Source organism: Variovorax paradoxus (genome assembly GCF_000834655.1).
In the GTDB taxonomy this organism is placed as follows: domain Bacteria; phylum Pseudomonadota; class Gammaproteobacteria; order Burkholderiales; family Burkholderiaceae_C; genus Variovorax; species Variovorax paradoxus_F.
Genome location: NZ_JXQQ01000008.1, coordinates 168,093 through 225,763, shown reverse-complemented (window position 1 = coordinate 225,763; position 57,671 = coordinate 168,093). Strand labels below are relative to the sequence as shown.

The window sequence follows — 57,671 nt, the reverse complement described above, 5'->3', positions numbered from 1 at the left end:
CCTTCACGTGACCGTAGCCGCGGATCTGCTCGGGCAGGCTCGCGATTTCCAGCGCCAGCGCGTGGTTGTCGGCACGCAGCGCGCCGATCACCTCGTCGATGCTCGCGCGGTATTCGGCGATCAGCGCGCGCTCGGTCTTGCGCTCCTCGGTACGGCCGAAGATGTCGAGCGCCGTGCCGCGCAGGCCCTTCAACTTCGCCAGGAAGCGGAAGCCCGTGAGCATCCAGGGGCCGAACTTCTGCTTCTGCAGCTGGCCCTTGGCGTTCTTTTTGGCAACGATCGGCGGGGCAAGGTGGTAGTTGAGTTTGAAGTCGCCTTCGAACATGCCCTCGACGCGGTCGAGGAACGAACGGTCGGTGTGCAGGCGCGCCACCTCGTACTCGTCCTTGTACGCCATGAGCTTGAACAGGTAGCGCGCCACCGTCTCGGTGAGCGCCGTCTTGCCCAGCAGCGACGATTCCGACTGCTGCACCTTCGCCACGAACTGCTTGTATTCCTCGGCGTAGGCGGCGTTCTGGTAGCCGGTCAGGAACTCGGCGCGGCGTGCCACGAGGGCTTCGACCGTCTCTCGCTTCTTGAACTCGATGACCTGGCCCGGGCGCACGCGCTTTTGCAGCTCCTCGGGTCGAACGGCCGCCTGGCGGCCCCATTCGAAGGCGGTCTTGTTGTTCTCGATGGCCACGGCGTTCAGCTCGATGGCGCGCATCAGCGACTCGTGCGCCAGCGGGATCCAGCCCTTTTGCCAGGCGTAGCCCAGGATCATCGGGTTGACGTAGATGCTGTCGCCCATCAGCGTGGTGGCGGCCGCATCGGCGTCGAAAGTGCCGATGCCGTCGATGCCCACGGCGCGCGCGATCTCGGCGGCGCAGGCGTCTTCGGGGTTCTGCCAGTTGGCGTTGCGCACGAAGGCGGCCGTGGGCGAGCTGTGGCTGTTGAGCGCCACGTGCGTGCGCCCTTCGCGCATGCGCGCCATGGTTTCGCCGTTGACCGTGACCAGCGGGTCGCAGGCCAGGATCAAATCGGCCGCGGCGGTGCCGACGCGCGTGGTGCGGATGTCGTCCTGCGTGTCGCCGATGAGCACGTGGCTCCAGGTGGCGCCGCCTTTTTGCGCCAGGCCTGCCGCGTCCTGCGTGACGATGCCCTTGGCCTCGATGTGCGCGGCCATGCCCAGGAGCTGGCCGATGGTGATGACGCCGGTGCCGCCGACGCCTGCCACCACCACGCCCCAGACCTTGCCGCCCGCGAGCGACGGAATCGCCGGCTCGGGCAGGAGGCCGAACTCGGCCGGCGTCGCGCCCTTGCTCTTGCTCTTCTTCTTGAGCTGGCCGCCCTCGACGGTCACGAAGCTCGGGCAGAAGCCCTTCAGGCAGCTCATGTCCTTGTTGCAGCTGCTCTGGTTGATGGTGCGCTTGCGGCCGAATTCGGTCTCCAGCGGCTCCACCGAGAGGCAGTTGCTCTGCACGCTGCAGTCGCCGCAGCCTTCGCACACCAGCTCGTTGATGACCACGCGCTTGGCCGGATCGACGGCCGTTCCCCGCTTGCGGCGGCGGCGCTTCTCGGTGGCGCAGGTCTGGTCGTAGATGATGGCCGTGGTGCCGGCGATGGCGCGGAACTCGCGCTGGATGTCGTCGAGCAGGTCGCGGTGCTTCACCTGCACGTGGTCGCCCGGGATCGAGACGCCCTCGTACTTCTCGGGCTCGTCGGTGACGATCACGACCTTCTTGGCGCCCTCGGCATGCAGGCTCTCGGCAATCTGCAGCACCGAGTGGCCTTCGGGGCGCTCGCCGACCTGCTGGCCGCCGGTCATGGCGACCGCGTCGTTGTAGAGGATCTTGTAGGTGATGTTCACGCCGGCCGCGATGCTCTGGCGAATCGCGAGCAGGCCGCTGTGGAAGTACGTGCCGTCGCCCAGGTTCGCGAAGATGTGCTGGTCGGTCGTGAAGGGCTGCTGGCCCACCCACGGCACGCCCTCGCCGCCCATCTGCGTGAAGCCGATGGTGGAGCGGTCCATCCAGGTCGCCATGAAGTGGCAGCCGATGCCGCCCATCGCGCGCGAACCCTCGGGCACCACGGTGCTGGTGTTGTGCGGGCAGCCCGAACAGAACCAAGGCTGGCGCGTGGCGTCGGCCACGCTGGTGGAGGCCTGCTGCACCACCATCGAACGCTCCTTGGCTTCGAGGATGGCCAGCTGCGCGTCGATGCGCGCGGTCATGTCGGCGCCGGCCGCGGCCAAGAGGCCGGTTTTCTTCAGCCGCCCGGCGATCGCCTTGGCGATGAGCGCGGGGTTCAGGTCCGCGTTGGCGCGCAGGAGCGTGTGCGCGGTCGGGTTGGGCATCGACCATTCACCGCCCGAGTAACCCTCGGCCGCGTGCACTTCGCCTTCGTCGAACTTGCCGACCACGTTGGGGCGCACGTCGGGGCGCCAGTTGTAGAGCTCTTCCTTGAGCTGGTATTCGATGACCTGGCGCTTCTCCTCGACCACCAGGATTTCCTGCAGGCCGGTGGCGAATTCGCGCGTGAGCTGCGCTTCGAGCGGCCACACCACGCCCACCTTGTGCAGGCGGATGCCCAGCTGGCGGCAGGCCGCGTCGTCCAGGCCCAGGTCCAGCAGCGCCTGGCGCGTGTCGTTGAAGGCCTTGCCGCTGGCCATGATGCCGAAGCGGTCGTTCGGGCCCTGAATCACGTTGTGGTTCAGGCGGTTGGCGCGGATGTAGGCGAGCGCGGCATACCATTTGTAGTGCATGAGCCGCGCTTCCTGCTCCAGCGCGTGGTCGGGCCAGCGGATGTGCAGGCCGCCCGGCGGCATTTCGAAGTCGGTGGGAATGACGATCTCGACGCGTTCGGGGTCGATCATCGCCGTGGCGCTCGACTCCACGATCTCCTGGATCGTCTTCATGCCCGACCACACGCCCGAGAAGCGGCTCATGGCGAAGGCGTGGATGCCCAGGTCCAGGATTTCCTGCACGCTGGTCGGAAAGAACACCGGCGTGCCGCAGGCCTTGAAGATGTGGTCGCTCTGGTGGGCGGCGGTGGAGCTCTTGGAGATGTGGTCGTCGCCCGCCACCGCGATCACGCCGCCGAATTCGGTGGTGCCCGCCATGTTGGCGTGCTTGAAGACGTCCGAGCAGCGGTCCACGCCCGGGCCCTTGCCGTACCAGATGCCGAAGACGCCGTCGAACTTGTTGGTGCCTTGCGGCGAAAAGCCCAGTTGCTGGGTGCCCCAGAGCGCGGTGGCCGCAAGCTCTTCGTTCACGCCCGGCTGGAAGACGATGTTCTGTTCCTTCAGGAACTTGCTGGCCTTCCACAGCGCCTGGTCGTAGCCGCCGAGCGGGGAGCCGCGGTAGCCGCTGATGAAACCGGCGGTGTTCTTGCCGGCCTGCTTGTCGCGCAACTGCTGCAGCATGGGCAGCTTCACGAGGGCTTGCACGCCGCTCATGAAAGCGCGGCCATAGTCCAGACTGTATTTGTCGTCGAGCGTGACGGTTTCTAGCGCGCGGCGGATGTGCTCGGGCAGCGGGGCGTTCATGTTGTCTGTCTCCGTATTGGCAGGGCCTTGTGGGCCTGGCTGGATTGGCTGTGGGTCTGTGCCCGGTAGGGCGCGAGCCCATGATCACGCAAAGTGTATGCCGGGGTTCGCGACAGGTGTTTGCGTTCTTTGCCCTGAAAAACGCGCTTCCAGAAAGAATCTTGCTTAATATCGGCACTCATGGAAAGCATTGACAAGTTCGACCTCGCAATCCTGCAAGAACTGCAGGCCGACGGCCGCCTCACGAACGCCGAGCTTGCCCAGCGCGTGGGCCTGTCGGCCGCGCCCTGCTGGCGCCGGGTGCGTGCGCTGGAGGAGGCGGGCTTCATCAAGGGCTACCGCGCCGAGATCGACCGCCACAAGATAGGGCTGGGCGTGCTCGCTTTCGTGCGCGTGGACACCGAGCGCGTCACCAACGAGGCCACCCGCAAGCTGGAAGACGCGATCCGCAAGATGCCCGAGGTGGTGGCCTGCCACTACATCAGCGGCACCGGCACCTTCGAGCTGCAGGTGGTGGCGCAAGACCTGAACGGCTTCTCGGCCTTCGCGCGGCAGCACCTGATGAACCTGCCGAACGTGAAGGACCTGCACACCAGCTTCTCGCTGGGCGAGGTGAAGGCGAGCAGCGCGTTGCCGCTGGGGCACCTGGCCAAATAGCGGCGCATGACATTTGCCCGCTTCGCGCGGGTTTTGTGCGCACCCCGCATGCAGGGGTGACCATTGTTAGCAGTGCGAAATCGCTGAGCCGCCAAGACTGTGGACCCCCGGCCGGGACGCGCCCGGCCTTCCACCTTCTTCATGGTTCGCATGATCCTCAGCCCACCCTTCCTGCCTGCCCGGCCGTCGCAATCCGAAACCGCCTGGCTCGACGCCGCCATGGCGCAGCCGACCTCCCGGCTATCGAGCACCAACGCCGCCGAAGGCTCGTTCCCCCTCAGCCTCCAGCTGGCTTGGCACAACGGCATCCACCTCCAGGCACCGCAGGCCGCGGGCGCGTACCTTCCGGTGCGCGCCATTGCCGACGGGACCGTCGTCTTCGTGCATCCGCCGACCGTGCCCGACAACGACGTCCACCACGCGCTCAACTACAACCCGTTCAACGCAGGCACACCCAGCCCCGCGTGGACCAGCGACGGCTTCGTCGTCATCGAACACAAGGGCGAGATTGGTGCGGCGGGCGCGGTGGCGACCGAGTTCGTCTACTACAGCGCGTGCATGCACCTGGGCAGCCTCGCCAGCCACCCGAGGACGCGCCGGCCGCTGAAGGCCGGGGATTTCGTCTACCGAAAGGAAGCGCTGGGCACGCCGGGACAGATCTACGGCCACGACGGGCAGATCCATTTCGAGATCTGCTGCGACGAGGCGAACCTCGAGAAGCTCACCACCCGCAAGCGGAACTGGGCCGACCCGCTGGCGCCCCAGCCACCGACCGCCAACGGCCGCACCGACGCCGTGTTCGGAAGCCTTTACATCTACCTGCCTGCGGGCACGCCGACCCGCTCGAGCCAGCCGACCAGCCACTTGCGTTCTGCCGTCCACACAGGCGGCGCAGCGAGCGCCGCCACCGACTTCTTCCTGCCCGACACCTTGCGCGCCGCGCAATGGGTGCAGATCACCTATGAGCACGGCAGCGCGATCCTCGCCAGCTACGACAAGCTGGGCGCGCCGATCGGCCAACCCCGCAACGACAGCCGTTACGACTACATCACCGTTGCCACCATGCGCCCCGGCGCCTCGCAGAGCTTCGAGTACGACCTGTCCGCCGTCGCCAACGACCGCCACGGCACGCTCGATGTCGCCACGCAAGCCACGAGCAGCCCCAGCGGCTGGTACGAGCTGCTGCGCTTCGGCCGCAACCTGGGGCCCGACGCGCTGCCGGCCAACGCCGCCCACTGGCGCAAGGTCGTCACGCCGGACGGAGGGCTCTGGGTCGATCTCAATGCGCCCGGAACCTTCAAGTTCAGCGATGCCGACTTCCCGGCGATCACGGGCTGGAATTGCTTCGACGACGACACGACCCAGACCGACCAGCGCTGCGATTCGCTGCGCATGAAGACGCTGATCCGCGATCCCGACCGGACCAACGACCGGCGCATGGAGCGCGCGCAACTGGCGCGGCGATTGGGAGAACCCGAGGTGCGCCACAAGCTGCGCCGGACGATCTGCAAGTTTCCGAGCGAGTGGGACCAGAAGGATGTCGAGAAACGGTACGGCTGGCTGGAGACGGAGGATTTCAAGTCAACGGATGACGACGCGACTGGGGTGCAGAAGTGGGAGCGGTTTGTGAAGCACGCGAAGGCGGTGACGTTTCCTGATTTACCGGAGGCCTTTCTGAAGGCTGATTGGCGGTTTCATCCGAGGGAATTCGTGGGGCATATGAGGCAATGCGGGTGGTTGAGCTGCGAAGAGATGAAGCAAATCTATAAGCGTGACTCTGCCAACAATGCACCGGTATTTTTAGCAATCGAAAAATACCAGTTGGCACTCAATCGGATGACGCAAAAATATCTTCTGAATACCAGAAAAAGATTGCCCCATATTTTTGGTCAAGGTGCGACGGAGTCGAATTTTCTAAAAACCATGCAGGAGACCGCCATGACGGGTATCGCCGTGAACGGCGAAGTACACGGAACCTCGGGGATTCACCCTCAGTCGAAAGCTGACGAGAGTAGCTTTGGGCATTGGTGGGGTTTGAATCCGAATGAACGGGTCGATTGGCACGGCTCGAGAAAATACAATAGCAACGGCGGCCTGATTTCAAGTTCCTACAATTGGCGAATGGGAAATCTCGGGAATCCGGATGCGCAAAAATTTCGTGGAAGAGGATTCAAGCAGTTGACTGGCAGAGACAACTATGTTCAGTATTGGGTTTATCGAGGATGGCTGGCCGCGTCCAGTTTCGACAAACACTGGTGGAGCGACCCGCAGTACATGGCAAGAAATGCCCAAGGGATGCGCAAAATTCCGGGAGTGGTCGACAACCCTGAAATCGTTGGAACCCAACCCTATAACTGCATGGACGCCGGGGGCTGGTATATGGTTTTTCAGCGCTCCGACGTCATTCGCGAAATTGACAGCGACCTGGATCACCTGGCTGCTGGCGCTCACGAGCAGTCGCAAGAAACCGCGACATCCAGAGCGGTCACGCGTGCCATCAACGGAGGCGAGCTCGGCTGGGACAAGCGCTTGGAAAACACCAGGGCAGCCAAGAAAATTCTTCTCGATAGCTGAATACTGAAATGATTGAAAAAAACATTCTCGGCATTCTGCTTTTCTTGGCATTCTCGAAATGCTTTTCACAAGAAATTTCCGCCTCAAAAACCAGTGGCCAAACATTGACTCTCAAGAAGGGTGAGAGATCTCTGAGTTGCACAAGCGAAGTGTTATTCGAAAGCTTCCGATATTCAGGCGATCGTCGGTTCTTGCTTTTTGAATATTTCAACAAGCAACTGAAGACGCCTCTTTTTTTAGGTTTCCTCAGACTATCGGATGCTTATGACCGATGCAACAAGAACTCAAAAATAAAGATCAATCGCGAGCCAGCGGGAGACAATATTCTGGACATCAGCGAAGCAGGAAAAATTTATGTGACTTACCAAGAAGATATGTACAGCATTGGCGGCAGCGCACTGCATTCTCGAACATATGTCGCAGTCAAACGCCTGGACACGTCAAAAGAAATACTCTTTCCTTTCAGCGTCAGAAGAGAGGATTCCGAGCGCTCGACAATGAAGAAATTAGATCTGATTGGCGGCCCAAACATTATCGATAAAACAAAAATTCCTGAGAAGACCCACATCATTTCCAAGGATGGAAAATACATCGTCCCCCTTGGAATTTCATGTGATGTAGAAGAGTTCTACAAAGGCATCTGGAATGTCGAAACAAGGAAGCAGATTTCTGCAAGGGAAATCGGCGACCTGCTCCAAAAGGGCGTCCGATGCGAGGACATGTTCGGCTGAACTCCTTCTGCGGTATGCGAGCATCCACCCCATCGCCGAGACAAAAAGAGGGAGCCGCATGAATCTCGACCCCAGCCGCCGCGCACTCGACCACCTGCAGCAAGTCCGCCTGCTCACCGATGCCGAACACGCGGCCGCCGCCAACGATGCGGCGTTGCCCGACGCCCTGTTTCGCACCCCGGCCGAGGCGCTCGCCTGGGCCGTGGCCCGCGAGATCGTTCCGCAAGCGCAGCTCGCCGACCTGCCGGCTCGCGCCAGCGCAGGCCAGGAGAACGAAGCCCAGGCCATCGTCTCGGAGGCCACCGACCTCATCAGCGGCGACTTGCCGCTGCCGCCTTTGGCGCTGCTGCACATGCGCCTGCTGGACCGCCGCGTACACGACGGCGTCAGCGCCCATGCACTCGACCAGTTGCTGGACCTGCAGTTGATCGACGCGGCGCAGCATGCGCACAGCCTCTCGATGCTGCCCACCCACCAGGAAGCCTGGGCCACGCCCGACTCGCTGCCCGCCACGCTCGCCTGGACGGTACTCCGGTCGGGCGCGTTGAGCGAGGCCGAATTGAAGGCGCTGGCTGGCCGCGGTGCGCATCAGGGCATCGTCGCGGACGCCATCGCCCGCATCGACGGCGCGAAAACAGAACAGCGCGTGACTTCGACCTCGACGACGTTCTCCCTCGATTCGATGGACTTCACCACCTCGTCGTCTTCGTCGACGACTGCCTTGCCGTCCATGCCTTTCGCGGTGCCGCCGTCTTCCGCCTCGCAGACGCGAACGTTCACCTGGACGTCGACGTCCACTTCAGGGCCTGCCCCGAGCCGCTGGAAGAACAAGTTGATCGGCGCCGTCGTGGTCGCGCTGATCGCGCTCTACTTCCTCTTCGGCCGCTGAATCTTCGGCCGCAGAAAAGCAAAAAGGCACGCGCCCCAATCAACGCCGCTCGCTGCGGCTGGCCTCGCGCGTCGCGCGAAATTCCGAACCCTGCCCCCACTCCGGCCAGCGCTTGCTGTTTGCCAGCATCTCGCCCACGCGATAGAGCAGCGGCAGGTCGTGCGCCATGCCGGTGAAGGACCAGTCGGCACGCCATTCGTCGGCCGGCTGGTGGTAGCGCTCGGCGGTGTAGGCCTTGGCGGACGCTTCGCCGGCCGCGAGGCCGCCTTCCACCCAGTCGTTGCCCGAGGCGAACGAGAGGGCCGGTACGCCGCGCTTGGCAAACGAGAAATGGTCGGAGCGGAAGAAGTAGCCGGCCTCGGGGTGCGGGTCCGGCGCGTAGGCGAGGCCGAAGCCCTTGGCCTCATCGACCAGCAGGTCCTGCAATTGCGAGACGGCGCTGCCCGAGGTGCTGAAGTTGCGCGCGGGGCCTTCGGGGCCGAGCGCGTCCATGTTGAGCACGGCCACGGTCTTGGCCAGCGGGTACAGCGGCTTGGCGCCGTAGAACTCGGAGCCCAGCAGGCCCCGCTCCTCGGCGGTCACGGCCAGGAAGACGACGGAGCGCTCGGGCTTCTTCGGCGCGCTCGCGAAGGCGCGGCCCATCTCGATGAGCGCCGCGAGGCCGGTGCCGTTGTCGACCGCGCCGTTGTAGATCCTGTCGCCCTTGGCATCGGGTGCGCCCACGCCCAGGTGGTCCCAATGGGCGCTGTAGATCACCGTTTCGCCAGGGCGGCTGCGGCCTTCGACGCGGCCGACCACGTTCTTAGAGACGATCACCTGCCGCTCGATCGCGTACTCGGCCGTGAGGCTCGCGTCCTTGAGCACCTGGGGCTGGAATTCGCGCGTCTGCGCGAGCTTCTTCTGCGCCTCGAAGTCCAGGCCCGCGCGGCGCAGCAACTCGACGGCCACGTCGCGCTGGATCCAGGCCTCCAGCTTCGGATGCACCGCAGCCGGCCGGTCGCGCTCGATGTCGAGCATGGCCGCGGTGTTGGAGTTCTTCACCGTGGCCCAGCCGTAGGCGGCCGGCGCGGTCTCGTGCACGATCAGCACGCCCAGTGCGCCGCGGCGCGCGGCCTCCTCGAACTTGTAGGTCCAGCGGCCGTAATAGGTCATGGCCTTGCCGCCGAAGTCGCCCGAACCGTTTGCACCGGTCTCGAAGTCGGGGTCGTTCACCAGCACGACCGCGATCTTGCCCTTGAGGTCGACGCCCTTGTAGTCGTCCCAGCGCCGCTCGGGCGCGCTCACGCCGTAGCCCACGAAGACCAGCGGCGCCTCGCGGATCGAGACCGCGGTCGAGCCGTCCATCGTGGCGCGCACCGCGATCTGCTCGCCCTGCACCAGCGCATCGCGCTGCGCCCCCACCTGCAGCGTGAGCTGCGGCGCGCCGCGGAAGTCGGTCTTCACGAGCGGCACCGACTGCGTCCAGCCGCGCTTGCCGCCTTCCAGGTCGCCGCCGGGCACCAGGCCCGCGGCCTTGAACTGGGCCACGAGATAGTCGACCGTCTTGCCCTCCGCCGGCGTGGCGGGCGCGCGGCCTTCGAAGTCGTCGCCGGAGACGGTCTTCACGATCTGCGACAGGCGCTGCGGATCGAAGCGCGGCGCCGGGTCGGCGGCCAGCGCGCCCGTGGCGCTCCAGGCGAGGCCGATGCCGCAAAGAAGAAAGGCAGGTCCGGGTCGCCGGGGCATGTGGATCATGCGGAGCTCCTGAAGGGGGAAGCTCCGGATACTAGACAGCCCGCCACGGCCGTCGCGCGAAGCCCCCGGCCGCGCCCGGAGAACCTTAGTAAGCCCGCGAGCGCGCAGGCGGCAAGGGCTCAGTCGAAGCACTCACATTCCGCATGAAGGGAGCGCAAGAAAGGGTGCCCGATAGCGCCAGCCTAAAATCCTCGCCCACCACCTGCCGCCTTCCGCGGATCGAAGAGGACCCTCGAATGAACCCCATCCGCCGCGCATTGGCTTCCGGCCTCGTTGGCCTTGCCGCCGCCTCGCTCGCCATCGGCGCCCAGGCCCAGACCCCGAACCGCGAACTCACCGTCGCCTCCAGCGCCACCTACGCCCCCTTCGCCTTCGAGAACAAGGACAAGCAGATCGTCGGCTTCGACATCGACATCATCAACGCCATCGCCAGGCAGCAGGGCCTGAAGATCAAGATCGTCAACACGCCCTTCACCGGCATCTTCGGCGCGCTGAACAACGGCGACGTCGACCTGGTGATCTCGGGCGTGACCATCAACGAGAAGCGCAAGCAGAGCTACGACTTCACGCCGCCCTACTTCGCGGCGCGCCAGCTGATCGCACTGCCGAAGAACAGCACGGTCGCCTCGCTGAAGGACCTGGCCGGCAAGAAGATCGCGGTGGTGAGCGCCTCCACCGCCGACGACATCGCCTCGCGCGAATTCGGCAAGACCAGCCCCAACATCCGCCGCTTCGAGAGCACGCCGCTCATCATTTCGGAGCTGGCCGGCGGCGGCGTCGATGCGGCCATGGGCGACAACGGCGTCATTGCCTACCGCGTCGCGCAGCACGCTGACCTCAAGACGCTGGACGACAAGTCGTTCCCCGAAGAGGGCTTCGGCATCGTCGTGAAGAAGGGCGACAAGGCGCTGCTGGACAAGCTCACGGCGGGCCTGGCCGCGGTGCGAGCCGACGGCAGCTACGTCACGATCTACAAGAAGTGGTTCAACAAGGACCCGAACGTGCGCTGAGCCGCACGGCACCTGTGACCCGATCACGGCCGCCCTCGAAGCGGCCGTTTGTTTTTTGGAGCGATGACGCGAAGGCGATGAATATGGAACAACCGATCCTTCTCTTTGGATGGTTCCGCTGGGACATCCTGGTCGAATACAAGGACCTGTTCTGGCAAGGCGCCTGGATGACGCTGCGCATGACGGTGGTGTGCGTGCTGCTGGGTTCGAGCTGGGGCCTGTGTCTCGCGCTCGCGCGCCTGGCGCAGCCGCGCCATGCGCCGTGGACCTGGGTCGCGCGCTTCTTTTTGCGCTGGCCTGCCACGGTGTACGTGAGCTTCTTCCGGGGCACGCCGCTGTTCGTGCAGATCCTGCTCATCCACTTCGCGGTGATGCCGGTGTTCATCCATCCGACGAGCGGCCTCCTCATCGACGGCGACCTCGCGCGCACCCTGAAGCAGGAGCACGGCGCGCTCATCTCGGGCGTGGTGGCGCTCACGCTCAACTCGGCGGCGTACATCTCGGAGGTGTTCCGCGCGGGCATCCAGTCGATCTCGCGCGGGCAGTTCGATGCGGGGCGCTCGATCGGTTTCTCGCCCGCGCAGGTGATGCGCTACGTGGTGCTGCCGCAGGCCTTCCGCCGCATGCTGCCGCCGCTGGGCAACAACGCCATCGCGCTGCTGAAGGACACCTCGCTGGTCTCGGCCATCGGCCTCGCGGAGCTGGCCTATGCGGCACGCACCGTGGCCGGGGCGTATGCCCGCTACTGGGAGCCGTACCTCGCGATCTCGGTCATCTACTGGGTCATGACGCTGGTGCTGACGACGATGCTGCGACGACTCGAACATCGCCTCGCCCGCAGCGACCGCGGGTAGGCTCATCCCCAGGCTTCGCGCACTTCGTGTCGCTTCTCCTTCCGCCTCACCAGCGGCAGCAACAGCGGCCCGGCAAAGCCGGTTCCGCGGTGTTCCTGGAAGGGAAAGAGTGGGTGCCCTGCGCATGTGCCCGAACCCACCGGCGCCACAATAGCGCCACATGCCACCGATAACGACCGAAGAGACACCCCTTCCGCCCACGCGGCCGCAGCCCTCGAAGTTCGCGGCCCTCGAGCCCCTGAAGCTCCCCGTGTTCCGCATGCTGTGGAGCACCTGGCTCATCGCCAACATCTGCATGTGGATGAACGATGTGGCCGCGGCGTGGATGATGACCTCGCTGACCACCTCGCCGATCTGGGTCGCGCTGGTGCAGTCGGCCTCCACCTTGCCCGTCTTTCTGCTGGGCCTTCCGAGCGGCGCGCTGGCCGACATCCTCGATCGCAGGCGCTGGCTGGTCGCCACGCAGTTCTGGCTGGCCGGCACGGCCATCGTGCTGTGCGCGGCGCTGGCGCTCGACCTCATGACCGCGCCGCTCCTGCTGGCGCTCACCTTCGCGAACGGCATCGGCCTGGCGCTGCGCTGGCCGGTGTTCTCGGCCATCGTGCCGGAGCTCGTGCCGCGCCCGCAGCTGCCGGCGGCGCTGGGCCTGAACGGCATCGCGATGAACGCCTCGCGCATCGTCGGCCCGCTCACGGCCGGCATGCTGATCGCGAGCGCCGGCACGATTTGGGTATTCGCGCTCAACGCGGTGCTGTCGGTGGCCTCGGGCTTCGTGGTGCTGCGCTGGCGGCGCGAGCACACGCCCAATCCGCTGGGCCGCGAGAAGCTCGTGAGCGCGATGCGCGTGGGCGTGCAGTTCGTGCGGCAGTCGCAGCGCATGCGGGCGGTGTTGACGCGCATCTCCATCTTCTTTTTCCACTCGACGGCGCTGCTCGCGCTGCTGCCGCTGCTGGCGCGTAACCTCAAGGGCGGCGACGCGGGCACCTTCACGCTGCTCTTGGCCGCGATGGGCATGGGCGCGATCATCGCGGTGCTGTTCCTGCCGCGGCTGCGCCAGGCGCTCGGGCGCGACCAGCTGGTGCTGCGCGGCACGCTGCTGCAGTCGGCCGCCACGGCGGTGATGGCCTTCGCGCCCAATGCATGGGTGGCGGTGCCGGCGATGTTCTTCGGCGGCATGGCGTGGATCACGGTGGCCAATTCGCTCTCGGTGTCGGCGCAGCTCGCACTGCCCGACTGGGTGCGGGCGCGCGGCATGTCGATGTACCAGATGGCCATCATGGGTGCGAGCGCGATCGGCGCGGCCATCTGGGGCCAGGTGGCGACCGTCACCGCGCTGAACCTCAGCCTGGCGGTGGCCGCCGTGAGCGGCACGCTGATGATGCTCGCGGCCCTGCGCTGGGTGACCGACGTGACCGGCGAGGACGACACCAGCCCCGCCGAAGCCGGCTGGGCCGCCGGCCCGCCGGCCGAGGCGCCGCAGGAAGAAGGGCGCGTGGTGATCACGGTCGAATACCTCATCGAGCCGGCGCGCGCCGCGGCCTTCCACATCGTCATGCAGCAGACGCGCCGCGCACGGCTGAGCCAGGGCGCCATCGGCTGGGAACTGCTGCACGACATCGCGCAGCCCAGCCGCTACGTGGAGCAGATCGTGGACGAATCGTGGACCGATCACCTGCGCCGGTTCAACCGCGCGACCGCGAGCGACATGGCGCTGCGCGAGCGCCGGCTGGCGTTTCACATTGGCGAAACGCAGCCGGTGGTCACGCGCTACATCGTGCGGCGCTGACGGGCGGCCGCCGCCGCAGACGGGGCCGCGCCCGGGGTGAGTACGGAAGTTTGCGGGTTTCCCGATTGTTAATTGCACTGAATAATGGGCCGCACCAGGCCCCTGCGGCCGTGCAAGAACAAGAAGGAGCAAGGACATGCGTCTGGAGCAGCGCGCCCGATCTTCCTGCCGGATTCCGGCATTCCATCTCTCGCGGCTTCCCTGGCTCGCGGCGGCCCTCGCGGGACTGGCGGGCGGCACCGCCGGCGCGGCCTGCGGACCCACCGCCACGCCCGGCACGGGCCAGAGCGTGGTCTGCAGCGGCGCGACGACCGGCTCGGCCAGCGTGATCGCCGCGCCGGGCAGCACCGGCGTGGCCATCACCGTGGACAGCGGCGCCACGCTGAGCACCAACGCCACGCAGGCCCTCCTGGTGCGCGATGCCAGCACCCTCACGAACAACGGCACCATCACCGTCTCGGGCGGCTCGGGCTCGGCACGCGCGGCGCTGGTCGCCACGGGCAACGACAACCAGATGACCAACAACGGCGCCATCCGCACCACGAGCGGCGGCACCTCGGGCATCCTGGTGACGTCGAACAGCAGCACGCGCACGCTCATCACCAACAACGGCACCATCGCCACCACGGGCGGCAGCTCGCACGGCGTCTCCACGCTCGGGCCGGGCAACACCGTCGTCAACAACGGCACCATCACGACCAGCGGCAACTCGGCCAAGGGCGTCTACCTGCAGGGCGGCAACCTCGTGGCCAACCTGCTCGTCAACACCGGCACCATCGCGACCACGGGCGCCAACTCGCCCTCGGGCGGCGCCGACGCGGTGCATGCCAACACGCTCGGGCTGAGCTTCTTCTCGCGCGTGGAGAACCGGGCCGGCGCGCTGCTGTCGAGCGCCAACGGCTACGGCTACCGCGGCCAGAACGGCAACGACGTGCTGGTCAATGCGGGCACCATCGAAGGCCACGGCGGGGCAGGCAACAACGACGCGATCTACATGGGCGCCCTCGGCAACGGCACGCTGATATTGCAGACCGGCTCGGTCATCCGCGGCGGCGCCGACGGCGGCAACGCGATCGCGAACACCTTCCTCGAAGGCAGCGGCACCGTGGACAACGCCTTCCGCAATTTTCAGAATCTGACGATGCGCGGCGCCGAATGGTCGTGGCTCACCGATGCGAGCTTCTCGGACGGCATACGCATCGAGTCGGGCCGCTTCAACCTGCCCGCGACGCTGACGAGCCCGGTGATCGCCGTGCTCCCCGGCACCACGGTGGCCGGCACCGGCACCTTCGCCGGCAACGTGACGAACCAGGGCACGCTCCTGCCCGGCCCGAACGACGGCGTGAACTTCGGCGCCTTCACGGTGCGCGGCAACTACCTGGGCAACGGCGCGCTGATGCAGATCAACACCGTGCTGGCCGGCGACAACGCGCCGTCCGACCGGTTGGTGATCGACGGCGGCGCGGCCTTGGGGGACACCGCGATCCGCGTGGTCAACCGCGGGGGCCTGGGTGCGCCGACGCTGGCCGACGGCATCCTGGTGGTGCAGACGGTCAACGGCGGCACCACGGCAGACCGCGCGTTCTCGCTCACGCAGCCGGTCGAGGCCGGCGCGTACACCTACCGCCTCTTCCGCGGCGGCGCGGCCGGCAACAACCCGGACAACTGGTACCTGCGCAACAACGGCTTCCTGGTCGGCGGCGTGGTGGTGGGCTCGCTCGCCGAAGCGTACGAGGTCATCGCCGAAACACCGACCGTGCCGGGCGCGCCGGCGCCTGCCGTCGAGCAGGTCAAGCTGTACCGGCCCGAGGTGGCGCTCTACAGCAGCGTGCCGCTCGTGGTGCGCCAGCTCGGGCTCGCGCAGCTGGGCAGCTTTCACGACCGGCAGGGCGACCAGCAACTGCTTGCAAGCGACGAAGGCCGACAGGCGTCGTGGGGCCGCGTGTTCGGCGAGAGCACGCGCCAGCGCCTGCGTGGCGATGCGAATCCGCAGTTCGACGGCAACATCCACGGGCTTCAGCTGGGCCACGATTTCCTCGCAGGCACCGATGCCTCGGGCGGGCGCCACCGCGTCGGCCTGCTCGGCGGCTACACGCGCGCAAGCGGCGACACCAGCGGCGTGGCGGGCGGCGCGACCAATGCAGCCACCGGCCGCCTGAGCGTGGAGGGCTACAGCCTCGGCGCGTACTGGACCCGCGTCGCCGCGAGCGGCTGGTACAGCGATGCCGTGCTCATGGCCACGCGCTTCAAGACCGAGGCGCAGTCCACGCTCGGGCGCGGCGGCCGGCCGCACGGCAAGACGATCACCGCCTCGCTCGAAGCCGGCTACCCCTTCGCGCTCGGCGACAACGTCTCGCTGCAGCCGCAGGTGCAGCTGATCTGGCAGCGCAGCTCGGTCGACGATTTCGACGATGGCCTCTCCACCGTGCGCTTCCAGCGCGACAACGCCGTCACCGGGCGCCTCGGCGCGCGGCTGGAAGGCCGCTTCAGCGCCGCCGGCGGCACCTGGAAGCCGTATCTCAAGGCCAACCTCTGGCACACCTTCAGCGGCACCAACGCGCTCTTCTTCGGCCCGACCGACCAGGTCGGCAACCGCCGCAACGCGAGCGCGCTCGAAGTCGGCGCGGGCGTGGTCGGGCAGGTGAACAAGACGGTGGCGGTGTACGGCGGGCTCGCCTATACGCGGGCCATCGGCAACGACGGCGAGCAGTCCGGCATGCAGGGACAGGTGGGAATGCGGCTGAGCTGGTAGCCGTGCGTCGTTGACCAGTTGATCTGGTTTGGATGGCAGCTTCGGAAGGCTGCACAGGCGTACGGGTAATTGCGGAGCTACTTTTTTTGACCGAATGGATGATTTAAGTCATCATCCGGCCGTCGCGTCACGAGGTACACCCCGATGAATCCGCCCAAACTGCGCAGCCGCTTCTGGTCCGACCTGACCAGCGAAGAGTTCTCCCGCCTGAACCGCGAACGGCTCATCGCCGTGCTGCCGGTAGGCGCCACCGAGCAGCACGGCCCGCACCTGCCGATGTCCACCGACACCGCCACGATCGACGGCATGGTGCGCGCGACGCTCCCGCACCTCCCCGACGACCTGCCGGTGCTGTTTCTCCCCACCGTGCCCTACGGCAAGAGCAACGAGCATTCGCGCTACCCGGGCACGCTCACCGTGTCGGCGAACACGCTGATCTCGCTGTGGAAGGACATCGGCGCCTGCGTCGCGAAGGCCGGCGTGCGCAAGCTCGTGCTCTACAACAGCCACGGCGGCCAGATGAGCGTGATGGACATCGTCGCGCGCGACCTGCGCGAGGAGCACGACATGATGGTCGTGGCCGCCAACTGGTACACGCTGGGCCTGCCCGAAGGCCTTTTCACCGCGCACGAGGGAAAGCACGGCATCCATGCGGGCGACCTGGAGAGCTCGGTGATGCTGCACCTCACGCCCGACTGCGTGCGCCGCGACCAGTTCCAGAACTTCAGTTCGATGACCGAGCAACTCGCCGCGGAGAACAAGTTCCTCTCGATCACCCCCAGCGGCAAGCTCGGCTGGCAGATGCACGACATCAACCCATCGGGCGCGGCCGGCGATGCCACGCGCGCCACCGCCGAGAAGGGCGCCGCGGTGCTCGACCATGTGGGCCGCCGCTTCGTCGAACTGCTGCACGAGGTGGACCGCTTCCCGCTCTCGCGCCTCGCCAACGAACCCGCCTGGAAATGAAGCTCACCCCCCGTCTTCGCGCACTTCGTGTCGCTTCGCCAACCCCCTTGCAGGGGGACGCACCTGCGGCCCGGCAAAGCCGTTTCCGTGGTGTGTCTGGCTTTGCATTGCAGGCCACACGCAGCACAGTGAGTCACTGACGTTCGGATTCGAACTCCCATGGAAATTCACACGCCATCCATCCCCACCCCGCCGCTGGTCAGCCTGCGCCACGTCAGCAAGCGTTTCGCCAACGGCACGCTCGCGCTGCAGGGCATGACGCTGGACATCGGCGAGCACGACTTCATCAGCTTCCTCGGCCCCTCGGGCTGCGGCAAGAGCACGGCGCTGCGGCTCATTGCCGGCCTCACCCGGCTCAGCTCGGGCGACATGCACTGGTCCGGCGCCAACACCGGCGCGGCCAAGGACAGCAAGAGCGACCGCGACCTGGGCTTCGTGTTCCAGGAGCCCACGCTCATGCCCTGGGCCAAGGTGTTCGACAACGTGTGGCTGCCGCTCAAGCTGGCCGGCCAGAGCCGCGATGCGGCGGCGCCCGTCGTGCAGCAGGTGCTGGAGATGGTCGGCCTCTCGCGCTTTGCCGACGTGTACCCGCGCGAGCTCTCGGGCGGCATGAAGATGCGCGTGTCGATCGCGCGCGCGCTGGTCACGCACCCGCGCCTGCTGCTGATGGACGAGCCCTTCGCCGCGCTCGACGAAATGACGCGCATCAAGCTCAACAACGACCTGCTCGCCATCTGGCGCGAGCACCGCTTCTCGGTGGTGTTCGTCACGCACAGCGTGTACGAGTCGGTGTATCTGTCGAACCGCATCGTGGTGATGGCCGCGCGTCCCGGCCGCGTGATCGACGAGATCCGCATCGACGAGCCCTATCCGCGCGGCGAGGAATTCCGCACCTCGAGCCGCTACAACGCGCACTGCACCGCGGTGTCGCAATCCCTGCACGGAGCGCTGCATGACATCGATCACTGAGTCCGTGGTGCTGGCGGATGCCGACGCGGCGCCCTCCGAGGCCTCGCTGCGCGCGCACGAGGACCGCCTGCGCCGGCGCGAATCGCTGCTGCGCATCGTCGTGCCCGCGGCCATCGTCGCGCTGCTGCTGCTCGTCTGGGAATGGACGGTGCGCGCCAACAACATCCCGCACTACATCCTGCCCGCGCCCTCGCTCATCCTGAAGACGCTGTTCGACAACTGGGACACGCTCTCCAGCGCGCTCTGGTTCACCGTGAAGCTCACGCTGCTCGCGCTGCTGGCGGCCATCGTCGGCGGCGTGCTGCTGGCGATCGCGTTCGCGCTTTTCAAGTGGGTGGAGATCGGGCTCTTCCCGATCGCGGTGATCCTGCAAGTGACGCCGATCATCGCGATCGCGCCGCTGATCCTGATCTACGTATCGAGCACCACCGCGGCGCTGCTGCTGTGCGCGTGGATCGTGGCGTTCTTCCCGATCCTGTCGAACACCGTCATCGGCTTGAAGAGCGCGGACAGCAACCTGCGCGACCTGTTCCAGCTCTACAAGGCCTCGCCGTGGCAGACCTTTCGCTACCTGCTCGCGCCGAGCGCGCTGCCGTATTTCATGGCGGGCTTGAAGATCGCGGGCGGGCTGAGCCTGATCGGCGCGGTGGTGGCGGAGTTCACTGCGGGCACGGCGGGCAAGGAGACGGGCCTGGCGTCGCGCATTCTCGAATCGAGTTTTCGCACCGAGATCCCGATGATGTTCGCGGCGCTGCTCTTGGTGTCTCTGCTCGGCATCGTGATCTTCATCGTGTTCGCCGCGTTGTCGCGCATGGTGCTCGGCCACTGGCACGAAAGCGAAATGCGCCGTGAACGCTAGGCCGATGCACACGGTCATCGACTGGGACGCCGTGCGCGAAGACCTGCGCGGGCTCAACCTCGTCACCGCGCCGAGCCAGCGCAAGCAGCTCTCGAAAGACTTCTACTGGTACAGCCCCATCCTCACCGCGCAGCTCGCGGGCTGCGTGGCCGACCTCGTGGTCAAGGTCAGCACCGAGGACGACGTGCGGCAAGCCGCAGCAGTCGCCGCGAAGTGGAAGCTGCCGCTCACCGTGCGCGCTGGCGGTACCGGCAACTACGGCCAGTGCGTGCCGCTCGAAGGCGGCATCGTGCTCGACGTGACGCAGATGTGCCGCGTGCTAGACATCCAGGACGGACGCATGCGCGTGGAAGCCGGCGCACGCATGCACGACATCGACCTCGCCGCGCGCGAGACCGGGCAGGCGCTGCGCATGTGGCCCTCGACCTGGCACGTGGCCAGCATCGGCGGCTTCATCGCGGGCGGCTTCGGCGGCATCGGGTCGTTCCGCCACGGCATCCTGCGCGACCCCGGCAACCTGCTGCGCGCACGCGTAATGACGGTCGAGCGCGAGCCTCGCGTCATCGAACTGCAGGGCGACGAGATCCAGCAGGTGCACCACGCGTACGGCACCAACGGCGTGATCCTCGACGTCGAAGTGACGCTGAGCCCGGCGGTCGAATGGGTGCATTGCACGGTGCTCTTCGAGACCTACCGCGGCGCGCTCGACTTCGGCATCGCGGCGCAGGCGCCGACGCTCGACATCTTTTTGCTCTCGACGGTGGAGGCGCGCTTCTCGCCCTACTACACGGCGATGCGCGACCGTTTTCCGATCGACCAACATGCGGTGTTCACCATGGTCTCGCCCGAATCGATGGCCGAGTTCCGCGCGCTCGCCGATGCGCACGGCGGCACGATCTCCGTCGCGGGCACCGAGGCCGAGCTGCTCGCCGACGGCCTGCCGCCCGCCTACGAGTGCGCCTTCAACCACACGACGCTGCAGGCGCTGAAGGCCGACCGCGGCTGGACCTACCTGCAGGTCGCCTACGCGCAGCCGTTCGATCCGTCGGTGGTCGAGCGCCACCTGCAGATCTTCGGCGACGACGTGCTGCAGCACCAGGATTTCGCGCGCGCGGGCGGCGAGTGCGGCACCTTCGGCATCCTGCTCGTGCGCTGGAAGGGCGAGGCCCACCAGTACGAGGTGATCCGCGAGATCGAGTCGCAAGGCGGCTGCCAGATCTTCAACCCGCATGTGGTCACCATCGAGGACGGCGGCATGAAGACCATCGACACGCAGCAGATCGAGTTCAAGAAGCGCAGCGACCCGATGGGCTTGATGAACCCCGGAAAAACGCGCGGCTGGCATCCGGACATGGCCAGAGAGCGCTGAAGACGCTGAAAAGATTTAGTCTCCGCATCCCGTACTTTTCAAAACCTCCACAGGAGCACGTCCCCATGCGCATCCCCGCCTTCCACCTTCGCCCGCTTGTCCTCGGCCTGGCCCTCGCGGGCGCCGCCCTCGCCGCGCAGGCGCAGGAAAAAGTGGTGTTCGCCACCAACTGGAAGGCGCAGGCCGGCCACGGCGGCTTCTATCAGGCGCTGGTCGACGGCACCTACAAGAAGTACGGCCTCGACGTCGACATCCAGCAGGGCGGCCCGATGGTCAACAACCGGCCGATGCTGCCGGCCGGCAAGGTCGACTTCCTCATGACCGGCAACCTGCTGCAGTCGTTCGACAACGTGAAGAACGGCGTGCCCACCGTGGTGGTCGCGGCCTTCTTCCAGAAGGACCCGCAGGCCATGTTCGCCCATCCGGGCCAGGGCTTCGACACCTTCAAGGACATGACCAAGGCGCCCGTCGCCTTCATCGGCAAGGACGGCCAGTTCAGCTTCTGGCAGTGGATGAAGTCCGAGCACGGCTTCAAGGATTCGCAGCTCAAGCCCTACACCTTCAACGTCGGCCCGTTCCTGGCGGACAAGAAATCGATCCAGCAGGGCTATGCGATTTCGGAGCCGCTGTCGATCAAGGCGCAGGCCGGCTTCGATCCCGTGGTGCAACTGCTGGCGGACAACGGCTTCTCGACCTACTCGACCACCATCGAGACGCGCGCGGACCTCATCAAGACCAAGCCCGAGACGGTGCGCAAGTTCGTCGAGGCCTCGATCGTCGGCTGGAACAACTACCTCTACGGCGACAACAAGGCGGCCAACGAGATGATCGCCAAGATCAACCCCGACTCGCCCGTGGCCGCATCGCAAGGCTCCATCGAACTCATGAAGAAGATGGGCATCGTGGACAGCGGCGAATCTCTCACCAAGGGCATCGGCGCGATGGACGAGGCCCGCGTGAAGGACTTCTACGACAAGATGGTCAAGGCCGGTCTCTACAAGACGGGCGAGGTCGAGCTCTCGAAGGTCGTGACCACGCAGTTCGTGAACAAGGGCGTCGGTCTCGACGTTCGCAAGAAGCTCACCGGCAAGTAAGAAGCAGGAATTCGCATCGAGATTTCTCCCGTGGGTCGTGCGGGGCTTGCGCCGGGGTCAGATGCCGGCGCCTGGGTTGCCATAAGGCACCGCGCGGCCTTTTGTTCCCTGGGCTCTGACCCCGTCTCGCCGATCAGGCGAACCGGCCCTCTCATGAAAACGCTCGTCGTCCATTGCCATCCGAACCCTGACAGCTTCAACCACGCGCTCTACCGCACCGCGCTCGAAGCGCTCGAGCCGCGGCATCCCGTCAAGGCCATCGACCTGTACGCCGAGGGGTTCGATCCGACGCTCACCTGCGAAGAGCGCATCGCCTACCTCGACAACCCCGACCTCATCCGCGAACGCGTGAAGCCGCATGTCGAAGCGCTGCTCTGGGCCGAGCACCTGGTGTTCGTCTACCCCACCTGGTTCCACGGACCGCCCTCGATGCTCAAGGGCTGGCTGGAGCGGGTGTGGCTCCCGGGCGTGGCCTTCCTGCCCGCGGAGCGCAAGGGCCAGCTCGCGAGGTCAGGCATGCGGCACATCCGGCGGCTGACGGTGGTAACCACGGGCGGATCGCCGCGCTGGTTCGTCAAGGTGATCGGCGACCCGGGCCGGCGGCTGTTCACGCGCGGGTTGCGCGCGCTGTTCGCCTGGCGCTGCAAGGTGACCTGGCTGCAGTTGCACGACATGAACGCCGTCACCGCGCGCGACCGCACGCATTTCATCGAGCGCGTTTCGCGCAAGCTGCAAAACATCTAGAAGCAGGGAGAACCCAGACCATGAGCCTCGAACGCACGCTGACCGTCCGCGTCGAACGCATCTCGCGCGAGACGCCGGAGATCCTGGCCTTCGAGCTGGCGCATCCGTGGGGACGCGCGCTGCCGGGGTACGAGGCGGGCGCGCACATCGACGTGCACATGCCCGGCGGGTTCTCGCGGCAGTACTCGCTGGCGCGGGCGCCGTCGAATGCGCCTTCATATGTGATCGGCGTGAAGCGCGAGCTTGCGAGCCGCGGCGGATCGGCCTCGATGCACGAGCGCGTGCGCGAGGGCGACCTGATCGCGATCAGTACGCCGCGCAACACCTTCCCGCTGCGCGAAGAGGCCGCGCACCACCTGCTGATGGCCGGCGGCATCGGCATGACGCCGCTGCTCGCGATGGCGCAGGCACTCGCGGCGCGCGGTGCGTCGTTCACGCTGTGCGTGTTCGCGCGCAGCGAAGAGCATCTGGCGTTTGCCGATGCGCTGCGCGATCCCGCGCTCGCGCCGCACCTGCGCCTTCACCTGGACCAGGGCGACGCGTCGCAACGCATCGACCTGCAGGCGTTGCTGGCCGAGCGCGCGCCGGGCACGCACCTTTATGTCTGCGGCCCGGGCGGCTTCATGCAGGCGGTGCGCGACGCGGCCGCAGGGACCGATTGGCCCGAAGACGCGCTGCACACCGAGTACTTCGCCGCGCCTACCGACGCCAACACCACCACCGGCCTGCCCTTCACGCTGAAGCTTGCGCAGCGCGGCATCTCGGTGCCGGTCGCGGCCGACCAGACCGCCGTCGATGCGCTGCACGAAGTGGGCATCGACATTCCCGTCTCGTGCCAGCAGGGGCTGTGCGGCACCTGCGTGGTCGAAGGCGACGGAGAAGGCGCGGAGCACCGCGACTTCTGCCTCACCGGCACCGAGCGGCGCAGCAAGGTGGCGCTGTGCTGCTCGCGCGCCAAAGGCCTCGAACTGGTGCTGCAGCTGTGAGTGTCGAAGAAGCCGAAAGCGACGCACCCGCCACGCGCGGGCGCTCGCGCAAGTACACGCAGGTGCTGGGCGTCATCTACCAGGCCGCCATCGAGGTGTTCGCGAGCGAAGGACTGGCCGGTGCAACGACGCAGGCCATCGCCGACAAGGCCGGGCTCTCGAAGGCGCAGCTGCACTACTACATCGACAGCAAGGAAGCGCTCTACCGGCTGGTGCTGCAGGACATCCTGAACGACTGGATCGTGGTGTTCGGCTTCAGCGACGAGGCCTTCGGCCCGCGCAAGGTGCTCAGCGACCTGATCCATCGCAAGATGGTGTTCTCGTTCCAGCACCCGCTGCGCTCGCGCATCTTCACCGCCGAGATGATGCGCGGCGCGCCGGTGCTCAACACGATGATGGACACGAGCAAGGCGCGCACCGACCAGGCGGCCGCGGTGATCCAGAACTGGATGAACCAGGGCCTGATGGACAAGGCCGACCCGATGCTGGTGCTGTTCCACATCTGGGCGGTGACGCAGTTCTACGCGGACCACGCGACGCAGGCCGCGTATTTCCGCAACACCGCGCAGGACGGCGACGACAAGGACCGGCGCTACCTGATCGAGCAGGTGACGGATTTCCTGCTGAAGGGGGCGGGGGTCAAGTAGCCTCCTTGGCCGGGCATCTTGTTCCACCGGCCGTTCAGGCTGAGCTTGTCGAAGCGCCGTGCAAGGCTTCGACAGGCTCAGCCCGAACGGTCAGTGGCTGTCGGCTGCGGCGGATTCCGCTCAGCCCGAACGGTGGGTCATTTCCGGGGCAAGTACATCGTCGCCTCGACTTCGACGAGCACCTCGTCGCCCGGCAGGAAACGCGACACCTCGACCACCGTGCTCACCGGCGGCTCGCCCGGATAGAAGAGGCCGCGCACGCGGTTGTAGAACGCGTAGTGCGGCAGGTGGCGAAAGTACTGCACGAGCTTGACCACGTCGTCCATCGTGCCGCCATGCTCGGCCGCGATCTGGCGGATGCGCTCGAGCACGAACCAGCTCTGCGCGACGATGGCCGCCTCGAACACATCGACCGACATCTGGCCGGTGGCGTAGCCCACGCCCTGCAGGGCGGTGCGGGCTTCCTCGGGAATGTCGTCGTAGCCTGCGACCGCTCGGCGCCTGGCCGGATCGACCGCGACCACGCCGCTCATGAAGACGAAATCGCCGACGCGTTTCGCGGCGGCGTAGTTGGCCATTGGCTTGCCCATGCTCATAGTGTTTTCTCCAGAATTCGACCGGCACGGATGACAGTGCGCTGGCGCCCGCGCGGCCCGATGAGCTCATGCTCGCCGGTGGCCGCGAGCAGCACCAGGTCCGCGGGGCACCCCGGCGCGATGCGGCCGTCCCACGCGAGGCCGAGCGCCTTGGCGGGGTTGACCGTGATCGCATCGAGCCACTCGCCCGCGGGCGCGAGGTGCGCCATCTGCACGCCCAGGCCGAAGGTCTCCAGCAGGTCGTAGCTGCCGTAGGGATAGAAGGCGTCCTGCACGTTGTCCGTTGCCAGGCTCGCACGCAAGCCCCGTGCCGCCGCCTCGTGGATGCGCGTGATGCCGCGCGGCACGGGGGTGCGGTCCCAGGCGCCTTGCAGGTAGAGGTTGGTGGTCGGCAGCGCGACGATGTGAAGGCCCGCGCCGGCGCAGAGCGCGAGCGTTTCGTTGGCGACCGCGTCGTCCTGCATCGAGAGCGAGCAGCAGTGGCCGCAGACCACGCCCCGCTTGAAGTCGCGCGCGCGCACGAGCTGGGCGATGCTGCGAAGACCGGTGGCTTCGGCATCGAGCCCCTCATCGACATGGAAATCGAGTCCCAGGCCGTGGTGCTGCGCGAGATCGAACACGCGGCCCAGCGTGTGGACGATGCCTTCGTTGCGGTAGACGAACGCGCCGAGCACGCCGCCCGCGCGCTTCACTTCGCTGGCGATGCGCTCGCCGGCCGAGAGGTCTGCGAACACATCGAGCGGGGTGAGCGAGACGAACTGCAGTTCGACGCGGCCGCGCCATTCCTCGCGCAGTGCTTCGAACACGGCCAGCGCGGCCGGCGGCTCGGGCTGCACCCAGTCGATGTGCGTGCGCAGCGCGCGCGTGCCCGATTGCCAGGCGTCGTGCAGCGCGCGCTCCATGCGCAGGCGCAGCGTTTCGCCGGTCCAGCCGGCGCGGTGTTTCTCCATGCGCTCGATGGCCGCGAACAGGTTGCCCTGTGCCGCGCCCACTTCCTGCACCGTGTAGGTCTTGTCGATGTGTGCGTGCGCCTCGACCAGCGCGCTCAGCAGCGTGCCGCGTGCCTGCATCTGCGAGGCGCTGGGCACGATGGCCGCGACCTTGTCGCCATCGAGCGTGACGTCGAAGACCTGCGCATCGCCCGCCGCAAAGCCGCGCAGCGGCGCCGGAATGCGCAGCGCCTCTAGCTTCATGCGCGCTGCTGCAGTGCGCGCAGCCAGCCCAGGCCCGCCGAAGTGCCGCCGGGTTCCGAGCCGCGCCTGGGCTTGTACTCGCAGCCGACCCAGCCCTGCCAGCCGCTCTGCTTCGACACTTCGTCGATCACGTCGAAGAGATAGCCGTAGTTCTGCTCGCCGATGTCGGGCTCGTGGCGCTCGGGCACGCCGGCGATCTGCAGGTGGCCGACGCGGCCGGTGGGCAGGTACTTGCGGATCTTCATCGCCACGTCGCCCTCGACGATCTGGCAGTGGTACAGGTCCATCTGCACCTTGAGGTTGGGCGCGCCGACGGTCTCGACGATCTCGTGGGCTTCGTCCTGTCGGTTGAGGAAGAAGCCGGGAATGTCGCGCGTGTTGATCGGCTCGATCAGCACGTCGCGGCCGGCCTTCGCCGCTTCTTCGGCGGCAAAGCGCAGGTTGTCCAGGTACACGGGCCGCACCGCATCGCGCTGCAGGTCTTGCGGCACGAGGCCGGCCATGACGTGGATGCGCGGGCAGTCGAGTGCCACGGCGTAGTCGATGGCCTTGGCGATGCCTTCGCGGAACTCGGCGTCGCGCCCGGGCAGGCACGCGAGGCCGCGCTCGCCACCGTCCCAATTTCCGGGCGGGCCATTGAAGAGCACCTGCTGCAGGCCGTTGTGCTTCAGGCGCGCGACGATCTCTTCTTTCGCGAAGGCATAGGGGAACAGGTACTCGACGGCCTTGAAGCCGTCCTTGGCGGCGGCATCGAAGCGGTCGAGGAAATCGAGCTCCGGATAGAGCATCGAGAGGTTGGCGGCGAATTGAGGCATGGGTTGCTTTTCTTACCAGCGCGCACCGAAGGCGGTGCGCAGTTCATCGATCTGATCGGCAGCCAGCGGCGCGGGCCTTGCGGCGCCGGTGAGCATCTGGAGCCTGGCGGTTTCCTCGAGTTCCTCGAGCACGGCCATGGCTGAGGCCGGCGTCTCGTGCCACACGTTGGGGCCGAGGCGTTCGAGCATCACGGCGCGAAGGGGCTTGCCCGCGGCGCCGAAGCGTTCGATGGCTTGCGCCACCTGCTCTGCCGCCTCGGGCGCGCCGGGTCGGTGGTACGGAATGAGCGGCACGTGGCCGACCTTCATCACGAAATACGGCGTGAGCGCGGGCAGCAGTTCGTCGCCCGGCGCATTCAGCGTGAGCGCGACGCAGTGCGTGCTGTGCGTGTGGATCACGCAGGCCGTCTGCGCATCGAACTTGCGCGCGGCGGCGTAGATGCGCGTGTGCAGCGCGATGGTCTTGCTGGCGCGGTCACCGCCGGTCTGCATGCCGTCCGCATCGAGCCGCGCAAGCCGCGCTGGATCGAGAAAACCGAGGCAGGCATCGGTGGGCGTGATGAGGAAGCCATCGTCCAGCCGCACGCTGATGTTGCCCGCCGTCGCATGCACGTAGCCGCGCTCGAACAGGCTGCAGCCGACCCGGCAGATTTCTTCGCGCGCTTGGTTCTCGGTCATGCCAGCACTGTAAAGGCCTTGGTGAAGAAATCGTCGCCGCCGAAGTTGCCGGACTTGAGCGCGATGTGCACGCCCGCACCCTGCGCGGCCTCGGCGCGCGCGTGGCACCACGGCACGCCGGGGTCGATCTGCGGGCCGATCTGCATCTGCGCGATGCCCAGCGCCTGCACGCACGCGCCCGAGGTTTCGCCACCCGCGACGACCAGTTGGCGCACGCCCTGGTCGACGAGGCCGCGTGCGATGGCGGCGATGGTGCGTTCGACCATCGCACCGGCCTCTTCGACACCGAGCTTGCCCTGCACCGATTTCACGGCGCCGGCCTCGGCTGTCGAATAGACCAGCACCGGTTGCTTGCCGACAAGGGGCTCGGCCCAGGCCAGCGCTTCGCCCGCGACATCGACGCCCGCCGCGATGCGCAGCGGATCGATCGCCAAGGCCGCACCGCCGCGCTGGATGAAGTCGAGCACCTGCCGGTTCGTGGCGAGCGAGCAGCTGCCCGACACGACCGCGCGCAGCCCGCCCGCTGCCGGCAATGCGCTGGCCTGCGACGAAGGGGCAAGGCCGAAGTTCGCCGGCAGGCCGATGGCCACGCCCGAGCCCGCGGTGACCAGCGGCATCTTCGCAAGCGCCGGGCCGAGGCGCAGCAGGTCGTCGTTCGACACGGCATCGACGATGGCGATCGAGATGCCTTCGCTCTTGAGTTGCGCGATGCGCTCGGTGATCGCCGCAACGCCGCGCGCCACCACGGCGTGATCGATCAGCCCCACCTTGCGCGTGCACTGCGCCTGCAGCACCCGCACAAGGTTCGCATCGGTCATCGGCGTGAGCGGATGGTTCTGCATGCCGCTCTCGTTGAGCAGCACATCGCCCGCGAAGAGGTAGCCCTTGAACACAGTGCGCTTGTTGTCGGGGAAGGCGGGCGTGGCGACGGTGAAGTCGCACTGCAGCGCGTCCATCAGCGCCTCGGTGACCGGGCCGATGTTGCCCTGGGGCGTGCTGTCGAAGGTGGAGCAGTACTTGAAGTAGACCTGCCGCGCGCCCTGCGCCTGCAGCCAGCGCAGTGCATCGAGCGATTGCGCAATGGCCTCGGCCGGCGCGACGGTGCGCGACTTGAGCGCGACCACCACCGCATCGACGTCCGCATCGAGCGGCGTGGCCGGCACGCCGATGGCCTGCACCACGCGCATGCCTGCGCGCACGAGGTTGTTGGCGAGGTCGGTCGCGCCGGTGAAATCGTCGGCGATGCAGCCGAGCACTAGCTTGCCCATGGGTCAGTCCTTGGTAGCGACAGGCAGTTTCACCGCCTGCGGGTTCTCGCGCACGTAGTCGCGCAGGATGGCATCGAAGCTCGCATCGGCCTTCAGGCCCAGCGCCTCGGCGCGCGCAGCGTGGATGCGGCTCGGCCAGCTGGTCACGATCTTGGCGACCTGCGCGTCGGGCGTCCAGTCGATCAAACCCGTGGCGTCCTTGCCCGCGATGCGTTCGAGCGCATCGGCCATCTCGCGCACGGTGGTGGTCAGCGCGGGCAAGTTGATGGCGGTGCGTGCGCCCCACTCGGTGGCGCTCGCGGTGGCCGCGCGCACGAGGCCTGCGACGGTGTTGCCGGGCGAGGCCAGCGCGACCGGCGTTTCGGGCGCCACGGGGCAGCGTGCACGCTCGCCGGCCAGTGGTTCCCGCAGCATGCCGCTCAGGAAACTGGAGGCCGCGCCGTTGGGCCGGCCCGGGCGCACCGACACCGTCATGAGCCGCACGTTGCGCCCCTGCACGAAGCCCTTGCGCGTGAAATCGGCCACCAGTTGTTCGCCGATGAACTTCTGGATGCCGTAGCTGTTCTGCGGCGTCGGGAGCGTCGTGTCTTCGATCACCGCGGGCAGGCGCTGCTCGGGCGAATCGCCGAACACGGCCACCGAGCTGGAGAACACGAACACCGGCGCATGGCCCGCGCGGCGGCAGGCGTCGAGCAGTGCGCGGGTGGTGTCGAGGTTGCTGCGCATGCCGAGGTCGAAGTCGGCCTCGCATTCGCCGCTCACGGCGGCAGCCAGGTGGAAGACCGCATCGGTGTCGGCCAGCGGCAATGCGCCGTTGCCGGCCTGCTCGTACAGGTCGCCCTGCACGAACTGGATGCGCGCATCGGATGCGAGGTCGGCGGGCGGCGGCACGCGGTCGGCCAGCGTGATGCGCGCGATGGCTCTGGCTGCGCCGCCGGCCAATGCGAGCGGGCCGCCTGCGAGCAGCGTGCGCGCGAGCCGTGCGCCGAGGAAGCCGCAGCCGCCGGTGATGAGGATGTTCATGGTCTGGTAATGCTTTCTTCAGGCTTTCTTGTTCGGGGCGGGCAGTTCGATGCCCGGGAAGATCTTGATGACCGCGCTGTCGTCCTCGCGCGCGAATCCCGCGGTCGATGCCTGCATGAACATCTGGTGCGCGGTGGACGAGAGCGGCAGCGGAAACTTGCTCGCCCGCGCCACGTCGAGCACGAGCCCCAGGTCCTTCACGAAGATGTCGACGGCCGACAGCGGCGTGTAGTCGCCCGCGAGCACGTGCGCCATGCGGTTCTCGAACATCCAGCTGTTGCCCGCGCTGTGCGTGATGACTTCGTAGAGCGCGTCCGGGTCCACGCCTTCGCGCAGGCCGAGAGCCATCGCCTCGGCGGCGGCGGCAATGTGCACGCCGGCCAGCAGCTGGTTGATGACCTTCACCTTGCTGCCCGCGCCCGCCGAGTCGCCCAGGCGGTAGACCTTGGCGGCCATTGCGTCGAGCAATGCGCCGGCCCTGGCGTAGGCGGCGGGCGTGCCGGCGGTCATCATCGTCATCTGGCCGCTCGCGGCCTTCGCGGCGCCACCGGAGATCGGTGCGTCGAGGTAAAGGATGCCCTGTGCCGCGAGGCGGGCTTCGAGCGCGACCGACCAGTTCGGATCGACGGTCGAACACATCACGAAGAGGCTGCCGGGCTTCATCGACGCCGCGCAGCCGGGCGTGGTGCCGTCGCCGAACAGCACAGACTCGGTCTGCGCCGCGTTGACGACGACGCTGACCACGATGTCGCACTGCGCGCCGAGCGCGGCGAGCGTGTCGCAGGCCGTGCCGCCCTCACGCGCGAAGGCTTCGGCCACGCCGGGACGCACATCGAACACGTGCGGCGCATGGCCCGCGCGGCGCAGCGATTGCGCCATGCCGCTGCCCATGGCGCCGAGGCCCACGAGACCGACGACGGGGGTGTTTTCGTTGTTCATTGACTTGGGCTCCATCTGGTTTCTGGAAGGTTGCACGGCATTCCCTGTTCGCGAAACACCGCGGAACCGGCTTTGCCGGGCCGCTGGTGTTGCCCCCGGCGAGGGGATTGGCGAAGCGACACGAAGTGCGCGAAGACTGGGGGTGAGCTCATATCAGCGATTGACGAGTTGCTTGGGCGTGAGCCACACGCCGATGGCCCCTAGGACGAGGGCCGCAGCCAGAACGTACATGCCGATCTGCGTGCTGCCCGTGAGGTCCTTCAGGTAGCCGATGAGGTACGGGCTCACGAAGCCCGCCAAGTTCCCCACTGAATTGATGGCCGCGATGCCCGCAGCCGCGGCCGTCCCCGAAAGGAAGGCGGTAGGCAGCGACCAGAAGAGCGGCGCGCAGGTCAGCACGCCGGCGGCCGCGAGCGAGAGGAAGGCGAGCGACACGGCCGTGTTCTGCGTGTACGAGGCGGCCACGGTGAAGCCGACGGCGCCCATCATCGCGGGCACGATCAGGTGCCAGCGGCGCTCCTGCCGGCGGTCGGCGCTGCGGCCGAAGAGGTTCATCGCGACGATCGCGCAGAGGAACGGAATCGCGCTCAGCAAGCCGATGTTGAAGTTGCCCTGCACGCCCGTGGCCTTGACCAGCGTGGGCAGCCAGAAGGTCAGCGCGTACTGGCCCATGACGAAGGCGAAATAGATGAGCGCCATCCACCACACGCGCGCATCGCGGAACACCGCGGCCACCGAGTGCGGGCCCTTGGCGCCGTGGGCCTGGTCGCGCTCGACCTCGTGGGTGAGCAGGGCCTTTTCCTCGGGCGAGAGCCAGCGGGCCTGCTGGATGCCGTTGTCCAAATAGAAGAGAACCATCACGCCCACGAGCACCGCGGGAATGGCTTCGATGATGAACATCCACTGCCAGCCGTGCATCGACGAGACGCCGTGGAACGCGTCCATGATCCAGCCCGACAGCGGATTGCCGAAGATGCCCGCCACCGGAATCGCCGACATGAAGACCGCGATGATCCGCGCGCGCCGGTGCGACGGATACCAGTGCGTGAGGTAGAGGATCACGCCGGGATAGAAGCCGGCCTCGGCCACCCCGAGCAGGAAGCGCAGGATGTAGAAGCTGGTGGGCGTCTCCACGAACACGAAGCATGCCGAGAGGATGCCCCAGGTGATCATGATCCGGGCGATCCACATGCGCGCGCCCACGCGGTTGAGCAGCAGGTTGCTCGGCACCTCGAACAGGAAGTAGCCGAGGAAGAAGATGCCCGCGCCCAGGCCGAACACCGTTTCGCTAAAGCCCAGGTTCTGCCCCATCTGCAGCTTGGCGAAGCCGACGTTCACGCGGTCGAGGTAGGCGACCACGTAGCAGAGCATCAGGAAGGGAACGAGACGCCAGAAAACCTTGGAATAGGCGCGCTTCTCGAGCGCGGCGTCGGCGGGCAGGTCGGCCATGGCCGAAGGCGCGCCGGCCTGGAGGGTTGGAGTCATGACAGGGAAGTCCGCTTGCAGCTTTGGATGAGAAAGCCTGGATGAGGGAGCGAGGTCGTTCCGTCGCCATGAAAACGCGGACGCCTCTTGATTTGTCAGGTCATCATACAAATTTGGGTCAATCTGACCGACCCGGGTAAACCCGCAGAGAACACTTCGTTGCTTCTTACTTGCCCGCGGGCCAGCCTTCGACCAGCGGCCGGGCGAGCTGAGCGCCTTCCTGCTGCCAGAAGGCGGGGTCGGCCTGCTCGATGCGGCGGATCGCGTTGTCCATGTGGGACTTGGCGGCCTCGCGGGCACGCAGCACGTCGCCGGCCTCGATGGCTTCGACGATCCGCGCGTGCTCCTGCGCGACCTCGCGCGCGAAGTCCGCGCGGCGCGCCTCGTTGGCGCGGGTGACGCGGGTGGCACCGTGCAAAAACTGCCGCAGGTACTGCAGGGTGCCGATCAGGAACGGGTTGCGCGCGGCCTCGGCGATGGCGCGGTGAAAGCGCACATCTTCGTCGGCGCCGTTGCCGCCCGCGGCCACCGCGGCATGAAGTGCATCGATGGCATCGCGGATGCGCTGCACGTCTTCCGGCGTGCGGCGCTCGGCGGCCAGCGCGGCCACTTCCGCTTCGAGCGCGCGGCGCAACTCGACCATCTGGATCACCGCTTCGCGCGAGGCCACATGCGGCATCTCGAAGCGCAGCGGCTCGACGCCCGCAGCGCGCACGTACACGCCGCTGCCCTGGCGCGAATCCACGAGCCCCAGCGACTTGAGCCGCGAGACCGCCTCGCGCACCACGGTTCGGCTCACGCCGAACTGCTCGGCGAGCACCGCCTCGGTCGGCAGCCGATCGCCTTCGGACAGGCGCCCGCTGCGCACCTCGGCCGCGAGCGCATCGGCCACTTGGTCGGCCAGGCGGACGGTGGGGGTGAGGGATTGGAAGCGGGCGGTCATATGGACCGCGCGACTCTAACGCAGGCCTGCCCGGGCTCAAGCCAATGCGTAGCGCGCAGCCCGCGCGATGCTCGCCGCGTCCACGCCGAAGAACGAACGCAATGCCGCGCGCGTGTCGCTGCGCCCGAACCCGTCGGTGCCGAGCGTGAGGTAGCGGCGGCCTTCGGGAAGGAAGGCGCGCACGCTCTCGGGCACGCTGCGCACATAGTCGGTGGCAGCGACGATCGGGGCCTTGCCCTTGCCCAGTTGCCTAGCGATGAACGCCTCGCCGGCCGATTCGCCAGCGATGGCGCGCTGCTCGCAGGCCAGGCCGTCGCGCGCGAGTTCGCTCCAGCTCGTGACGCTGAACACCTCGGCCTCGATGCCCTCATCGGCCAGCAGTTGCGCAGCCTTCACGACCTCGGTGAGGATCGCGCCCGAGCCCATCAGCGTCACCTTCTTCCTGGCCTTTCCGGAAGCCGGCGCATACGTGCCGAAGCGATAGCAGCCGCGCAGGATGTCGCCTTCCGCACCCGCGGGCACGTCAGGCTGCGCGTAGTTCTCGTTCATGAGCGTGACGTAATAGAAAACGTCCTTCTGCTCGACCATCATTTCGCGGATGCCCGCATCGACGATCACCGCCATCTCGCCCGCATAGGCCGGGTCGTAGGCCTTGCAGTTGGGGATGGTCGCGGCCACGAGGTGGCTGCTGCCGTCCTGGTGCTGCAGGCCTTCGCCGCCGAGCGTGGTGCGGCCCGAGGTAGCGCCCAGCAAAAAGCCGCGCGCGCGCTGGTCGGCCGCGGCCCAGATCGCATCGCCCACGCGCTGGAAGCCGAACATCGAGTAGTAGATGTAGAACGGCAGCATCGCCAGGCCGTGCACGCTGTAGCTGGTGGCCGCGGCCGTCCAGCTCGCGATGGCGCCGGCTTCGCTGATGCCTTCTTCGAGGATCTGCCCGTCGGTGGCTTCGCGGTAGCTCAGCACCGAGCCGATGTCTTCGGGCGCATAGCGCTGGCCCACGCTCGAATAGATGCCCACCTGCTTGAAGAGATTCGCCATGCCGAAGGTGCGCGCCTCGTCGGCCACGATGGGCACGATGCGCGGGCCGAGCGCCTTGTCCTTCATGAGGTTGCCCAGCATGCGCACGAACGCCATGGTGGTGCTCATTTCCTTGCCGGCGGCGGCCGTGGCGAACTGCGCATAGCTCGCGATGTCGGGCTTGGGCACCACCTCGCACGCGGTCTCGCGGCGCGGCATGGCGCCGCCGAGCGCTTCGCGGTGCTGGCGGAGGTACCGCATCTCGGCGCTGTCTTCGGCGGGGCGGTAGAAGTCCATCGCGGTGGCCTGCGCGTCGGTGAGCGGCAGGTTGAAACGGTCGCGGAACTCGATGAGGTCCACGTCGCCCATCTTCTTGTGCGAGTGCGTGGTCATCTTGCCCTGTGCGGCGCTGCCCATGCCGTAGCCCTTCTTGGTGTGGGCGAGGATCACCGTGGGCTGGCCCTTGTGCTTGGCCGCTGCGGCGTAGGCCGCGTGGATTTTCACGAGGTCGTGGCCGCCGCGCTTGAGGCGGTCGATCTGCTCGTCGGTCATGCCTTCGGCCAGGCGCGCGAGTTCGGGGTTCTGGCCGAAGAAGTTGTCGCGGTTGAAGCGGCCGTCCTTCGCGGCGAAGGTCTGCATCTGGCCGTCGACGGTGTTGGCGAACGCGCGCGCCAATGCGCCGCTCACGTCCTGCGCGAAGAGGCCGTCCCAGTCGCTGCCCCACACGAGCTTGACGACGTTCCAGCCCGCGCCCGCGAAGAGCTTCTCCAGCTCGTCGATGATGCGGCCGTTGCCGCGCACCGGGCCGTCGAGGCGCTGCAGGTTGCAGTTGACGACCCACACGAGGTTGTCGAGTTTCTCGCGCGCGGCGAGCGTCAGCGCGCTCATCGATTCGGGCTCGTCCATCTCGCCGTCGCCGAACACGCCCCACACCTTTCGGCCTTCGCAATTGAGCAGGTTGCGGTGCGTGAGGTAGCGCATGAAGCGCGCGTGGTAGATCGAGCTGATGGGGCCGATGCCCATCGAGCCGGTGGGGAACTGCCAGAAGTCCGGCATCAGGTACGGATGCGGATAGCTGCTGAGGCCCCGCGCCCCGCTGCCTTCCGTGAAGGCCGGCGCGGTCAGTTCCTGGCGGTAGTGCGCAAGGTCTTCTTCGCTCAGGCGGCCTTCGAGATACGCACGCGCATAGACGCCCGGCGCGCTGTGCGGTTGGAAGAACACGAGGTCGCCGCGATGCTGCTCGCTGCGCGCATGGAAGAAGTGGTTGAAGCCGGTCTCGAACAGGTCGGCCGCGCTTGCGTAGCTGGCGATGTGGCCGCCGAGTTCGCCATATGCCTGGTTGGCCTTGGCCACCATCGCGAGCGCGTTCCAGCGCATCAGCGAAGCCAGGCGCTCTTCGACCGCGAGGTCGCCCGGGAACGGCGGCTGGTCTTCCGCCGCGATGGTGTTGACGTACGGCGTTGCCAGCTCGGGCTGCCAGCCGATGCGCTGCTGCCGTGCGAGGCGCGCCAGCTCCACCAGCATCTGGCGCGCGCGCTGCGGGCCGTGCGTTTGCGCCAGCGCCAGGAAGGCGTCTCGCCATTCGGCGGTTTCTGCGGGATCGGGGTCGTGCGACATGGGGCTGTCGAGCAACAGGGCGCGCATCTGGTCGGCTGAAATCGGGGCGTTCATGGCGGCACTTTAAGCCGGCATGCGGAAAATTAGCTACCGGCGCAGGCAATTCCATGCCGCGGTCGCAGCATAAAATTCCGCCACCTCTTGATTTCGAAGCATTTCATGCAACTCGATGCCATCGACCTGCGCATTCTCGACGAGCTGCAACGCGACGGCGCGCTGTCGAACGTGGAGCTCGCGCGCCGCGTGCACCTGTCGCCTTCGCCGTGCCTGGCGCGCGTGAAGATGCTCGAAGCCAACGGCGTGATCGACCGCTACGTGGCCCTTGCGAGCGCGAAGGCGCTGGGGCTCGGGCTCAACGTGTTCATCTCAATCAGCCTCACCACGCAGAGCAAGCAGTCGCTCGCCGACTTCGAGCAGCGCATCGCCGAGCACGACGAGGTGATGGAGTGTTACCTGATGACCGGCGACAGCGACTACCTGATCCGCATCGCCGTGGCCGACATGGCGGCGCTGGAGCGGTTCATCATGGAGCAGCTCACGCCGATTCCGGGCATCGAGAAGATCCGCTCGAGCTTTGCGCTCAAGCAGGTCAGATACAAAACGGCGCTGCCGTTGCCGACAGCGCCGTTGAACTAGGCACGTCCCCGAGGCCTTCGCCCCGGGGCCAAGGAACTCAGAGGCCGATCAGGCCGCCGTCGTTCTTCGTGATGACCACGGTGGCCGAGCGCGGGCGCGCCGTGCCGCCTTCGGGCCAGTGGCTGCCGAACTTCGACGGGTCGCCGATGTTGGCGGCCGGCGTCGTCTCGCCCGGGTGCTGGATGTTGACGAACAGCGCGCGGCCGTCGCCCGATTCGGCGATGCCGGTGATCTCGCAGTCCTTCGGGCCGACCAGGAAGCGGCGCAGGCCGTCGGTGCCGGGGGCCTTGCCCACGAAGGTCGCCTGCGTACCGGTGGTGGCGCCGTCGACGTTGGTGATGGTCTTGGCCGCGCCGTCGCCGACCTTGCCCGGCAGTGCCGCGAGCAGCATGCAGTTGGTCACGTCGGTGTACTTGCCGTCGTCGGTCTCCAGCCACAGCAGGCCGGGGGCGGCCTGGCTGAACCACATGCCGTCGGGGCTGGAGAAGTCGTTGTCGGCGCCCAGGGCCGAGAGGTTCACGTCGGCCGCCGCGGTCGAGCGCGCGCCGAAGAGGTAGCAGTCCCACTTGAAGGTCACGGCCGTCGGGTCGCCGCCGGTATCGGCAAAGCGCACGATGTGGCCGTTCGGGTTGCCCTTCTGCGCGGTCTGGGCCGGGCCCTTCGGGTCGTTGTACGAACGCGGGTTGGCCGCGTCGGTGCCGCCGACCGGGCGAGCCGTGTTGTTGGTGAGGGTGAGGTAGACCTCGCCGTTCTTCGGGTTGACGGCCGTCCACTCGGGGCGGTCCATCTTCGTGGCGCCGGCCGCATCGGCGGCGTGGCGCGCGTTGATCACGACGTCGGCCGCATCGGCGAACGCATAGCCGGCGTAGCCCGCGGTGATGTTGTTGACGCCCAGCTTCAGCTCCAGCCAGTTGCCGGTGCCGTCGGCGTTGAAGCGCGCGACGTAGAGCTTGCCGTCGTCCATGTACTTGTCGCCGGCCGCGATGCCGCCGCCGATGTCGGCCGCGTCCCAGGCCTTGGTGGAGACGAACTTGTAGAGGTACTCGTTCTGCGAGTCGTCGCCCATGTACCAGACCAGCGGCTTGCCGACCACGACCGGGCCGAGGCAGGCGCCTTCATGGCCGAAGCGGCCGAGCGCGGTGCGCTTCCTGGGCGTGCTGGCGGGTGCGAACGGATCGATCTCGACCACCCAGCCGTAGGTGTTGGAGCCGTTGCGGTAGTCGTCCAGCGCGGTGGCGCCGATGACTTCGGTGTTCCAGCGGCCATAGAGGCCGTCGGCCGTGTCGGGCGTGACGGTGGCCCAGAGTTCGCGGCCGGTGCTGGCCACGCCGTAGCGGTTGAAGCTCGCGATTTCCTTGGCGGTGCGCTTGGGGTCGTCGGTGGCCTTGGTGCGGCGGAAGTAGCCGGCCCAGTTTTCTTCGCAGGTGAGGTACGTGCCCCAGGGCGTGGTGCCGTTGGCGCAGTTGTTCAGCGTGCCGCGGGTCTTGCTGCCGTCGGTGGAGTACTTGGTCTTCAGCGCGTCGGTCTTGGCGGCCGGGCCCGAGAAGGTCATCTCGGTGAGCGTGTGGACGCGGCGGTTCAGGCTCGCGTCCTGCTTGTAGGTCCAGGTGTTGCCGACCTTGTTGACCTCGATCACGCTCACGCCGTGCAGGTAGAACTCGCGCAGCACTTCGTCCGCGACGGTGCGCACGCCGCCCACCACCGTCTGGCCGGTGGGGTGCAGGAACAGCGGCGTGATGGCTTCGTGGTTCATCACCAGCAGGCCGCGCGATGCGTTGACGGGGTCCCACTTGTTCGACGCGTTGATGCCGAAGAAGGTCATGCCGTCGTGGTGGTCGCCGGCGCGGCGGTCGTACGTGGCCGGTGCGTCGGTGCCGTCGTTGGCATAGGCGGGCACGCCGGCGGCGATCGGGTCGCCCAGGCGATAGAGCACGCTGGCGGTGTAGCCGGCGGGCACGCTCACCACGTCGTCCAGGCTCTTGGCCACGGCATTGAAGTTCAGCTTGAGGGGCGCTGCACCCGGGGCAGGCGCGGGTGCGGGTCCGGGGGCGGGTGCCGGCGCGGGTGCGGGCGGCAGGATGGGGAAGTTGGTCCCGCCGCCGCCACCACCGCCGCAAGCCTGCAGCAGCGCCGTGCCGGCGGTGCCCACGCCCAGGCCGAACAGGCTGCGGCGGCTCAGGCGCGAGGCGATCAGGTCGGAGAACGAGGGATTGGCGGTGGGATTGGTGCCGATATCGTCGAGGTCGATTCCGGATTCGTCGGAACGGGTGTTTGCGGTCATGCGCAATTTCTTTCGTGGGTTGAAAAGGAAATCAACCCGCGAAGTTAGGCACTTCGCATGACACCCGCGTGAAACGCTCAGGTTCTGGTCAGGTGCATTTGTTCCAGCACCACGCACCGTTCAAGGTGCGGGCAGTTGCCTCGGCCACAGCGCCCAGAGGCGCAGCGGCTGGTTCACGCTCGCGGCCAGCCGGCCCGCATCGGGACCGGTGCCTGCGAAGTAATCGGCGCGCACTGCGCCCAGGATCGCGCTGCCGGTGTCCTGCGCCACCACCAGCTTCTGCAACTGCGCGGCCGGCCCGCTCGATGCGAGCCACACCGGCGTGCCGTAGGGAATGCTCTCGCGGTCGACCGCGATGGATCGACCCGCCGTGAGCGGCACGCCCTGTGCGCCGCGGGGACCGAAGGCCGCATCGACCTCGCTCATCGTTTCCTCGCGGAAGAACACGTAGCGCGGATTGCTCCACAGAAGCTGCGACACGCGCTGCGGGTTCTGCACGGCCCAGGCCTTGGTGTCGTCGGGCCACTTGCCCACCTTGCTCACGCCCTGGCTCATGAGCCACTGCTGCACGCTGCGGTAGGGCTGCTCGTTGGTGGCCGAGAAGGCCACGCGGACCGTGTGCTGGTAACCGTTGGCCTCGGTGATGCGCAGGCGCCCGGAGCCCTGGATGTGCAGCATCAGCGCATCGATGGGGTCGGCCATCCACGCGATCTCGCGGCCGCGCAGGGCGGCCTGGGCTTCGGGCAGGGTCTCGATTTCCTGGCGCGTGTACCAGGGGCGCTTGGGCACGAGGCCATCCGGCGCCTGATAGAGCGGCACGCTGAAGGTGGCGTTGGGGACGCGGGAGGCTTCGTACACCGGCTCGTAATAGCTGGTGAGCTTGCCTTCGCTCTGGCCCGCGAGCGACTCGACGCGGTAGGGCTGCAGCCGGTCGGTCATCCACTGGCGCTGCTCTTCGGGCGTGGCGATGGCCAGCTGGCGCACCTCGCGGCACAGCGGCGCGAAGGCGGCGTTGGGGCGCGAGCAGTTGGCCAAGAGCGCGATCCAGGCTTCGTGCAGCGGGTCTTCGCCGAAGCCCGGGAGCTCCGCCCAGCCGACCGGCACCCAGCGGCTCTTGGGGTGCGTGAGCGAGCCGGTCAGCGGCCCGAGGTCGCGCGGCGGGGTGGCGGAAGGTCGGGTGGGGGCGTCGGGCACGCGGGGGCCGACGGAACAGCCGGCGAGCGTTGCTACGATCGCAAGCCCGACCAGCCACTGGAGTCCATTTCTCATGGGTTTGATTCTGCTTGAAGCCCTCGCCGCGGGACTCGTGTTCATTTTGATCATCTGGTGGACCATGTTTTCCGGCCGCAGCAAGGGTGAATTGCACGACGACGCCGAGCCCGAAACGGACCGCGCTCCCGATGATCGCGACCCGCCGCCCAAACCGTGAATTGCTTGCGTAGCCGCGGGCCGCGCGCGCATGTCGGAGAAGCACCTGCTCGCTATTACTTTAGTAGCAATCATCGCAGCAAACACGGGCAACGGCGAAGGTTTTCTTATTTTCCGTAGGGCCTTGAGCCCGTACCATCGCGTACGCTCCCGGGGCTAAGCTCTGGCCCGCTTGATTCAACATCGAAAGGGATCCCCATGAAAAAGTTCGTACTCGCCACCTGCGCCACCGCCATCGTCCTGTCCGGCTGTGCCGGCGGCATGACCGACACGCAACGCAACACCGGCATCGGCGCGGGCATCGGAGCCCTGGGCGGCGCCGCGATCGGCTCGGCCACCGGCGGCAACCGCGGTGCCATCGGCACGGGCGCCGTCGTCGGCGCGGCAGCCGGCGCGCTCGGCGGCTACCTGTGGTCGCAGCGCATGGAAAACCAGAAGCGCCAGATGGAAGCCGCCACGCAGGGCACCGGCGTGGCCGTGACCCAGACGCAGAACAACGAGCTGAAGCTGGCCATTCCGAGCGACGTGTCGTTCGACGTGGGCCGCGCCAACATCAAGCCGAACTTCGCACCGGTGCTCGACCAGTTCGCCAGTGGCCTGCGCAACAACCCGAACGCCGAGGTGCGCATCATCGGCCACACCGACAGCACCGGTTCGGACGCCATCAACAACCCGCTGTCGGTCGACCGCGCCACCAGCACGCGCGACTACCTGGTCGCCCGCGGCGTGAACGCAGCGGCCTTCCGCATCGAAGGCCGCGGCTCGCACGAGCCGGTGGCCGACAACAACTCCGACGCCGGCCGTGCGCAGAATCGCCGCGTCGAAATCTACGTGGGTGAGCGCGGCCCGCGAGGCTAAGCCGCATCCACAGGGGAAACCGGCCGCATCGAACGGCCGGTTCCCGTCATCTTTTCAATGGTCCATATAGAGGGAAAACTCATGAGGAAGCTTCTTGTCTCGGGTGCAGCAGCAGCGGCTGCGTTGATGTTCATTGCAGGTTGCGCTTCGCAGTCCGCACCGCCGCCGGCAGCCGCGCCGGCCGCACAGCCGGCACCGCCCGCCAACAGCTGGACAGCGCGCCTGGCAGCCCTGAAGACCGACCTGGAAGCCTCCACCAAGGGCACGGGCGTGGTGATCGAGCAGACCGCCGACAACCAGCTGCACGTGGTCATTCCGAATGAGCTCTCGTTCGACACGGGCCGCTCCAACGTCAAGCGCAACCTCGCACAGGTGCTCGACAAGGTCGCCGAAGGCCTGAAGACCGCCACCGCCGCCAGCGTGCGCGTGGTCGGCCACACCGACAACACGGGCAGCGAAGAAGGCAACGAGCGCCTCTCGGTGAGCCGCGCCGACAGCGTGCGCAACCACCTGGTGGGCCGTGGCGTGTCGACGACCGCGATCACGACCGACGGCCGCGGCTCGCGCGAACCGCTGGCCGACAACGGCACGGCGGCCGGCCGTGCGCAAAATCGCCGCGTCGAGATCTTCGTGGCGGAAAAGGCCTGACCTTTTAAAGGTCCCGAAGTCGGTTCGCCAATTCGACGGCCGACTTCACTTCCATCTTCTCGAACACGCGCGCCCGGTGGACTTCCACCGTGCGCACGCTGATGGCCAGCTGATCGGCGATCAGCTTGTTCGGCAGTCCCTCGACCACGAGCCGCATCACGTCGCGCTCGCGGTCCGTCAGTTCGGCAACGCGCTCTGCAAGATTGCGGCGCGCTTGCTGCACCTCGAGCGCCCGCAGCGACGCTCCGAGCGCCTGCTCGATGCGGTCGACCAGCGCGTTGTCCGAGAACGGCTTCTCGCAGAAATCGAAGGCACCGCGCTTGACGGCGTCGACCGCCGTCGGCACGTCCGCATGGCCAGTGAGGAAGATCACCGGCATCGCGTCCAGCAGGCCGCGCTCGGCCAACCGGTCGAACAGCACCAGCCCGCTGGTGCCCGGCATGCGCACGTCGAGCAGCAGGCAGCGCGGCTGATCGGGCAGCGGGCCCTGCGCGAGCAACTGCTCGAACGCCTCGGCGCTGCCGAAATGCTCGCTGGCCAGGCGCCGCGAGCGCAGCAGCCAGGCCAGCGCCTCTCGCACGCTGGCGTCGTCGTCGACGATATAGATGAGTCCATCGATCAGCGGTTGCATATCCATTCCAAAAACAGGCGCGTCCCCTTCAAGGAGGGACAACGCGGAGCCGGCTTCGCCGGGCCGCAGGTGCCGCTCCCGGCGAGGGCGAAGGAGAAGCGGCACGAAGTGCGCGAAGCCCGGGGGTGAATCATGTACTGGGCAGGGTAAAGCGGAAGATCGTGCCGCGCGGCCGGTTGGGTTCGTGCATCAAGGCGCCGCCATGCTGCTCCACCACCGTGCGGCACAGGCTCAGGCCGAGCCCCATGCCGTCGGCGCGCGTGGTGAAGAAGGGCGTGAAGAGCCGCTCGGCCACGTCCTCGCCGATGCCGCAGCCGAGATCGGCCACCGAGAACTCTAGCCAGCGCCGCGCGTCCTCGGTGCCCGGGCCGCCCACCGCCACGGCGCGCGCCACGCGCAGCCGCAGCACGCGGCTGCCGACGTTGTCGGGGCTGTCCATCGCCTGCATCGCGTTGCGCGCGAGGTTGAGCAGCACCTGCTCGACCAGCGTGCGGTCGCACATGGCCGCGGGCAGCCGGTCTTCGAGCACCACCTCGATGATCACGCCCAGCTTGCGCGCCTGCAGCCGCACCAGCGGCAGCACCGCATCGATCAGCGCCTGCGGCGCGACGGCCTCTCGCGTGCGGTCGCGCCGGCGCACGAAGTCGTGCACGCTGCGGATCACCTGGCCCGCGCGGTCGGCCTGCTCGGCGATGCGCCTGACGGCCATGGCCACTTCGCCCTGGTCGCCCTTGGCATTCGGCCCGAGCAGGTTGAGCGAGCCGCTCGCATAGCTCGCGATCGCGGCCAGCGGCTGCGTGAGTTCGTGGCTCAGGAGCGAGGCCATCTCGCCGACCGTGGCCAGGCGCGCGCTGGCCTGCAGGCGCTCCTGGCTCGCGCGCGAGAGCTCCTCGATGCGGCGCTGCTCGCTCACGTCGATGAACGCGCTCATCCAGCCGGTCTGCACGCGGTGCGCGTTGATGAGCGGCGCCTCGAAGATCAGCACCGGAAAGCGCGTGCCGTCCTTGCGCATGAAGACCGATTCGAAGCCCTCGCGCGGCGGCATGCCGCCGGCCAGCCGCCGTGCCTGGCGCTGCTGGTATTCGTGCGCCAGCTCGGTGGGCCAATAGGGCGCCTCGGGGGCGTCGGCGCTGTCGGCCATCAGTTCTTCGGGGGTGAAGCCCACCATCTCGCAGAAGGCCGGGTTCACGTAGGTGATGCGCCCCTGCAGGTCGCGTGCGCGCAGGCCCGTGATGACCGAGTCTTCCATGGCCTTGCGAAAGGCGAGCGCATCGGCCAGGTCGCGCTCGGCGCGCAGGCGCCTGCGCGTGTCTCGCGCGAGCAGCACCAGCACCGACACCAGCGCGATCGAGATCGCGGTGACCAGCGCCGTGAGCATGTTCGGAAACAGGTCGGGCGCGGCGCGCCAGCCGTCGACGCGCAGCATCAGCGCGGTGCCCGGCAGGTCGATCAGCTGCTGCGAGGTAAAGACACGCGTGCCCACGCGGCGCGAGCTGCCCAGTGCCACCAGCCGCGTGCCGTCGGCCTCGGTGAAGGCCACCTCCTGTCCGCGCGTGAGCGTGGGGCCGACCAGCTCGATGAGCGCATCGCGCAGCGAATAGCTCGCAATGAGGAACCCGCCGGCGTCGATCGGCACGCAGAACTCCATCACCTCGACACCGCCGCCGCCCGGAATCGGCACATAGTGGCTCGGCGAGTACGCGCCCGCGCCGAGCTTGCGGGCGGCCGCGCACGCCAGCATCACGTCGGACTGCTCGGGGCCGCGGCTGGCCTCGTCGAGAAGGCGCTTGCGGTAGGGCGTGTCGATCGCCTCGATCGGGCGCAGCGCCGCGTCGCGCCATTCGATGCGCAGCCACTCGCGATGCTCGCGCAGCAGGGCGGCCGCAGCATCGTTCCATTGCGCGCGATCGGTGCCCGGGGTCTGCGTGGCACGCAGGCTCTGCGCGTTGCGCTGGAAGCCGCTGCGCAGGTCGGACACGGCATCGGCGGTGTCGCGGTCGAGCTGCGCCTGCACCTGCTCGACCTCGTGCCGCCCCGCGAGCCACACCACCGTGACCAGCAGCACCGACACCAGCACCGCGAGCAGCAGCCACAGGAACCAGCGCTGCCACAGTGAACGCAGGCGCGCGAACGCGGAGCGCGCCCACCGCTGCGGTGCGACGGTCAACAGCGCATCGGGCATCGCTAGAGAACGCAGTGCGACAGGACGGGCAGTTGCGTGCGCGTGCGCTCGATCTGCCTTGCATCGATGTCGAACAGCACCACGCCTTCTTCGCTCGCCTGCTGGGCCACCACCGTGCCCCACGGGTCCACGACAAGCGACTGGCCCCAGGTCTGGCGGCCGTTTTCATGCGTGCCGCCCTGCGCGGGCGCCACCACCCAGGCGAGATTTTCGATGGCGCGCGCGCGCAGCAGCACCTCCCAGTGGGCGGCGCCGGTCGTGCGGGTGAAGGCGCTGGGCACCAGCAGCAGGTCGGCGCCTTCCTTGGCGAGCGCGCGGTAGAGCTCCGGAAAGCGCAGGTCATAGCAGACGCTCATGCCGATGCGCCAGCTGTGGCCGTCGCGCGAAGGCAGGTCGAACACGACGGGCTTGGCGCCCGGGGCGATCACGCGGCGTTCGTCGTAGCGCTCGGTGCCGTTGTCGAAGAAGAAGAGATGGATCTTGTCGTAGCGCGCCACGCACTTTCCATCGGGCGAGAAGGCCAGGGAGCTGTTGAAGACGTGCTCGGCATCGGTGCTCTCGATGGGCAGCGTGCCGCCCACGATCCACAGCCCGAACTCGCGCGCCGCATCGGCCAGGAACCCCTGCACCATGCCCGCCCCGGCCGTCTCGCGCAGGCCCAGCTTGTCGGTGTCGCGCGCGCCCATCATGCAGAAATACTCGGGCAGCACCGCGAGCTCGGCGCCTGCCGCGGCGGCCTCTGCGAGCAGGTCGTGGGCGCGTGCGAGGTTGGCTTCGCGGGCGATGGCCGACACCATCTGGATGGCTGCGACTTTCATTGTGTGGTCTCCGTGTTCTTGCCTTCTTCCGCGGTCGAGGAGCCCGTCGGGCCTGCCTGGCCTGCCTGGCCCGCCTGGCCGGGCAGCTGCAGCGTGCGCGGAACCTTGGCTATTTTGGGGTCGGCCCAGGTACCCTCGATGTGGAACTCCTGCGTGGCGGCGGCGGCGAGCGGCTTGCTCAGCACCCACTGCGCGAGGAAGGTGCCCAGGCCGATGGCCGGGTTGATGGCGGTCGCCACCAGCGCGGCGGTGCCCGCGTTGATCTCGGGCACCACCACCACGCGCAGGTTCTGCGTCTCGCGCACGATGTCGGCCGAGCCGTCCATGAGCGCCGCGGCGTTCACGCCCTTCATCTGCAGGTTGTTGGTGCTCGCGATGCCCTTGTTGATCTTGGCGTCGCCGCGGATGAAGTCGAAGGCGAACCCTTGGCTGAACACGTCGCGGAAGTCCAGCGTGAGCCGGCGCGGCAGCGCCTGCAGGCTCAGCACGCCCAGGAGCTTGGCCAGGCCCGGGTCGGCCTTGAGGAACTGGCCCGACTCCACATCGACCTGAAGATTCCCGCCCAGGCTCGGGTAGTCGAGCGAGAACGGCGAGCCGCGCCAGTTGACTTCGCCCTCCATGCGCCCCTTGCCGCGCCGCAGCACGCCGGGCATGCCGAAGCGCGCGAGCAGGTCGCCGGCATCGGCGATGTCCAGCTTGAAGGTCATGGCCGTGCGGCGCTGGGCGGCCGCGGCGCCGGGGATGGCGGCCCAGGTGCCCTTGGCCGCGAAGCTCGCCTCGGGCATGGTGAAGGTCAGCTTGTTCAGGAGCCACTCGCGGCCCGCGCCGCCGCGGTTGACCGCATCGATCTCCGCACGGCCCAGGCGCTTGCCGAGCAGCTCGAAGTCGTCGATCACGATGTCGAGCGCGGGCAGCGTGCCTGGTTGCTCGTCGAGCAGGGCCTCGACCTGCGTTGCCTCGGAAGGCGCGATCTTCAGGCGCGCGAGCCGCGCGTAGAGCCGGCCGGCCTGCGTGTGGCGGTACTCGGCGTAGCCGCTCAATTCGGTGGCGTCGATGTTGGCGCGCCAGAGCGCGCCCTCGCGGGTGCCGCCCAGCACCACGTTGTGCAGGGTGCGCCCGGCGATGCCCAGTTGCTGCGCGCGCACCGCGATGCGCGTGGGCAGGTAGGCCTGCGCGGCGTCTTCGCCGGTGCCGGGGGTTTCGCTCGGGGCACTGCTTGCTGCGGCGCCCAGGAGCGACTCCCATGCGGCGATGTCGAGCTTGGCCACGTTGACGTTCGCGAACACGCCCTTGTCGGGCAGGCTCGCGGTCTCGCCGGCCGCGAGGCCGACGCCGAAGCTGCCGCGCAGCACGCGCGCCTCGGGGCCCGAGATGTCGCGAACGAACTGGACCGAGCCGACGCGGCCCAGCTCCAGCGAGAGCTGGTCCTGCGTGGCGACGGTGACGCCGCCCTGGCGGGAATCGCGGGTCTCGCGCGCCAGCACCTTCTTCTCGATACGAAGAGGCATCTGCTCTTCGGCCGTCTTCACGAGCGGTGCCGGCAGCTGCAGGGCGAGGCCCTGCAGGCTGCTCGTCATCAGGAGTTCGGAGGCGCCGTCGCGCACCGAGAACGTGGCCGCATACGGCGTGCTGCCGGTGGCCTTGGCGGCCAGACGCGCGAGCCAGTCGGCCTCGCGCGCGCTGCGCAGGCCTTCGGCGGTGGCCGTGCCCTGCGCCTTCAGCGCGACCTCGCGGTTGGGGCCGGTGAAGCGCCCCTTGCCTTCGATGCGGATGTCGCCACCCAGCAGCTTCGCCTGCACGCCGGCCAACGAAAAGCCGGTCTCGGTGAAGTTCAGCGTGCCCTTGCTGTGCGTGAGCGAGGGCGCCTCGGGCACGAGCTGCAGTTCGTTGTCGGCCAGCACGACGCTGGCCTGCACCTTGGCGTTGTCCATCGCCGCGAGCGGCAGCTCCAGGTGCAGCTTGTAGTCGGCCGAACCGGTGGCGCGCGCGGCGCGCATGATCTCGCCTGTCTCGCCGGCCAGCGGCGCACCCGCGCGCAGCACCTCGCCGAGCGGACCCTTGGCCTGCACGTCGACGCGCAGCACTTGCGCGTGGTGCGACAGTTCGGGGATCTGCGCCTCGCCCTTGGTCACCTCGACACCGGTGGCGCCGACCAGGCGGCCGCGCGCATTGCGAACCAGCATGCTGTCGCGCTCGAACACCAGTTCGCCCGAAAGGCCGGTGAGTGCCGGCCACACCGGCGCGGGCGCCGCGCCGCGCGGCGACGCGGCCGCGAGCGAGGGCGGCACATAGGCGTAGTTGACATCCGCCACCTTGGCGGCGATGCGGAAGTCGCCCAGCTTCGGGTCCTTGAAAGGCATGTCGTGCAGGTCGCCGCGCACGCGGAAGTCGACGGTGCTGGCGGTGCCCTTGGTGACAGCGTCGCGCACGTAGTCGCGCGTGTGCTGGGGGATGTCGAGCGGCAGGTAGCGGAACACGCGCGTGCCGTCGGCGCGGGTGAGCTTGCCCTGCAGCTCGAGCACGCCGGGAAAGCGGCCCTTGCCGCTGGAGACGGCCGGATCGCTGGTGCGCCAGGTCGCTTCGGCATCGCCTTCGGCGTCGGTGTTGGCGAAACGCAGCTTGGCGACCTGCACCTGCGCGTTGCCGTTGTCCAGCTTCCACTGGAGCTGGGTCGTGAGCCGGTCGATCGGGATGACGGGCTCCTCGAACACGCCCGGGAATTCGAGCGTGCCCTGCGCGATGGCCAGCGTGGCCGTGCCGCCGGTCTGGGTGGCGTCGAAGTCGACGGTGGCACCGCTCAGGCCGGGCGTGCCGGGGTGGGCGTGAGGGGGCGTTGCCGCTGCGGTGGCGGGGGTCGCGGGGGTCGCGGGAATGGCCGGCGAGGCCGGTGTTGCAGGCGCCGGCTGCGAGGCGACGCGCAGGCCGCTCACGCGGCCGCGTGCCTGGTACTTGTCGGGCGCGCCGAGCGAGCCCTGCCAGTTGAGGTCGATGTGTTCGACCAATCCGCGCGGCGCATAGCTGTCGAGCACGCGGTGCGTGGCTTCGCCCAGCGGCAGGCGATCGGCGATGAGCGCGAGCGCGGCCAGGTCGAGCCGGTCGGCGCGCAGGGCGCCCTTCTCCGGCGTGCGGCCCTTGGCCGGCGTGTGCTGCAGCCAGAGGTTGCCGCCGGGCCAGCGCAGGCCGTCCGACGTGTCGAACTGCAGCGCGGTGGTCGAGAACTCGAGCGTGTTGTCGTCCAGCTGGCCTGCCAGGCGCCCGGTGACCGAGCGCAGCACCAGCGGCTGCAGCCCCTTGCCGAGCGAGGCATCGACGCTGCCGAGCCCCAGGTCGGCCGCGCCGCCCACAAGCTGGCCGTCTTCCACGTCGGCCCAGAGGCGCACTGCGCCGCTGCCTTCGCGGATGCGCGCGTCGAGCGAGACATATCGGCCCAGGCGGGTGACGTCGATGTAGGGCAGGTCGGCGTAGATCTGGCCGTCCCAGGTCTGCCAGCGGCCGGTGCGCACCGACAGCAGCGGCTGGCGGAACTGCCCGCGCAGCGTGAAGCGCTGGCCCCAGCCGGCCGGCGGCGTGGCGTCGAGCCGAAGACCGTGGCGGCGCCCCCCGTTGCGCGCCACGAAGCGCACGTCGGTCAGCAGCAGCGGCTCGGCCTTGCGCTGCTCGTCGGTCCAGCGCACGGTACCGCCTTCGATGACCAGCTCGCGCTGCGCGAAAAACCAGTCGGCGGCGCGGGTCTCTCCGGTCGTATCGGTGTCCATGTGCAATCCAGCCACATGGAGTTTTCCCTGAGCATCGCGGCGCACGTCCAACTGCGGACCTTCGATGTAGAGCTGCTCGAAGTTCAGGCGCCAGAGCGATCGCGGCGACACGCTGGCCACCACGCGCACGAGGCGAAGGGCCTCGCGCTTGTCGGCATCCTGGAGCACCACGTCGCGCAGTTCGAAGGCGGGGAAAAGCCCCTCGGGGCGGGCGGTGATAGAGCCGATGCGCACCGGCACGCCGATGGCCTTGCTAGCCTGTGCCTCCAGTGCGCCGCGAAAATCACCGATTCGCGGCACAATCCACGCGTGTAGGACAACGACTGACAGCGCCAGCAGAAGCCATGCAGCGATCAGCAAACCCAACAGCCAGCGCGCCGTCACAGCGGTGATTTTGAGCAGACGTGAAGGGGTAGACGCCGTGTCGTTCATTGAGGATCGCGCTGTGTCGGGAATTATGACCGCCAGCATTCAGAGGGGTTCCACGGAAACCGATAGCAGTGTGAACCAGTTGCCAGCCACTTCGACGCCGGACGCGCAGGTCGCGTTCTCTTCCTACTCCCGTTTCGTCCAGCGCCTTCGTCGCAGGTATGCGGCCGAGCTTGCATTGCTTCCTCCCGGCGAGCCGCGGCGCGAGTCGATGACCGTGGCCTTCGAGGCATTGCGCCAGCGCGGCGATGCGGTGGGCGATGCCTTGCGCATTGTCCGGCAGCTGGTGATGGAGCGGCTGGTGACGCTCGACTGCGACCGGCAGGCCCCTCTTGCCGTGGTGACCACCGCGGTCACCGAACTGGCCGAGTTCGCCCTGGACATCGCCTGCGCCGACGCCTGCCACGAACTCGATGCCGTGCATGGCGCGCCGCTCGGCCCTGAAGGCCAGCGCGCGCAGCTCTGGGTGATCGGCATGGGCAAGCTCGGCGCGCGCGAGCTCAACGTGTCGAGCGACATCGACCTCATCTACCTGTACGACTTGGACGGCGAGACCAAGGGCGACGCCGACGGGCGCGGGCGGCTGGCGAACCAGGAGTACTTCTCGCGCGCCGTCAAGCGCATCTACGCGCTGGTGGGCGACACCACCGAGCACGGCTTCGTGTTCCGTGTCGACCTGGCGCTGCGGCCCAATGGCAACTCGGGGCCGAGCGTGGTCTCGCTCGACGCGCTCGAGGAGTATTTCCAGGTGCAGGGCCGCGAGTGGGAGCGCTTCGCCTGGATGAAGAGCCGCGTGGTGGCGCCGCGCGACGTCGTGCTGGGCGGCCATGCCCAGGGCCTGCGCGGCGCGGTGCTGCCCTTCGTGTTCCGCCGCTATCTCGACTACAGCGTGTTCGATTCGCTGCGCACGCTGCACCGGCAGATCCGCGAGCAGTCGGCGCGCCGCAGCGCCGGCCGGCCCGAGCGCGCGAACGACGTCAAGCTCTCGCGCGGCGGCATCCGCGAGATCGAATTCACCGTGCAGCTCCTGCAGGTGGTGCGCGGCGGGCAATTCCCCGAACTGCGCACGCGGCCCACGCTCGATGCGCTGCAACGCCTCGCACGCGCCAACCTGATGCCGCAGGAAACCGCCGACGCGCTGGCCCTGGCCTACGAGTTCCTGCGCCGCGTGGAGCACCGCATCCAGTACCTGGACGACCAGCAGACCCATGTGCTGCCGGTGGCCGACGACGACCTGCGCTGGATCGCGCAGTCGATGGGCTACGCCGACTGCTGCCCCTTCCTCGCGCAGCTGGACACGCATCGCGAGTTCGTCGCGCAGGAGTTCGACAAGCTGCTCGGCGGCGAGAAACCCTGCAACGGCAAGTGCAGCGGCAAGAAGGCCGCGGCGCCTGCCGACCTGGCGGACCTGCTGGACGACCTGCCGCCCGTCTTCGCCGAGCGCATCCGCGACTGGTGCGAGACGCCGCGCGTGCTCGCCCTGCGCGAGGAAACCCGGGGGCGCCTGCGCCAACTGGTGCAGCGCACCGGCCAGTGGCTGAAGGAACCCGACGGCGACGGCGCGGGGCAGACGCCGCGCCACGTCGATGCCGCGATGCGCTGGGCCGACTGGATCGAGCCGCTGATGCGCCGCGAGAGCTACCTGGCGTTGCTGGTCGAGCGGCCCGCGGTGCAGGAGCGCCTCTTGCGCCTGCTGGGCGCTGCGAAGTGGCCCGCGCGCTACCTGATGCAGCACCCGGGCGTGATCGACGAGCTTGCAAGCGACGAGATGCTGTCCGGCCGCTTCGTGGCCGACGAGTTCGAGCGCGAGCTCGAGGCGCGCCGCGCATCGCTCACCCGCACCGGCGAGGCCGACGAAGAGCGCCTCTTGAACCTGCTGCGCCATGCCCACCATGCGGAGGTGTTCCGCACCCTGGCGCGCGACGTGGACGGCCGCATCACCGTCGAGCAGGTGGCCGACGACCTGAGCGCGCTGGCCGACACCACGCTGCGCATAACTGCCCGCTGGTGCTGGCCGCATGTGCGCAACCGCCACCGCGAGGTGGCGCAGTTCGCGATCATCGGCTACGGCAAGCTGGGCGGCAAAGAGCTGGGCTACGGCAGCGACCTGGACATCGTGTTCGTCTACGACGATGACGACGAGCGCGCCGGCGAGGTCTATGCGGCCTATGTGCGCAAGCTGATCAACTGGCTCACGGTGAAGACGCGCGAGGGCGACCTGTTCGAGATCGACACGGCGCTCAGGCCCAACGGCAATTCGGGCCTCCTCACCACGAGCTTCGAGGCCTACGAGAAGTACCAGCTCAGGCGCGGCAGCAACACCGCATGGACCTGGGAGCACCAGGCCATGACGCGCGCGCGCTTCGTGCTGGGCAGCGCGGACCACGGCGCCGAACTGGGCGCGCGTTTCGACCAGGTGCGCGAGGCCGTGCTGGTGTCGCCGCGCGACCGCGAGGCGCTCAAGGCCGAGATCATCGCGATGCGCAACAAGCTGCGCAGCGCCCGGCCGGTGAAAGCCGACCGCTTCGACGTGAAGCACAGCCCCGGCGGCATGGTCGATGCCGAGTTCGCGGTGCAGTTCCTGGTGCTGTCGTCCTCTGGCGATCACCCGGAACTGATCCCCAACGTGGGCAACATCGCGCTGCTGTTGCGCGCCGAGCTGGCGGGGCTCCTGCCCGAAGGCATCGGCCGCAGCGCGGCACGGGCCTACCGCGAGTTGCGCCGCGTTCAGCATCGCGCGCGCCTGAACGAGGAGCCGACCCAGGTCACACCGCCCGCACTGGCCGCGGAACGCGAAGCCATGCTCGCGTTGTGGAAGGCGGTATTTGGCTGAGGGAGCCCGCACCCGCACGACGACCGCGCTGGCTGCGTGCGCGGTTGCCGTCGCCGTCCTCCTGGCCGGTTGTGCGAGCGGCACACGCAGCGGCGGCAGCGCCTCCAGCGGCCGCGACGGCGCTGGGACGAACATTCCCCCGGATCTCGATCGCGTGCCCGACGCCGAGCCCCGCATCGAGCCGATCCGCGGCAGCGGCGGCACCAGCAAGCCCTACACGGTGCTGGGCCGGGGCTACCAGCCGATCACCGACGACCGGCCGTTCCAGGAGTCCGGCATCGCCTCGTGGTACGGCCGCAAGTTCCATGCGGCATCGACCGCGAGCGGCGAGCCCTACGACATGTACGCGATGACGGCCGCGCACAAGACACTGCCGCTGCCCAGCTATGTGCGGGTGCGCAACCCCGCCAACGGGCGCGAGGTGATCGTGCGGGTGAACGACCGCGGGCCCTTCGTGGACGGCCGGATCATCGACCTGAGCTATACGGCCGCGCTCAAGCTGGACCTGCTGCGCGGCGTGGCGCCGGTGGAAATCGAGCGGATCACGAACGAGGACATCCGCACCGGCGCGTGGCGCAGGGATTCGGGGACGGCGTATGCCGCCGCGGCCCCGTCGGAGCCGCAAGGCGCCGTGGCGGTGTCGGTGCCCGTGCCCTCGGCATGGGTCGCGCCGGTGGCGATGAGTGCGCCGGTGGCTTCGGCGATGCCGGTCGTGCCCCAGTCGCCCGTGGCGCCGATCGCACCTGCGGAGTTGCCCGCTGCACAGGCAGCGCCGCCGGCCACCGAGTCGGGCGCTGCGCCATCCTCCGCCCCGGTGGCGGGCTTCTGGGTGCAACTGGGCGCTTTCCGCGAACGCGACGGCGCAGAGACCATGCTGAGCCAGGCCGCACGCGGACTGCCTTCGCTGGCGCCGCAGCTGCGCGTGTTCAGCGAGGCGGGCACGCACCGGCTGCAGGCCGGGCCTTTCGCCTCGCGCAATGCCGCCAGCGAAGCCGTCGCGCAATTGCGCGAGAGCCTGCGGATCGCGCCGATGGTGGTCGAGCGCCGCTGAAGGGCCGGTCTCAGTCCAGCGTCTTCACGGCGACCGGCACGCGCATGCCGACGTTGATCCGGTTCCAGGTGTTGATCTGCGCAATAGCCACGGTGAGCTCGGCGATCTCGACGTCGCTGAACTGTGCCTTCAGGGCTTCGAACTCGGCCTCGCGCTCGTCGTGGTGATCGGCCAGGCGCGTGAGCGATTCGGCCCAGGCCAGCGCCGCGCGCTCGCGCTCGTTGAAGAAGCTCACTTCGCGCCAAGTGGCCAGGCTGTTGATGCGCTGCCATCCTTCGCCCTGCTTGCGCAGGTCGCGCACGTGCATGTCGAGGCAATAGGCACAGCCGTTGATCTGCGAGACGCGGGCGAAGACGAAATCGAGCACCGTCTTGCCGACGGTGCTGGCGTCGATGCTCTCGTTGACGCCCAGGATGGCCTGGAAGGTCTTGGGGATGGTCTTGAACCAGTTCAGGCGAGGGGTCGTGTTCATGAGAAGGCTCCGGTTGGGTGGTTGAAAAATCTGCTTCCTACCCACTGAAGACGGGCCAGCCATCGGCCCTGTGACACGCCGCGCGAACTATTTCGAGGCAACGATCTGTGCAATGCGCGCGAGCTTGTCCGGGTTGCGCTGCACGCGGATGCGCGCGATGCGGTCGTCCTCGATCTCGAAGGTCTGCGCCGATTCGAGTTCGCCGTCGATGAAGCGCAGGAGACCGGGTTCGCCGTTGATTTCCACCATCTCCATGCGCACCGCCGGGCCCATGCGGCGCCAGAGCGAGAAGTAGAGCTGCGCCAGGCGCTGGTTGCCGGTGAGGACCTTGCTGAAGGTCTGCACCTTGCCGCCGCCGTCGCCAATGAGCTCGACCTCCTCGGTCATCAGCGCCTTCAGGTCCTGCATGCTGCCGCGCGCGGCGGCGTCTGCGAAGGCGCGCAAGAGGCGCTGGTGGGTTTCGCGCGAGACCTGGTAGCGCGGGCGGGCGTCCTGCACCTGCGCCTTGGCGCGGTGCACCAGTTGGCGGCAGGCGGCTTCGCTCTTGCCGAGCGTGAGCGCCACTTCGTCGTAGTCGGCATCGAACACCTCGCGCATCAGGAAGGCGGCGCGCGCCTCGGGAGCGAGGCGCTCGAGCACGGCGAGGAAGGCGACGGAGATGTTGTCGGCGCGCTCGAGCGATTCCTCGGGCGTATCGGGCGACTCGGTCAGCGTCGGCTCGGGCATCCAGGCGCCGATGTAGTGCTCGCGCTGGACCTTGGCAGCGCGCAGCCGGTCGATCGACAGGCGCGTGACGACGGTCACGAGCCAGGCTTCGGCGCTGTCGAAACTGGCCTTGTCGGCCTCGTGCCAGCGCAACCAGGCGTCCTGAACCACCTCTTCGGCCTCGGCAACGGAGCCGAGCATGCGGTAGGCGATGCCCTGGAGGCGGCGACGGTGGCTGTCGAAGGTGAGGGTCGGGTCGTCCATGCCCGATTAGACGTTCGGCGACTGCGGGTTGTGACACCGCACGCCCAAAAAAATCGCCCCGGATTGCGGGGCGATGTTTCTGCTTATGCGCCTTGGTACTCGGGCCTGGGGCCCAGGGTCGCGGCGACTTCCTTGCGGTAGCGGTTGAGCTCCTGCACGGTCTTGAAGCTGCGGTTCATCAAGAGGCTCAGGTTGTGCAGGATGCGCTCGCCGACCTTGGTTTCCCAGACGGCATCGAACTTGATCTGCTTGTCGAGCCAGTGCTCCAGCCAGTCCGGATCGGGCATGCGGCTCTGGATGGTGTCGTTGGGGAACAGCGCCTTGTTCACGTGCAGGTTGGTCGGGTGCAGGGCCTGGGCGGTGCGGCGGGCACTGGCCATCAGGACGCCGACCTTGGTGAACGCGGCACGGGCTTCGTCGCCGAACTTCTCGAGCGCACGCTTCATGTAGCGCAGGTAGGCGCCGCCGTGGCGGGCTTCGTCCTGGCTCAGCGTGGTGTAGATGTGCTTGATGACCGGCTCGGTGTGCCACTGGGCCGCGCGGCGGTACCAGTGGTTCAGGCGGATCTCGCCGCAGAAATGCAGCATGAGGGTCTCGAGCGGGGGGGCGGGGTCGAAATCGAAGCGCACTTCGTGCAGTTCGGCTTCGGTGGGCGCGTGCTTGGGGCTGAAGCGCTTGAGGTATTCCATCAGCACCAGCGAGTGCTTCTGCTCCTCGAAGAACCAGATCGACATGAAAGCGGAAAAATCGCTATCGTGCCGGTTGTCGCGCAGGAACATCTCGGTCGCCGGCAGCGCCGCCCACTCGGTGATGGCATTCATCTTGATGGTCTGGGCCTGCTCTTCCGTCAGCAAGGAAGCATCGAACGACTGCCAGGGAATGTCCTTGTCCATGTCCCAGCGGACGGATTCGAGTTGTCTGAAGAGTTCCGGATAGAGCATCAAAGTCTTTCTATGGCCGCCGATTTTAGTCGGCCCGTTTGGCGCGCCCATGACAGACGCGCGATGATGCGGATACGTGCGCCGTGGCGGCACGGATGCACACCCCCCTTTTTTGAACCAGGAGCCCGCCATGCGAACCCTTTTCTTATTGTCGACGCTCTGGCGCTGCGCACCAGCTGTTTCCCTCGTGGCGGGACTGTTTACCGCACTGCCGGCGAGCGCCCAGACCGCCCCTGCCGCGCCCGCTGCGGCGGAAGCTGCCGGATGCCCTGCGATCCTTCAACACACCTTCCCGCGCCTGCAGGATGAAAAGCCCCAGACTTTGTGCCAGTACTCGGGCAAGGTGGTCCTGGTGGTGAATACGGCGAGCTTCTGCGGGTTCACGCCCCAGTACAAGGGCCTCGAAGCGCTGGACCTGAAATACCGCAACCGCGGGCTCGTGGTGCTGGGCTTCCCATCGAACGATTTCTCCCAGGAATCGGGCTCGAACAAGGAAATCGCCGACTTCTGCGAAAGCACGTTCGGGGTGAAGTTTCCGATGTTCGCCAAGTCGTCGGTGCGCGGAACGGACGCCAATCCGCTGTTCAAACAGCTTGCCCAAGCCTCCGGCACCACGCCGAAATGGAATTTCTACAAGTACCTGATCGGGCGCGACGGCAAGGTCGTGCAGGCCTGGTCGAGCATGACGGCACCGGACGAGAACGGCTTCGTCAACGTCATCGAGAAGCAGCTCGGGACAAATTAAGACTGACCAGTTCACAAAAATACGAATCGGTAATATTATTTACCGATGAGTCCGCCACTTCGTGAACTGAACGTCACAAACGCTTACCACCGCACAGGGAACCGTGCCGCCGAGGGCGTGCTCATAATTTGCGTGGGCGACAAGAGCCCACCGGTTTTCATGTTGCGAGGTCTTCCAGGCGCTTGTCGTCTGGTCGAAATCCCGAGGCGATTCTTCTCCTCCTCCCTCCCTCCCTCCTTCGCGTCGGGGCGCCTCGCAGCATTTTTGTATTCCCGCCGGAACGGGGGCTCGCGATGACGCAGCCCCCTCGCGTCGCCATCATCGGCGCCGGCATTTCCGGACTTGCCGCGGCGCACGCCCTGCGCGACGCGGCCCGCATCACCCTCGTCGAAGCCAGCGACTACTTCGGTGGTCACGCGCACACCACAACGATCTCGTTGCCGCGCTCGGCCAGAGATGCCACCCCGGTTGCTCACGGCGTCGACACCGGCTTCCTGGTCTACAACGACCGCACCTACCCGAACCTGATCCGCCTGTTCGCCGAACTGGGCGTCGAGACGGCGCTGTCGGAGATGTCGTTCTCGGTCCAGGCCCCCCGCGACAACGGCAGCCGTCTCGAATGGAGCGGCAACAACCTCGCCACCGTGTTTGCCCAGCGGCGCAACCTGGCCGATCCGCGCTTCCTCGGCATGCTGGCCGACCTCCTGCGCTTCAACCGCCTGACCACGCGCATCGCCCAGGCCGGCACCGAGGGCGAACTGGCCCAGCCGCTCGGCCAGTTCCTGGACGCCCACCGCTTCGGCACCGCCTTCCGAGACTGGTACTTCCTGCCGATGATGGGCTGCATCTGGAGCTGCTCGACCGCGCAGATGCTGGCGTTCCCGGTCGCGACAATGATCCGCTTCTGCCACAACCACGGGCTGATCCAGATCGCCAACCGGCCGCAATGGCGCACCGTGCGCGGCGGCTCCCGCCACTACGTCGAGAAGATCGTCGCGGGCCTGCAGGACAAGCGCCTGCGCACCCCCGTACGCCGCATCACCCGCACGGGCGACAGCGTGCTCGTCGCCACCGATGCCGGCACCGAGCGCTTCGACCACGCGATCCTGGCCACCCACTCCGACCAGTCGCTCGCCATGCTCGGCGACGCGAGCCCTGCCGAAGCGGCCGTGCTCGGCGCGATCCGCTACCAGGCGAACCACGCCGTGCTCCACACCGACGCCTCGGCGCTGCCGCAACGCCAGTCGGCCTGGGCCGCCTGGAACTACGAGCG

45 protein-coding genes (2 of these 45 cut by a window edge) are annotated in these 57,671 nt (G+C 67.7%); 24 read left to right on the top strand and 21 right to left on the bottom strand.

The window, feature by feature from the left end:
- Positions 1–3,526: the 5' portion of an indolepyruvate ferredoxin oxidoreductase family protein gene (locus RT97_RS03580; protein WP_042577413.1), read on the bottom strand. Its footprint begins 86 nt before the window's first position; 3,526 of the gene's 3,612 nt are visible here — the first part of the coding sequence; the start codon lies at positions 3,524–3,526; the stop codon falls past the left edge of the window.
- A 180-nt stretch (positions 3,527–3,706) separates the two neighbouring features.
- Here RT97_RS03580 and RT97_RS03575 point away from each other — a divergent pair, with 180 nt between their 5' ends.
- The 4 genes from RT97_RS03575 to RT97_RS03565 all read left to right on the top strand — a co-directional run bounded on the left by RT97_RS03575 (position 3,707) and on the right by RT97_RS03565 (position 8,377).
- Positions 3,707–4,183, top strand: a complete 477-nt coding sequence (locus RT97_RS03575) for an Lrp/AsnC family transcriptional regulator (protein WP_042577412.1) — start codon at positions 3,707–3,709, stop codon at positions 4,181–4,183.
- Between the two features lie 141 nt (positions 4,184–4,324).
- Positions 4,325–6,757, top strand: coding sequence for a M23 family metallopeptidase (locus RT97_RS03570; protein ID WP_042577411.1), 2,433 nt, complete (start codon positions 4,325–4,327; stop codon positions 6,755–6,757).
- An 8-nt stretch (positions 6,758–6,765) separates the two neighbouring features.
- A complete protein-coding gene (locus RT97_RS33000) occupies positions 6,766–7,488 on the top strand; it encodes a hypothetical protein (RefSeq protein WP_155403717.1) in 723 nt (240 codons plus the stop codon).
- Positions 7,489–7,546: 58 nt separating this feature from the next.
- A complete protein-coding gene (locus RT97_RS03565; RefSeq protein WP_042577410.1) occupies positions 7,547–8,377 on the top strand; it encodes a hypothetical protein in 831 nt (276 codons plus the stop codon).
- A gap of 39 nt (positions 8,378–8,416) precedes the next feature.
- Here RT97_RS03565 and RT97_RS03560 read toward each other — a convergent pair whose 3' ends face one another.
- Complete coding sequence (locus RT97_RS03560; RefSeq protein ID WP_367379252.1) at positions 8,417–10,111, bottom strand: M28 family metallopeptidase; 1,695 nt, start codon at positions 10,109–10,111, stop codon at positions 8,417–8,419.
- A gap of 236 nt (positions 10,112–10,347) precedes the next feature.
- On the opposite strand from RT97_RS03560, the gene RT97_RS03555 reads away from it, so the two are divergent.
- The 12 genes from RT97_RS03555 (at position 10,348) to RT97_RS03500 (ending at position 24,147) form a co-directional block, all read left to right on the top strand.
- Positions 10,348–11,121: a basic amino acid ABC transporter substrate-binding protein gene (locus RT97_RS03555; protein ID WP_042577409.1), complete on the top strand. Its 774-nt coding sequence runs from the start codon at positions 10,348–10,350 to the stop codon at positions 11,119–11,121.
- Between the two features lie 83 nt (positions 11,122–11,204).
- Positions 11,205–11,975, top strand: coding sequence for an amino acid ABC transporter permease (locus tag RT97_RS03550; RefSeq protein WP_042577408.1), 771 nt, complete (start codon positions 11,205–11,207; stop codon positions 11,973–11,975).
- 160 nt (positions 11,976–12,135) lie between these two features.
- Positions 12,136–13,761 carry an MFS transporter gene (locus RT97_RS03545; RefSeq protein ID WP_042577407.1) on the top strand — a complete coding sequence of 542 codons (1,626 nt, stop codon included), beginning with the start codon at positions 12,136–12,138 and terminating at the stop codon, positions 13,759–13,761.
- Between the two features lie 136 nt (positions 13,762–13,897).
- Positions 13,898–16,513 carry an autotransporter family protein gene (locus RT97_RS03540; RefSeq protein ID WP_042577406.1) on the top strand — a complete coding sequence of 872 codons (2,616 nt, stop codon included), beginning with the start codon at positions 13,898–13,900 and terminating at the stop codon, positions 16,511–16,513.
- A 144-nt stretch (positions 16,514–16,657) separates the two neighbouring features.
- Entirely contained in the window at positions 16,658–17,479 is an 822-nt protein-coding gene (locus tag RT97_RS03535; protein ID WP_042577405.1) for a creatininase family protein, read from the top strand.
- 159 nt (positions 17,480–17,638) lie between these two features.
- Positions 17,639–18,448 (top strand): ABC transporter ATP-binding protein, encoded by an 810-nt coding sequence (locus tag RT97_RS03530; RefSeq protein WP_042577404.1) that lies wholly within the window; start codon positions 17,639–17,641, stop codon positions 18,446–18,448.
- Positions 18,432–19,307, top strand: coding sequence for an ABC transporter permease (locus RT97_RS03525; protein ID WP_042577403.1), 876 nt, complete (start codon positions 18,432–18,434; stop codon positions 19,305–19,307). Before RT97_RS03530 ends, RT97_RS03525 begins: the two co-directional genes overlap by 17 nt.
- A gap of 4 nt (positions 19,308–19,311) precedes the next feature.
- The gene (locus RT97_RS03520; protein WP_042577402.1) at positions 19,312–20,676 is read left to right on the top strand and encodes an FAD-binding oxidoreductase; all 1,365 of its coding nucleotides are present in this window, start codon (positions 19,312–19,314) and stop codon (positions 20,674–20,676) included.
- A 65-nt stretch (positions 20,677–20,741) separates the two neighbouring features.
- Positions 20,742–21,770: an ABC transporter substrate-binding protein gene (locus RT97_RS03515; RefSeq protein WP_042577401.1), complete on the top strand. Its 1,029-nt coding sequence runs from the start codon at positions 20,742–20,744 to the stop codon at positions 21,768–21,770.
- 153 nt (positions 21,771–21,923) lie between these two features.
- Complete coding sequence (locus RT97_RS03510; protein WP_042577400.1) at positions 21,924–22,514, top strand: NAD(P)H-dependent oxidoreductase; 591 nt, start codon at positions 21,924–21,926, stop codon at positions 22,512–22,514.
- A 20-nt stretch (positions 22,515–22,534) separates the two neighbouring features.
- Entirely contained in the window at positions 22,535–23,500 is a 966-nt protein-coding gene (locus tag RT97_RS03505; RefSeq protein WP_042577399.1) for a PDR/VanB family oxidoreductase, read from the top strand.
- The gene (locus RT97_RS03500; RefSeq protein ID WP_042577398.1) at positions 23,497–24,147 is read left to right on the top strand and encodes a TetR family transcriptional regulator C-terminal domain-containing protein; all 651 of its coding nucleotides are present in this window, start codon (positions 23,497–23,499) and stop codon (positions 24,145–24,147) included. The genes RT97_RS03505 and RT97_RS03500 overlap by 4 nt, the downstream gene beginning before the upstream one ends.
- A gap of 137 nt (positions 24,148–24,284) precedes the next feature.
- Here the strand turns inward: RT97_RS03500 and RT97_RS03495 are convergent, their stop codons facing one another.
- From RT97_RS03495 to mdeB, 10 genes are all read right to left on the bottom strand, one after another.
- The gene (locus RT97_RS03495; RefSeq protein ID WP_042577397.1) at positions 24,285–24,743 is read right to left on the bottom strand and encodes a RidA family protein; all 459 of its coding nucleotides are present in this window, start codon (positions 24,741–24,743) and stop codon (positions 24,285–24,287) included.
- Complete coding sequence (locus RT97_RS03490; protein WP_042577396.1) at positions 24,740–25,936, bottom strand: amidohydrolase family protein; 1,197 nt, start codon at positions 25,934–25,936, stop codon at positions 24,740–24,742. The genes RT97_RS03495 and RT97_RS03490 overlap by 4 nt, the downstream gene beginning before the upstream one ends.
- Positions 25,933–26,751, bottom strand: coding sequence for a 2-oxo-tetronate isomerase (gene otnI / locus RT97_RS03485; RefSeq protein ID WP_042577395.1), 819 nt, complete (start codon positions 26,749–26,751; stop codon positions 25,933–25,935). Before otnI ends, RT97_RS03490 begins: the two co-directional genes overlap by 4 nt.
- A gap of 12 nt (positions 26,752–26,763) precedes the next feature.
- A complete protein-coding gene (locus tag RT97_RS03480; RefSeq protein ID WP_042577394.1) occupies positions 26,764–27,429 on the bottom strand; it encodes a class II aldolase/adducin family protein in 666 nt (221 codons plus the stop codon).
- Complete coding sequence (otnK, locus tag RT97_RS03475; RefSeq protein ID WP_042577393.1) at positions 27,426–28,697, bottom strand: 3-oxo-tetronate kinase; 1,272 nt, start codon at positions 28,695–28,697, stop codon at positions 27,426–27,428. Before otnK ends, RT97_RS03480 begins: the two co-directional genes overlap by 4 nt.
- A 3-nt stretch (positions 28,698–28,700) precedes the next feature.
- Positions 28,701–29,720, bottom strand: coding sequence for a D-erythronate dehydrogenase (denD, locus tag RT97_RS03470; protein ID WP_042577392.1), 1,020 nt, complete (start codon positions 29,718–29,720; stop codon positions 28,701–28,703).
- Positions 29,721–29,738: 18 nt separating this feature from the next.
- A complete protein-coding gene (gene ltnD, locus RT97_RS03465) occupies positions 29,739–30,659 on the bottom strand; it encodes an L-threonate dehydrogenase (RefSeq protein ID WP_042577391.1) in 921 nt (306 codons plus the stop codon).
- 153 nt (positions 30,660–30,812) lie between these two features.
- Positions 30,813–32,144, bottom strand: coding sequence for an MFS transporter (locus RT97_RS03460; protein ID WP_042577390.1), 1,332 nt, complete (start codon positions 32,142–32,144; stop codon positions 30,813–30,815).
- A gap of 166 nt (positions 32,145–32,310) precedes the next feature.
- A complete protein-coding gene (locus RT97_RS03455) occupies positions 32,311–33,087 on the bottom strand; it encodes a FadR/GntR family transcriptional regulator (protein WP_042577389.1) in 777 nt (258 codons plus the stop codon).
- A gap of 36 nt (positions 33,088–33,123) precedes the next feature.
- Positions 33,124–35,775 (bottom strand): alpha-ketoglutarate dehydrogenase, encoded by a 2,652-nt coding sequence (gene mdeB / locus RT97_RS03450; protein ID WP_042577388.1) that lies wholly within the window; start codon positions 35,773–35,775, stop codon positions 33,124–33,126.
- Positions 35,776–35,880: 105 nt separating this feature from the next.
- Here mdeB and RT97_RS03445 point away from each other — a divergent pair, with 105 nt between their 5' ends.
- A complete protein-coding gene (locus RT97_RS03445) occupies positions 35,881–36,357 on the top strand; it encodes an Lrp/AsnC family transcriptional regulator (RefSeq protein ID WP_042577527.1) in 477 nt (158 codons plus the stop codon).
- 37 nt (positions 36,358–36,394) lie between these two features.
- Here the strand turns inward: RT97_RS03445 and RT97_RS03440 are convergent, their stop codons facing one another.
- The gene (locus RT97_RS03440) at positions 36,395–38,638 is read right to left on the bottom strand and encodes a PhoX family protein (protein WP_042577387.1); all 2,244 of its coding nucleotides are present in this window, start codon (positions 38,636–38,638) and stop codon (positions 36,395–36,397) included.
- Positions 38,639–38,758: 120 nt separating this feature from the next.
- Positions 38,759–39,907, bottom strand: coding sequence for a murein transglycosylase A (gene mltA, locus RT97_RS03435; RefSeq protein ID WP_042577386.1), 1,149 nt, complete (start codon positions 39,905–39,907; stop codon positions 38,759–38,761).
- Between mltA and RT97_RS33370 the strand changes: the two genes are divergently transcribed.
- The 3 genes from RT97_RS33370 to RT97_RS03425 all read left to right on the top strand — a co-directional run bounded on the left by RT97_RS33370 (position 39,906) and on the right by RT97_RS03425 (position 41,572).
- A complete protein-coding gene (locus tag RT97_RS33370; protein ID WP_172672149.1) occupies positions 39,906–40,067 on the top strand; it encodes a hypothetical protein in 162 nt (53 codons plus the stop codon). The genes mltA and RT97_RS33370 overlap by 2 nt on opposite strands.
- Positions 40,068–40,264: 197 nt before the next feature.
- On the top strand, positions 40,265–40,924 hold the full coding sequence (locus tag RT97_RS03430; protein ID WP_042577385.1) for an OmpA family protein: 660 nt from the start codon (positions 40,265–40,267) through the stop codon (positions 40,922–40,924).
- An 81-nt stretch (positions 40,925–41,005) separates the two neighbouring features.
- The gene (locus RT97_RS03425; RefSeq protein WP_042577384.1) at positions 41,006–41,572 is read left to right on the top strand and encodes an OmpA family protein; all 567 of its coding nucleotides are present in this window, start codon (positions 41,006–41,008) and stop codon (positions 41,570–41,572) included.
- A 4-nt stretch (positions 41,573–41,576) separates the two neighbouring features.
- On the opposite strand, the gene RT97_RS03420 is transcribed toward RT97_RS03425, so the two are convergent.
- The 4 genes from RT97_RS03420 to RT97_RS03405 all read right to left on the bottom strand — a co-directional run bounded on the left by RT97_RS03420 (position 41,577) and on the right by RT97_RS03405 (position 49,390).
- A complete protein-coding gene (locus RT97_RS03420) occupies positions 41,577–42,203 on the bottom strand; it encodes a response regulator transcription factor (protein WP_042577383.1) in 627 nt (208 codons plus the stop codon).
- A 130-nt stretch (positions 42,204–42,333) separates the two neighbouring features.
- Positions 42,334–44,385 (bottom strand): two-component system sensor histidine kinase NtrB, encoded by a 2,052-nt coding sequence (locus RT97_RS03415; protein WP_042577382.1) that lies wholly within the window; start codon positions 44,383–44,385, stop codon positions 42,334–42,336.
- A gap of 2 nt (positions 44,386–44,387) precedes the next feature.
- Positions 44,388–45,203, bottom strand: coding sequence for a carbon-nitrogen hydrolase family protein (locus tag RT97_RS03410; protein WP_042577381.1), 816 nt, complete (start codon positions 45,201–45,203; stop codon positions 44,388–44,390).
- Positions 45,200–49,390 carry a YhdP family protein gene (locus RT97_RS03405; RefSeq protein ID WP_042577380.1) on the bottom strand — a complete coding sequence of 1,397 codons (4,191 nt, stop codon included), beginning with the start codon at positions 49,388–49,390 and terminating at the stop codon, positions 45,200–45,202. Before RT97_RS03405 ends, RT97_RS03410 begins: the two co-directional genes overlap by 4 nt.
- Positions 49,391–49,415: 25 nt before the next feature.
- Here RT97_RS03405 and glnE point away from each other — a divergent pair, with 25 nt between their 5' ends.
- Positions 49,416–52,220, top strand: coding sequence for a bifunctional [glutamate--ammonia ligase]-adenylyl-L-tyrosine phosphorylase/[glutamate--ammonia-ligase] adenylyltransferase (glnE, locus tag RT97_RS03400; protein WP_042577379.1), 2,805 nt, complete (start codon positions 49,416–49,418; stop codon positions 52,218–52,220).
- Complete coding sequence (locus tag RT97_RS03395; protein ID WP_042577378.1) at positions 52,213–53,271, top strand: septal ring lytic transglycosylase RlpA family protein; 1,059 nt, start codon at positions 52,213–52,215, stop codon at positions 53,269–53,271. The genes glnE and RT97_RS03395 overlap by 8 nt, the downstream gene beginning before the upstream one ends.
- Positions 53,272–53,281: 10 nt before the next feature.
- On the opposite strand, the gene RT97_RS03390 is transcribed toward RT97_RS03395, so the two are convergent.
- The 3 genes from RT97_RS03390 to RT97_RS03380 form a co-directional block, all read right to left on the bottom strand.
- Positions 53,282–53,743 carry a carboxymuconolactone decarboxylase family protein gene (locus RT97_RS03390; protein WP_042577377.1) on the bottom strand — a complete coding sequence of 154 codons (462 nt, stop codon included), beginning with the start codon at positions 53,741–53,743 and terminating at the stop codon, positions 53,282–53,284.
- A gap of 87 nt (positions 53,744–53,830) precedes the next feature.
- Complete coding sequence (locus RT97_RS03385) at positions 53,831–54,712, bottom strand: RNA polymerase sigma-70 factor (protein WP_042577376.1); 882 nt, start codon at positions 54,710–54,712, stop codon at positions 53,831–53,833.
- Positions 54,713–54,795: 83 nt separating this feature from the next.
- On the bottom strand, positions 54,796–55,653 hold the full coding sequence (locus RT97_RS03380) for a ferritin (protein ID WP_042577375.1): 858 nt from the start codon (positions 55,651–55,653) through the stop codon (positions 54,796–54,798).
- A gap of 130 nt (positions 55,654–55,783) precedes the next feature.
- On the opposite strand from RT97_RS03380, the gene RT97_RS03375 reads away from it, so the two are divergent.
- On the top strand, positions 55,784–56,398 hold the full coding sequence (locus RT97_RS03375; protein ID WP_042577374.1) for a glutathione peroxidase: 615 nt from the start codon (positions 55,784–55,786) through the stop codon (positions 56,396–56,398).
- A gap of 293 nt (positions 56,399–56,691) precedes the next feature.
- On the top strand, positions 56,692–57,671 hold the 5' portion of the coding sequence (locus RT97_RS03370; RefSeq protein ID WP_042577373.1) for an NAD(P)/FAD-dependent oxidoreductase. It continues 364 nt past the right edge of the window; 980 of the gene's 1,344 nt are visible here — the first part of the coding sequence; it begins with the start codon at positions 56,692–56,694; the stop codon falls past the right edge of the window.

Bases quoted from the DNA above. Each gene is read 5' to 3' on its own strand.
- RT97_RS03575 (WP_042577412.1), top strand. From the start codon at position 3,707: ATGGAAAGCATTGACAAGTTCGACCTCGCAATCCTGCAAGAACTGCAG.
- RT97_RS03570 (WP_042577411.1), top strand. From the start codon at position 4,325: ATGGTTCGCATGATCCTCAGCCCACCCTTCCTGCCTGCCCGGCCGTCG.
- RT97_RS33000 (WP_155403717.1), top strand. From the start codon at position 6,766: ATGATTGAAAAAAACATTCTCGGCATTCTGCTTTTCTTGGCATTCTCG.
- RT97_RS03565 (WP_042577410.1), top strand. From the start codon at position 7,547: ATGAATCTCGACCCCAGCCGCCGCGCACTCGACCACCTGCAGCAAGTC.
- RT97_RS03560 (WP_367379252.1), bottom strand. From the start codon at position 10,111: ATGATCCACATGCCCCGGCGACCCGGACCTGCCTTTCTTCTTTGCGGC.
- RT97_RS03555 (WP_042577409.1), top strand. From the start codon at position 10,348: ATGAACCCCATCCGCCGCGCATTGGCTTCCGGCCTCGTTGGCCTTGCC.
- RT97_RS03550 (WP_042577408.1), top strand. From the start codon at position 11,205: ATGGAACAACCGATCCTTCTCTTTGGATGGTTCCGCTGGGACATCCTG.
- RT97_RS03545 (WP_042577407.1), top strand. From the start codon at position 12,136: ATGCCACCGATAACGACCGAAGAGACACCCCTTCCGCCCACGCGGCCG.
- RT97_RS03540 (WP_042577406.1), top strand. From the start codon at position 13,898: ATGCGTCTGGAGCAGCGCGCCCGATCTTCCTGCCGGATTCCGGCATTC.
- RT97_RS03535 (WP_042577405.1), top strand. From the start codon at position 16,658: ATGAATCCGCCCAAACTGCGCAGCCGCTTCTGGTCCGACCTGACCAGC.
- RT97_RS03530 (WP_042577404.1), top strand. From the start codon at position 17,639: ATGGAAATTCACACGCCATCCATCCCCACCCCGCCGCTGGTCAGCCTG.
- RT97_RS03525 (WP_042577403.1), top strand. From the start codon at position 18,432: ATGACATCGATCACTGAGTCCGTGGTGCTGGCGGATGCCGACGCGGCG.
- RT97_RS03520 (WP_042577402.1), top strand. From the start codon at position 19,312: ATGCACACGGTCATCGACTGGGACGCCGTGCGCGAAGACCTGCGCGGG.
- RT97_RS03515 (WP_042577401.1), top strand. From the start codon at position 20,742: ATGCGCATCCCCGCCTTCCACCTTCGCCCGCTTGTCCTCGGCCTGGCC.
- RT97_RS03510 (WP_042577400.1), top strand. From the start codon at position 21,924: ATGAAAACGCTCGTCGTCCATTGCCATCCGAACCCTGACAGCTTCAAC.
- RT97_RS03505 (WP_042577399.1), top strand. From the start codon at position 22,535: ATGAGCCTCGAACGCACGCTGACCGTCCGCGTCGAACGCATCTCGCGC.
- RT97_RS03495 (WP_042577397.1), bottom strand. From the start codon at position 24,743: ATGAGCATGGGCAAGCCAATGGCCAACTACGCCGCCGCGAAACGCGTC.
- RT97_RS03490 (WP_042577396.1), bottom strand. From the start codon at position 25,936: ATGAAGCTAGAGGCGCTGCGCATTCCGGCGCCGCTGCGCGGCTTTGCG.
- otnI (WP_042577395.1), bottom strand. From the start codon at position 26,751: ATGCCTCAATTCGCCGCCAACCTCTCGATGCTCTATCCGGAGCTCGAT.
- RT97_RS03480 (WP_042577394.1), bottom strand. From the start codon at position 27,429: ATGACCGAGAACCAAGCGCGCGAAGAAATCTGCCGGGTCGGCTGCAGC.
- otnK (WP_042577393.1), bottom strand. From the start codon at position 28,697: ATGGGCAAGCTAGTGCTCGGCTGCATCGCCGACGATTTCACCGGCGCG.
- denD (WP_042577392.1), bottom strand. From the start codon at position 29,720: ATGAACATCCTCATCACCGGCGGCTGCGGCTTCCTCGGCGCACGGCTC.
- ltnD (WP_042577391.1), bottom strand. From the start codon at position 30,659: ATGAACAACGAAAACACCCCCGTCGTCGGTCTCGTGGGCCTCGGCGCC.
- RT97_RS03460 (WP_042577390.1), bottom strand. From the start codon at position 32,144: ATGACTCCAACCCTCCAGGCCGGCGCGCCTTCGGCCATGGCCGACCTG.
- RT97_RS03455 (WP_042577389.1), bottom strand. From the start codon at position 33,087: ATGACCGCCCGCTTCCAATCCCTCACCCCCACCGTCCGCCTGGCCGAC.
- mdeB (WP_042577388.1), bottom strand. From the start codon at position 35,775: ATGAACGCCCCGATTTCAGCCGACCAGATGCGCGCCCTGTTGCTCGAC.
- RT97_RS03445 (WP_042577527.1), top strand. From the start codon at position 35,881: ATGCAACTCGATGCCATCGACCTGCGCATTCTCGACGAGCTGCAACGC.
- RT97_RS03440 (WP_042577387.1), bottom strand. From the start codon at position 38,638: ATGACCGCAAACACCCGTTCCGACGAATCCGGAATCGACCTCGACGAT.
- RT97_RS33370 (WP_172672149.1), top strand. From the start codon at position 39,906: ATGGGTTTGATTCTGCTTGAAGCCCTCGCCGCGGGACTCGTGTTCATT.
- mltA (WP_042577386.1), bottom strand. From the start codon at position 39,907: ATGAGAAATGGACTCCAGTGGCTGGTCGGGCTTGCGATCGTAGCAACG.
- RT97_RS03430 (WP_042577385.1), top strand. From the start codon at position 40,265: ATGAAAAAGTTCGTACTCGCCACCTGCGCCACCGCCATCGTCCTGTCC.
- RT97_RS03425 (WP_042577384.1), top strand. From the start codon at position 41,006: ATGAGGAAGCTTCTTGTCTCGGGTGCAGCAGCAGCGGCTGCGTTGATG.
- RT97_RS03420 (WP_042577383.1), bottom strand. From the start codon at position 42,203: ATGCAACCGCTGATCGATGGACTCATCTATATCGTCGACGACGACGCC.
- RT97_RS03415 (WP_042577382.1), bottom strand. From the start codon at position 44,385: ATGCCCGATGCGCTGTTGACCGTCGCACCGCAGCGGTGGGCGCGCTCC.
- RT97_RS03410 (WP_042577381.1), bottom strand. From the start codon at position 45,203: ATGAAAGTCGCAGCCATCCAGATGGTGTCGGCCATCGCCCGCGAAGCC.
- RT97_RS03405 (WP_042577380.1), bottom strand. From the start codon at position 49,390: ATGAACGACACGGCGTCTACCCCTTCACGTCTGCTCAAAATCACCGCT.
- glnE (WP_042577379.1), top strand. From the start codon at position 49,416: ATGACCGCCAGCATTCAGAGGGGTTCCACGGAAACCGATAGCAGTGTG.
- RT97_RS03390 (WP_042577377.1), bottom strand. From the start codon at position 53,743: ATGAACACGACCCCTCGCCTGAACTGGTTCAAGACCATCCCCAAGACC.
- RT97_RS03385 (WP_042577376.1), bottom strand. From the start codon at position 54,712: ATGGACGACCCGACCCTCACCTTCGACAGCCACCGTCGCCGCCTCCAG.
- RT97_RS03380 (WP_042577375.1), bottom strand. From the start codon at position 55,653: ATGCTCTATCCGGAACTCTTCAGACAACTCGAATCCGTCCGCTGGGAC.
- RT97_RS03375 (WP_042577374.1), top strand. From the start codon at position 55,784: ATGCGAACCCTTTTCTTATTGTCGACGCTCTGGCGCTGCGCACCAGCT.